This is a genomic window from Clostridium sp., from assembly GCF_026168755.1.
GTDB lineage: Bacteria > Bacillota > Clostridia > Clostridiales > Clostridiaceae > Clostridium.
The window spans coordinates 1-56,582 of the sequence record NZ_JAPFDR010000003.1 but is presented as its reverse complement, the minus strand read 5'-3'; the positions used below and the strand labels follow the sequence as shown (position 1 = coordinate 56,582).

The following is a 56,582-nucleotide window of genomic DNA, read 5'->3' as shown; positions in this document are numbered from 1 at the left end:
CCATACTTGAATTATTGATATAGAAAAACTCACTATGTTCTAAAGCAATTAAAATATTTATTTTATTATTTAACACCTCTGTATCTTGATCAAATTTATCATATAATTTTTCTATTGCTTCCTTAATTAGTCTACTATCTATTTCAATATTCTCACTTTTATCTTTTAATTCACCTCTAACTAATTCAGGGTATGTTAAATAACTTTTTTTTATTTTACTATGTGCTCCTAAAACTTTTATTTTTTCTATTTTAATATTTAATAATTTATTATAATGCTCTATTTCTATATCATTAAATGTTTCTCTAATATAGTCTGAATAATCTGTTGTACCATCTTCTATATGTATTACTTTTCCCATTCTATGTAAATTTTTTTCAATTATAAATTGCATTTCAACTTCGGTTTCATTGTTAATAAATATATTTCTATATATATTATACTTAATTAAAGTATATGCTTTGTCAAAATTATAATCTTTATTACATATATATACTTTATTAAATATTTTTTCTAAAATATTTATCTGATTCTTATCTATATTAAAAGTATCGTTTATAAAAATTTCATTGCAACATTTTTTATATGTATCACTCTTTACCAAAGCAAGTGCTAAAATAATATGATATGGTGTATGGACTATAAATAAATTATCTACTATTTTTTTTTTTTCAATTTGATAAAATAATACAGGACTATTAATTAGCATATCTAACTCTACATCTATAATATCTTTTTTACCTTTTATATCATTAACAATCTCATTTTTTATATTATAATTATTTGTCATATCACAAAAAACCAAACTATTATAGTAATATCTTCTTATCCAAAATAATAAGATATTTTTTGTCTCTTCATTTAAATCATTATTTAAATACAATTTATAAGTTTCTTTTGCTATTACATAATTTCCTTCTATTCTTTTTATATTTATTTTAGATGTCATAATAGAATTACTTCTTAATCTTCTATTAAAAAACTTTTTAGGTATATACTTTATTCTATTTGCCTTTATAAAGGAATTCATAGTATGAAGTTCATCTTCATGTATTATACCTTCATAAAAGTATAAGCTATTTTCTTTTATAAACTCATTTCTATAAAAATTCAACCAAACCGGCGCCTTATATCCACCTTTTTTATTAACTAAATTATAAAAATCTTTACCTTTCATAACATCAGTTGTTAATATAGCTTTTCTATCATATTTTTCTTTAAACGTATTAGTGGTAAAATCCGAATCATAAAACACAGTTGCATCAAATGATAATATATCTAATTTATATTCTTCTGCAATATTAAAACATTCTTCCATAGAATTTAATTCAATATAATCATCACTATCTAAAAAATATAAATACTTACCTTTAGCTACTTTAATACCACTATTTCTAGCTGCACTTAACCCTGAATTTTCTTGATTAATAATTTTTATATTTTTATATTTTAAATTATAATCTTCCAATATTTTTAGACTTCCATCAGTGGAGCCGTCATTAATACAAATAATTTCTATATTATCTAACGTTTGATTTACAACACTTTCTAAACATTCTACTAAATATTTTTCAACATTATATACTGGTATAATTATACTAACCTTAAATTTATCCATTTTTTCCTCTTTATTTATCATTTTCTTTATTAACAATATCAATTAATTTTCTATAGTTATTATAAAAACTTTCATAGTGAGGATCTGCATTTTTATACATTAAAAATGCTATATTTCTACTTACTAAAGGTGAAATTGTTATTTTATTATTATCATTTATTATTATCATATATTTATAATAAGCTTTTTCAAACATATTTAATTCATAGAAATATGTTGCCATTTTATAATCAACATTATTATTAAAATCTAAAGATTTATAATTCTTTATAGAAATATTAAGAATAAAACTAATTAAATCTATTTCTTCTATAGAATTCAAATATAAAACTTCTGCTTTATATATGTCATCACAAAATTCACTATTTATCATAGTAACCAGTATTTCACTATAATTATTACTTTCATTTAATAATGATAAATAAATTATATAAGCTGATTCATTTTTATACTTATCATAAATATATTTGGAAATTTCTAAGCATTTATTTAAATCTTGTTTTTCTATTAATAATAAATATAAACTTTTTTCATATTCGTCACTTATTTCATTTAATTTACTTCTTAATTTTTCCTTTAATTGTTCTTCCATTATATTATTATTTATAATACATTTTAATTCTTCTTTAGAGTATGTATCATCTATTAAATATACATTATCTCTTTTCTCTATTTTATTTTTAAAATAATAAACCTCTATATTATTAGTAAATATAAAATTCACATCATTACATACTTCATTTTCGAAAAGTATATTAATATTCTGATTAAGATAATCTTCTTTATCTATAACTAAATTTTTATTAGTATAATATATAAATTTACATTTCTCTTTAAAATCTAATAAACGCTTAATTTTATAATCATTAAATACTACTATACAATTCTCATTATTTCTTAATATATATTCAATAAGTTCATTTAAATTATTTGAATTTGTTTCATAAATAATATTACTATCCTCATAAGTTCTATTGTTATATTCAACTTCTTCATTTATTTTAATTTTAATTAAATCCTCTTTTATAACTTTAAATAATTCATCATTATCTTTTAAATCAATTGTTATAAAAGTTTGTTTTTTATTTTTATTTTCTTCTGCTTGTAACTGTTCTATTATAATTCTAATTTCTTTTTTTAATTCCTTATCATTAGTTATATTAAAACATTTATTATAATAATAAATAGCCTCTTCTTTAAGATTTAATAATATACAACAATATCCAGCATTATATAGTAAATCAACATTTTTAGAATCTAGCTCTAATCCCTTAAGAAAACTATCACAAGCTAAATTTATTTCATTGTTATTTAACAATATAATTCCTTGCATAGAGTATATACTTATGTCATCTGCATATATAACTTTATAATTATCTAATAACTCTTGAGCTTCTTCTAATCTATTTTCATTAATTAATTCTTCTATATTACTTTTAACAGTTGAGTAATCTATATCAACTTTATCTGATACTTCTTTTTTATCTTTAGATATTATTTCTTTAAGTAAACTTACTTTCTCTGATATATCATCTGAATTATTCAAATTTAGTAATTTTTCATAAAATGAAATTGCTTCAACAAAATTATTTGTTATTTCATTTAAATAAGCAATATTAAATAATGTATCTTCATTATTTCTATCTAAGCAATATGCTAGCTTAAACCATTTTTGAGCTTCTTCTAATTCATCTGTATAAATACTTAAAATACCTTTTATATTATACAAATCACTTTCACAATAAAGTTCTTCATATTGTTTTATAAGTTCATAACAAACATCATACATACCTTTATTAATATTTTCTTCAATTAAATTTTTAAATTGTTTTTTTAATTTCTTTACTTCGTCATTTTCATTAAATTCTTTTTTAAACTTATTAACTAAATTTTCTAATGCTTTTTTATAATTAGGATTTTCTATTATTAATTTCTTTAATTTTTTTATATATTCTAATGGTCGCGTTTCTTTTATTTTTTCATTAACTATAACTTCTATAATAAATTTATTTTCTATTGTATCTACTAAATTAATTAAATCTTCATCTTTTACTGAAGAGTTATATAACATTCTTAAATATTCAAAATGACATGTTATATATATATTAAATAATTTTTCATACTTATCTCCAATTAAATTTCCATATATCAATAAACCTTTAGCTAAACAACTATTAACTTTTAATGAATTAAATTCTAATATTATCGGATTGTTTATTAATAAATTATATAAATCAAATATTACTTCTTTTCTATTATTAATTAAATTATTTATATATCCTTCTAATTTTACTCTATCTAAATTACTTAATAATTCATAAATATTATTATCTTCTTTTATATAATTTAAAATTATATCACTATAAAACCACTGATTTTCTTCATTTAAAACTTTTATAGTTTCATTAAAATCTAATACTAAACCTAATCTAACTTTATTTAAAATTCCATAATTTGAATTTATATTTGATAAGGTTTTATAAAGTATTTTTTTCTCATTTTCATTTGAATTTGCTATAACAGCTTCTGAAATATTATAAAATTTATTTTTTTCAACTTGTGTTAAACAGTATTTATCATAAAGATTTAATATTTCTTGATATTTATTTAACTTTTTAAAACTCATAATTATTACAAAATATAATTGATTTATAGCTTCTTCTGATATTTTATTTATTTCACTTATAACTTTACTATAGTCTTCTAAATCATAATAATTATTTATAATATTAATTTCACTTTCTACTATATTTGAGGCTGTATTATATGTACATCTAATATCATTAGCTTGTGTAGAAATATCATAATTTTTAAAAAGATATCTATATCTTTCATAATATCTATTACTTTCATCATATTTATATAATCTTCTTTGTACTGTTGCCAAATAATAATATATATCTATATTATTTTTATCTTTTTTTATATATTCTAAACACAATTTTTTACATTTAGATAATTTATTTAAATTTAAATACAAATCTGCTAAATCATTTATAACATATATTACCTCCATATTTTTTTTCTTATAAATATCATTACTTTTTTCAAGGAACAAAAGAGCTTCTTCATAATTTTTACTTATTATATATTCTTTCCCTAATTGATAATTTAAATATGGATCATTTTTATTCTTCTTTATTTCTTTTAATAAAATCTCTTTATTTCTTTTACTTTTTTTTTGTCTTAATTCTTCATCAACAAATAAATATCCATAATGATCAAAAAATGCTATTCCATTGTAAATTGGCTCCTTCCATAAAGGTTGTTCATGTATTGAACCTACATATTTAAATTCTTCATATTTTTTAAATAGTCTTGGAATAGAGGTAATATTGAAAGCCTTTTTATCCTCTGAAAATATACTTTTTAGATCAATTGTTGCTGTATTATATTTTTCACATAAATCTGTAGTGAAAAATTTTATTAATTTTCCACACTCTATTAATTCCTCATCAGCATCTAATATTAATATCCAATCCCCATTTGCATATCCTATAGATTTATTTCTCATTTCTGCAAAGTCATTATTCCATTCTTCAAAATATACTTTATCTGTATATTTCTTAGCTATATTTATACTATTATCAGTAGATCCTGTATCTAATATAATGATTTCACTATTTACTGCAGTAATTAAAGGATTTAATGCAGATAAAGTTCTATCTAAATTCTTCTCTTCATTTTTTATCATCATTACAATACTTAATAGCATATTATATCTCCTTTCATTTAAATTAATTTTAAATTTATATTACTTTCTATATTATTCCCTTATATAACTAACATCTATAATATAAAATTAAAGGGCAAAGCTTAAAGCTTTACCCATTAATTTTATACTGAATACTATCTTAATAATTGCATTACACCTTCTGGTTGTGATTTTGCTTGTGACATCATAGCTTGTGCAGCTTGATTTAATAAGTTTAATTTAGATAAATTCATCATTTCTGAAGCAACATCAACATCTCTAATTCTTGATTCTGCTGCTGTTAAGTTTTCTGTAGAAGTTGTTAATGTAGAAGAAGTTACTTCTAATCTATTTTGCATTACTCCCATTTGAGATCTTCCAATATTAATACTATTTAATGCTGCATCTATTGAAGCAATAGCTTTTTGTGCAGATGTAGTACTTGAAATATCCAATGAAGCTATATTACTTGCTATTGAAGATAAATTTGTAGTTTCTATTTTTCTAGTTTCTGAATTAGCACCAGCTTGAATATTTAATGTTGTAGCTCCATTTAATAATGATGTTCCATTGAATTTAGTCTCTCCAGCTATTTTAGCCATTTCTTCCCCTAGAGATTTTAATTCGTTTGATATCTTAGTTCTGTCTCCTGAATCTAGAGTATCATTAGCTCCTTGAACTGCTAATTCTCTCATTCTTTGAGCTATATTTCCAGCTTCTCCTAATGCACCTTCTGCAGTTTGAACTAAAGATATACCATCTTGTACGTTTCTTTCTGCTTGTTCCATTCCTCTGATTTGAGCTCTCATCTTTTCAGAAACTGCTAATCCTGCAGCGTCATCTCCAGCTTTGTTAATTCTTAATCCTGAAGATAATTTGTTCATTGATGTTCCAGCTAAAGCTGTATTTTTAGTTGATTGATTTAATGCTGTGATAGCATTCATGTTAGTATTAATTCTCATAGTTTTTACTCTCCTTAGTTTTTATGATACGACATCCTTGTCTAATTTTTAGGATTAATTGCCTTATATGTATATATATATCGGTTAGTTTTTTTAATACTTTATACTTTTTTATAAAAAATATTTAAATTATTTTTATTCATATTTGCATAAGCTGAATTTGCAGTTTTATTTACTTTAAAACTATTAATTTCTTTTTTTGTAGCTATAATTTCCATTGAAAGTTTCGCTTTTATAGCTTTATCTATATTATAAATTTCATTTTCATTATAATCTTTTTTTAATTTTTCTAATTTATCTTCATTTAAACTATCAATTAAATCTTGTCTTTTTTCTAATTTATTGATAAGTTCAGTTGTATTTACATCACTATCTTCTAATAATTTTAATATTTCTTCTGATATATCTTTATATAAATTTATCATATAATATTACCCATTCTATATTAACTTAAACTACTAATTAAATAACTCATTTGTGAATTTAAAGTGTTCATACTAGATTCTAAATCAGCAAATTTTTGATACAATTTTTCTTGCTTTTCTTGCATTTTATTCTTTAAGTCTTTAATATACTCTTCTTGTTTTTTTATTTGTTCAGTAAATAAATTGTTTGTTTCACTAGCAGTATTAGCAATACCAGCCTTTTTAGCAAAAACACTCGACGAGCTTCCTGCATATGAGTAAGTTACATCTCTCATTTTATCAAGAGCATCAGTTACAGTTTTATAAACTGAATAATTATCCTCTTCTAATACACTTTTTAATTTCTCTTCATCTAAAGCAAGTTGTCCTGGTTTACTATATCCATCTACACCTGTTATTCCTATATCACTTAGGCCAGCCTGTCCAAGTATTGCATTTCTCATATTATCTAGGAATCTTCTTAAATCATTATCATTTCTTAATATACCGGCCTTAGCTTTTTTTTCCCAATCTTCAATTTCTTTGTCAGACATTTCATCTTTTTGATCATCTGTTAATGGTTGATAATTATAATCTTTCTTTTCAGTAACTAACCCATAAATTTTCTCAGTCATTTTATTATAATCAGTAATAAACTCTTTTATTTTATCAACTGTATTTTGTGTATCTTTAGTTGACTTCATTGAAACTAACTCTGTACTTATATCATTAACATTGTATGTAATACTATCTATAGTAAAACTATTTTTTTTCTCTTCTACTTTTCTTAATAACGTTGTACCATCAGCATCATATACTTCTATATTACTATTACTTCCTTTAACTTCAGTTATAGGTTGACCCAAATTATCCTTTGTAGGTATACCCATTTTGTCAAATAAAGCTCCACTAAATTCTAACTTACTATCTTCACCTGTTTCTTTAGTTTCAATAGTAACTTTTCCTGTCATTTCACTATAGCTTGCCTTTACTGAATCATCACTAAAAGTGTTATTTATATTCTTTATCACATCATCAACAGTTGAATTTGCAGCAATAGTTATTTCTTTCCCATTTATATTTATCTTTTCTTCTTGAGTAGAAATAACTTGACTTCTTGCTACTGTACCTTGTAATTTTGCAGGCTCTGCTAGTTTATTCACCTTAAATTTATAATTAATATTATCTGCTCCAGCCCCTGCAGTAGCCGTTATTACATTACTATTTGAACTCTTAACATTAATAACACTAAATGTTTTACTTCCTAGTATATAGTCATCTGAAGTGGCAGTAAAATATTTATCATAAAGACCTTTAACATCAGTAATAACCCCTCTATATGTATCTTGTTGCCAAACTTCAGTTTGTTTCTTTTGCTCTGCTTTATCAATTTTACTTTGATCGGTAGTAAGCATACCTTTTACCATTTCATCTATGTCAATACCAGTAGCTAATCCTGTTATTCTATTAGAGCTACTTGCACTTGTGCTTGAACTAACACTTGTCATATAAATCCCCCTTATCTATTTTTTATATCTTAATTTTTTTACTTTTTATACTTACTTCATGCCAAGTATCTCTTACTTCTTCTATTAAAGGTAACACTTCATCAATTATTTTTACATCTTTTCTTATATTTGCTTGAACTAATCTTGACTTAATAAACTCGTATACTTTATATAAATCTTCGTATACTTTTCCACCACTTCTATCTAAAGTTACCATAAGTTCGGTAAAAATATCTTGAACTCTTATAAACTCTCTATGTGCTCTTGCCATATCTCTATTTTCAATTGACATCTTTGCAATTTTAGTATATTTAACCGCTCCATCAACAAGCATCAAAAGTAATTGTTCTTTTGATGCCATTTTTACTGTGTTTTGTTTATATGCATTATATGAATTTGAATTCATAATTTGTTTCCTCCTATTTAAATTGTTTTAAAATATCTATATTTCCACTTACCGCTTCTTTATTTTCTTCTTTTACTCTTTCAAAAACTTCTTTTCTAAGAATAGTAACATCTTTTGGTGCTGAAATTGCTAATTTTACGCTACCATCTTCGACTTTAACTATCTTAATTTCTATATCATCACCAATTAGTAATGATTCATCTTTTTTTCTAGTGATAACTAACATATTAATCTCTCCTTATTAAAGGATGTTTTGTTTCATATTTACTGTTTTGCATAATATATTGTTTCCCTAAATTATTTTTTATATTAATAACTAAAGGAGCTTTTAAATTCATAGTACTAGTTTCTAAAGTTTTACCAAGAGTTATTATACTTAATATAAGAACATCTTCTGGATTTTTAATTTCTAATTCTTTTATTATTTCATCATTTAAATTAATTTCATAATTATCATAAATTTCAAATGGATCTGTCATTACAAAACTAATTTCACTTTCTTTTGATTGTAATACTTTAAACTTTTTATTATCTTCTAAATCTGTAATAATAAATTCTCTAAGAGAATCGAAACCTGGTATACCTTTCTTAAATATTATATCCATAATTATTATCTCCTACCTTATGTAATCTAATATTGTTGTTTGGAATAACTTAGAACTAACTTGAAGACTAGCTGTATATACCATTTGTGCTTGACTATACTGTATATACTTTTCAGTAACGTCTACATCTTGTATATTAGATAAAACACCTTCCATTTGTACTGCATTATCATCATTAGCTTCCTTAACTGAACTAACAGTATTGCTTCTTGATCCTACTACAGATCTATTATTTAATATATCAGTTAATGAAGAATCAAGTTTTTCAGATAATTTACTGATCTCCTCATTATCAATAGGGTTTTTATTTAAAGCAGCTGAAACATCATTAAATACAGTGAAAAGCTCACCATCATTACTAACCTTATTAATATTTAAACTATATTCCATGTTTATACCACTAGATAATGAAGCATTTAAACTTTCTTTCATTTCATTACTTACTTTTCCATCATTAGTATTAAAACTAAGAGATACATTTCCAGTTGCATTAGTTGTAAACTTAACAGGTGCAGTATCAGTTGCTGTCCCACCAAATATATACTTTCCAGCATAAGTAGTATTAAAAGCTTCTCCCATTTGTTGAATCTTTCCATTAACATCTGTTGCAATAGACTTTATTTCATCTTCTCCAACAGCTCCACTTATAGATTTTAAAAGAGTTTTTATTTCACTAGTTAAACTTCCAACTGAATCTAATGCACTATCTGTAACATCAAGCCAACCTGTAACTTCATCACAAGTACCATTATATTTTTGAATATCATCTATTTCATTATTTAAATTCATTATCTTTACAGCTTTTAAAGGATCATCTGAAATTTTATTAACCTGTTTTCCAGTATTTAACTGGTTGTTTAATTTATTCATACTTTGAAGATTACTTTGAATATCCTTTAAATAGCTACTCATCATATTTCCATTTGTTACTCTCATATTAATACCTCCTATTTAACTATTCCATTTACAACAACATCTAATAGAGAATCTATAGTTGATAATACTTTTGCACTTGCACTATAAGCATGTTGAAATTGTATAAGATTTATCATTTCTTCATCCAAAGATACTCCAGAAACACTAGCTCTTGAAGAATCAATATTTGATAAAAGTTTACTTTGATTACTTTCATCTCTTATTACAGCTGCAGACTGTTGCCCAACTTCTTGAATAATACTATTATAAAAATTATTTATAGTTAAATCTTTTCCACCAATAGTTAGCTTTTCGTTTTTTGTATTATATAATTTTAATGCTTCGTCAGCAGTTACAGTTATACTATCAGGATTATCCTTTATAGTTTGACTCACAGATATAATTTTTCCTGACTGATTAGTAAACAGATTATCTCCTGTCAACTTATCATTTACTGTTTTTATAACAGTATCTGCTAATGTAGTAAGACTATCTTTATATTTTTGTATATCTTCTTGCATAGAAATAGTTCCCTGTAGCTCTCCTGAAACCTTGTCAGCACCTAACTTTTTAAAGTCATCTAATGTAAGTTCTCTACCATCAGCATTTGCTGTTTCTAAAAGCTTCTTTACATCGCTATTAGTAATATCAATTTTATAACTTAACTCATCTAAAATACTATCTCTTTGGTCTAATAAATCATTAGGACTTTTTCCTGAACCCTGTATAACCTTAATATTTTTATCAAGCTCTTTTAGTTCTGAAATCTTAGAGTTAATATCTTTTAATATAGCATCCTGTTGATCATTTAAACTATTTCCTAAACTATCTAATTTATCATAAGCATTACTAATACTAATAGCTAAATTATTAGCACTTTCTAAAACAACATTTTTAACTCCGCTACTATTAGGGTCTTTAGCTAACTCATTCCATGAATTAAAGAAATCATTTAATGTAGATGAAATAGCTGTATCACTTGGTTCATTAAAAATACTCTCAATATTTTGATAATAATTATATTTAACACTAGTAGCACCATAGTTATGGCTTTCACTTCTAAACTGATAATCATAAAAAGTATTTCTTACTCTTGTAACATCATTAATTTGTGCTCCTGTACCTATTTGTCCTGCGGAAAAACTCATATTTGAACCTGGTGTACTATACGCACTACTTGCTGTTTGTTTTACTTGTTGTCTTGAATACCCCGGTGTATTAATATTACTTATATTATGCGAAGTTGTCTGTATTGCAACTTGGCTTACATTCATTCCTGACTTTGCTGTATTAAGAGTTCCTAATAACCCTGCCATAATTTTTCCTCCTGCTATCTTCCTATTTTTCCATAAGCATTATATGTGCTAACTCCTTTTGATGGCTTTATAGCATTAATCATTTTATTTGTAAAGAATAATCTTTGCTTTATTAAAATACTGTTAATATCTTTTTGATTTTGTAAATTAATAATAATTTTTTTTATTTCTTCATAAACTTTTATAATATGTTCATCATCCGTATTCTTAATAAAATTATTAAATTCTTCTTCAGTAGCGATATTTCTTCTTTTTATTTCAATATTAGCTAAATTCTTGCCTTCTTCTTCTATTTTGTTTGCTATACTACCTAGGGCAATAGTATCTTTGCTTAAAATTAAATTATACTGTTCATCTAATAATTCTAATAAACACTGTAATATCTTTTTTTCTTCAAAGATAACTAGCTTTAATTCCGAATTCATTTTTAATCTCCTCTATTATTATTCAAAATACTCTTAGCAATACTTCTTGAATCAATTTTATATGTTCCATTTTTTATTCTTTGTTTTATTTCATTAATTTTATCTAAATCTATACCTTCATTATTATTTATCTCATTTAAGTATTTAGCGCTTTTTGATATTTGTACTGTATCCTTTATAGATTTATTGGCCGTATCTGATTTTACATATTGTCTTTGTTTACTGTATGCATTTATCATGTTGTTTGCCATTATAGAGCTTACTTTCATAATTACCTCCATCTAGCTTTTAATCATATCCATAAATATAATTATCGGTTTATCCACAATTTAATTTAGTCTTTTCACAAAATTTATAAAAATAATAAACAATTTTGTGAATAATAAAAGGAATCCTTGTTAGGATTCCTATTCTTCATCAGAATTAAACTCTGTTATTCTTACTGATATTTTATCTTCAATTTTTATACTTTCTCCATTAGCAACATATTTATCATTAACATATATATCTAAATCTTCATCTATAGTTTTATCAAGGCAAATAACATTACCTTCTTTTAATGATAAAATATCTTTAATATTTTTCTTACATTTACCTAATGTAACACTAACATCAACTTTTGCTGATAATATATAATTTTTATTCTCAAAAGGCTCTACTTCTTTTTTATTTAGAGCTTCAAATTCTACTTCGTATAAATTTTCTTTTTCAATCTTATCCATTTATCATCACTTTTTCCTTTTATAAATTATCTAAATCAAGTTTTTGATATTTTATATCTAGTAAGTATCTACTTTTATTTATAAATATCTATTAGTAAACCTTGTATTGTATCAATTGTTGAAGATATATCTAAATTTTCTTTTTCTTCGCTTAATAATTCATTAGTCAAACTTTCTAATTTTTCATTAATAGTTTCAACTGTAGAATAGTATTGATTTTCCCAAAAACCTATATTTTTATTTAAAGTATATGTATAATCAACTACTGCCTTTAAATAATTTTTTATAGTTGCTTTATAATTTTTCACATCAATATAACTTTTTGTTAAAATTAGCTTATTTCCTTTTTTCTTAATATCTTTTATGTAATTTTCAAGTTCTTCTTTAGTTGCAGATTTATAGGATCTCATAAAGCTTTCTGAAAAATCACTTCTGTTAGAAATTATTTTTTCTTTCACTCCCATAGTTCTACTTGTTTGTATACCCCTAATTTCCATTTGCAAAACCTCTATAATAGCTCATTACTTTTGGAACATAGTTTTGTGTTTCTTTTGGCATTTTGTAAATATCAGCTATTGATTTAACCCCTCTATTCATCATTCTAGTAGGTCCACCATTATAAGCCATTAATGCCATTTCAACATCACCATTATATCTATCTATATATTCTTTTATATGCTTTACTCCACCTTCAATATTTTGTTCTATATTGAAAGGATCTTGTACACCTAAAGCTTCGCAATTCTCAGGCATTAATTGCATAAGCCCCTTTGCACCCGCAGACGATACAACATTAGGATCAAAATTTGATTCTGTTTTTATTATTGCTTTTATTAAATTAGGATCAACTCCATACTTATTAGAATATAATTGTACTGCATTTTCTATTCTTTCATCTACAGTTAGATTTGATACATCTGTTGCTATGTAATTATTAGTATTTATATTTCCATTATTTAATATCGAATTATTATATGTACTAAATATATCTTCTAATGAAACTTTTTCTGCTTCAGTTTTGGCTATTTTATTTTTTTGACTTATAGCATTAAGTAAACTAGTAAGCATTATATTAAATGCGCTTGAACTTGAGTCTGATGTTGAACCTAATCCTGTGCTTGAACTTAACCCTAAAATTGATTCTAATCCTGAACTACATGAACATCCTGAAAGACTATTTAAATCATTTATTTCTGATGTATTTGTACTACCTATTTTTGTTTTGCTAAGATTATTAAGTTGTAAAATAGTATTTATATTATTTATTCCTTGTATGCTACCTGACATTTAATCACCTCAAAACGTTAGTACTTTAATTATACGGATAATATTTATAAAAGTTAATAGACATTAATAAAAATTTAAAACCTAAAAATGTAATCCCCTCTAAAAATATCCAATATTTGGAATGACCTCAGAGGCGATTACATTTTTTGTATATTAATATTCTTTTGCTTCTTCTTCTCCATCAAGTACACTAATAGCACCTTGAGCTAATGCTAGCAATTCATCTTCTCCTGGATATACAGCCACATTACTAATCCATTCTACTCTTCCCTTAATATCACTAACAACTATAGGTGAATATGCTATTCCACCTGTTAAAATAATAGAGTCAACTTTTCCCTTTAATACAGTCGCCATCTCTCCTATAGCTTTAGATACTTGATATATAAATGCATTGTAAATTAACTCAGCGAATTTATTTCCTTCTTCTTTTTCTCTTAATACATCTCTTGCATCATTAGTATTAAGATATGCAACATATCCACCCTTACCAACAATCTTTTTATATACCTCTTCCTGAGTATACTCTCCACTAAAGCACATTTTAATTAAATCTCCAACTGGAACTGCCCCAGATCTTTCTGGTGAAAATGGACCATCACCATCTAATGCATTATTAACATCAATAACTTTACCATTTTTATGAGCTCCAACAGAAACTCCTCCACCCATATGGACTACTATAAGATTTAAATTTTCATATCCTCTCTTGCTTTCTTTTCCAAATCTCTTAGCAACAGCTTTTTGATTTAGTGCATGGAATTTACTCTTTCTTGGTAGCTCAGGAACTCCAGATATTCTAGCTACAGGTTCTAATTCATCAACAACAACTGGATCAACTATAAAAGCTCTTCCCCCAACTTCTTTTGCAATCTCATTTGCCAAAACTCCTCCCAAGTTAGAAGCATGTTCACCTTGAACTCCAACTTTTAAATCATTAAGTAATGCTTCATTTACCTCATAAGTTCCTCCAGGTATTGGCTTAAGCATTCCTCCTCTACCAACAACTGCATCTAATGTATTAACATCAAAATTATTTTCCTTTAATACATTCATAATTACACTTTTTCTAAATTCCTTTTGTTCAAAAATACTATCGTATTTTGCTATTTCATCAGATGAATGTCTTAAAGTTTCAACAAAAACCTCTTTTTCATTCTCATAAACACCTATTTTAGTAGATGTTGATCCTGGATTAATTATTAATAATTTATATGCCATATCTCTCAATACCCCCTAATATTACTTTCTACCTTCTGAAACTAATGCTGCTAATGCAATAGAATTTACTTTAGTCTCAAAACTATCTGCTCTTGATGTTAAGATAACTGGAGCTGATGTTCCAACTAATATACCACCATTCTTTGTTGGTGCTGTATAAGTTAATGATTTATACATAACATTTGCAACATCTATATTAGGAAGTAATAATATATCTGCCTTACCTGCCACTGAACCAGTAACTCCCTTATGATGTGCTGCTTCTTCTGATAATGCATTATCTAACGCTAAAGGTCCATCAACTATACAGCCTTTAATTTGACCTCTATCACTCATCTTAGATAATAATGCTGCATCTACTGTCGCAGGCATATCTGGATTTACTACCTCAACAGCACAAACTGGTGCAACTTTTGGATTTTGTATTCCACAAGCTTTTGCAACCATTACAGAGTTATTTATTATTTGAACTTTTTCCTTTAAATCTGGATAAGTATTAAAAGCTGCATCTGTTAATAATATTAATCTATCTATTCCTTCAATTTCGAATACAGATACATGGGACATTAATTTTCCTGTTCTAAGTCCAACTTCTTTATTTAATACACTTCTTAAAAATGTAGCTGTATCTACTAAACCTTTCATAACCATATCTGCTTCACCACTAGAAACTAATTGTACTGCTTTTAGTGCTGCTTTTTTAACATCTTCTTCATGAATTATTTCAAAACCTGTTAAATCCATATCAATTTTTATTGCTACTTCTTCAATTTTTGCTTTATCTCCAACTAAAATAGCATCTGCTATACCTCTATCTTTTGCTGCTTTAACAGCCTCTAAAACTGGCTCATCTTGTGCTACTGCTACAGCCAACTTCTTTTTTTCTGCTACTTTTAACTTTGAAAGTAAATCATCAAAACTTTTACTCATAATACACCTCTCCTATTATAACCCTTTTAATAACCATATTAATTAAATATTACAATATATTTTTATATAATGAAATATTTACCTATAATCTATTTTATCAAAGTTTTTAATAAAAACCTAAATTTTCAGAAAATTCACGTTAATTTTTTAACTATTTTTAGAAAAAAATAAAGAAAATCAAATAATTTTTATAACTACTGATTTTCTTTAAATAATATTTATTATATTTGTTTGTATTTTTCTATAATTCTTTCTGCAACTTTAATTCCATCAACTGCAGCTGATACAATTCCACCAGCAAAACCGGCACCTTCTCCACATGGATATAAGCCACTTAATGATATACTTTCTAATCTCTCATTTCTCGTTATTTTAACTGGAGCTGAAGTTCTTGTTTCTATTCCTGTTAAAACAGCATCTTCCCTTCCATAACCTTTAATTTTTCTATCAAAATTATTAACTCCATCTTTTATTCCTTCTACTACATATGAAGGTAAACATTCCCTCATATCAGCAAATTCAAATCCAGGCTTATAGCTTGGCGTTACTGCCCCTAGTTTAGTTGATTTTCTATCATTAACAAAATCACCTAATAACTGAACTGGAGCTTTATAGTTTCCTCCACCAACTTTATATGCTAAAGATTCATAGTGTCTTTGAAACTCCATTCCCCTTAAAACTGAAGTTCCTTCAAAATCTTCTGGCCCAACAGTTACAACTAAAGCTGAATTAGAGTTTTCTTCATTTCTTGCATGATAACTCATTCCATTAGAAACTAACCTTTTATCTTCAGATGCTGCAGCAACAACAACTCCACCTGGACACATACAGAAAGAATATACACCTCTTCCTAAAGTCCTACTTTGATATGTTAAGTTATAGCTAGCTGCTTGTAATCTTGGATGACTAGCCATTTTACCATATTGACCTACATTTATCATTTCTTGTGGATGTTCAACTCTAACTCCAACAGCAAAAGCTTTTGGCTCCATGAATATTCCAATACTATTTAGCATTTCATATGTATCCCTTGAACTATGTCCTAAAGCTAAAACAAGTGCTTCACATGGTATTTCATCACCATTTACTATTATACTCTTTACTTTTCCATCACTACTCTTTATGTATTCAAGCTTAGAAGAAAAACGAACCTCTCCTCCTAAAGCAATAATTTGCTTTCTTATATTTTTAACTACATCTTTTAATATATCAGTTCCTACATGCGGTTTTGCTTCATATCTAATCTCTTTTGGAGCTCCTGCTTTAACTAGTTCAGCTAAAACATAATCACACTTTTTATCCTTAATTCTAGTAGTTAGCTTACCATCTGAAAATGATCCCGCTCCTCCTTCTCCAAATTGAACATTAGACTCTAAATTTAATTCTCCTGTTTTCCAAAACTTATCCACAGTCTCCGTTCTTTTATCAACATCTTCTCCACGCTCTATAATTAATGGTTTATAACCTTTTTGTGCTAACATTAGCGCAGAAAATAATCCTGCTGGTCCTAAACCTACCACTACTGGTCTATGATTTAATACCTCATTACCTGGTTCAACATCTGGCTCATATTTTGAATTATCTATTCTAACATCATTATCATGAACTCTATTTACTAACTTTTCTTCATCTTTATGTTCAATTTCAATTGCATATGTAAGTTTAATATTATCTTTATTTCTCGCATCTATACTCTCTCTAACTATTTTAAAACTTTTAATTTCATCTGCAGAAATTCTAAGCTTCTTACTTGCTTTCTTTTTTAATAATTTTATATCATCATCTAACCCAAGACTTAGGTTGTTAATTCTTATAGTCATATAATCACCCTTAATAATATTATTTCTAGTTTTTAATATTGTATCACAAGATTAACATAGTTAATAGTTAAGGCTCTTAATGTTTTAACAAGAATATAAAAAAATAAAGTTAGCATGAGCCAACTTTATTTTTTAAGCTATTCTTGTGGTACTTCTTCTTGTACTTCTTCCCCACTTGTAGGTACATCTTTTGTTACTTTCAGTTTTATTTCACTTACACTATCTATATTAACATTATCTACTCCAACTAAACTCACAGTTGGTGCTTTAGAAAATTCACCCTCTTCAGTATACTCAGATAAATCTAATTCTGCAGTAAAGTTTGCCTCCGTAAGACTATTTAAAACATCCTCGAAACCAGAAACTGTTATAGTAACTTTATTATTCTCAGGAACAATAGTTACGCCTTCTTGCTTTCCTTTCATTGAATAATCAATAGTAAATTCTTTCGTCTGTACTTTCTCTACAACTATACTTACTGATATAGAATTTTCACCATTATGAATTAATATTCCATCTGGTATTCCTAATGCAACATCAATATTAGTGCTATCTGTTATTTCCGAAAGATTTATAGTTTCTGTTCCAATTTCACTAATTGAACTTAATGTAGATTCAGGCCCTGTTATTCCTATCTCTGTTATAGTTGAACTTATTGACTTTAATCTTAGACCACTTGCTAATGTTCCTGTAGTATTTACCTTAATTGGAACTGTCTTACCTTGATTTATCTCAATAGTTGCCTCTGCCCATTTTTGAGATAGCTCAACACCTGTTACTTCATTATCATCTTCATCTACAGGTTTAAGTATATAATCTTTAACAATGGTCTTTACTGCATTACCTTCTTCACCTTCTGCAACAACTTTTGTTACCTTATTTACTAAAGATTCTGGTCCAGATACTACTATAGTTTCCGGACTAAATACAGGAGTTGCTACATAATAACTTGATTTGGAAATAACATTAATTTTAGATTTTACCGCAACCTCATTTGTAGAATATGCCTCAGTATTTATTGTTATGGTCAGACCATTGCTATTTTTTATTTTAACTGTACTTGGAGCACTTTCTATATTTACTGCAATTTTATTCTCTCCATTTTTAAGTACAAATTCGCTTAAATCTACACTTATAGTAAAATCACTCTTATCTATGCTAAATAAATCCTGACTACTACCTTCTATTTTTAAACTTACATAAAATTCTTGATTTGGGGTTAATGCCAAACCTGCATCTTTTAAGCTATCAGCATTTTTAATTTCTACTGGCACTCTACTCAAATCATAAGATTTTATAGGATTCTCTATATTAGTTACATAAATCCACAATCCTATAGATAGCAAAAGACACACTAGTTGAACAATTATTTTCTGTTTATTTTTCCAGTTATCCATGTTTTCACCTTCTTGCCAGCAGTTTTAACATTCTTTTCTTCTCTATGCTCCATTATCTTAAGTAAAATTGTTCTTAATCTGTCTTTATCATAATTTCTAGTTAAACGTCCATTTATAGCTAAAGAAATAATTCCTGTTTCTTCAGATACTATAATAACAAGTGCATCAGATATTTCAGATAATCCTATTGCTGCTCTATGTCTAGTTCCTAATTTCTTATTAATTTCCTTATTATTAGTTAAAGGTAAAACACATCCTGCTGCTAATATCTTATCTCTTCCTATTATTGTTGCTCCATCATGAAGTGGTGTATTTACAACAAATATATTTTCTAATAAATTTGAAGTTATTTTTGCTTCTATTATAGTTCCTGAAGATATTATTTCTCCAAGCCCTGTTCCCTGTTCAATTGCAATTAATGCACCAGTCTTTGTTTCTGCTAAATTAGCTACTGCATTTACAATCTCACTAACATAAATATTCCTCTGTTCTCTATCTTCAAAGCCATGTTTATCTTCAAAAGCACTTCTCCCTAAATGCTCTAACGCTCTTCTTATCTCTGGTTGAAATATTATAACAACAGATATTATTCCAATAGTTAAAGTTTTGCTTAATATAAAATATAGCATACTTAAATTTAATATAGAACTAATTGGAATTAATATTATTATAAATGCTATTCCTTTTAATAGCTGTTCTGCTCTTGTTTCTTTAATAAGCATATACCCTTTATAAAATATAAATGCTACTACTAAAATATCAATAATAGCAATAAGTGACATGCTCTTTAGTGAATTCATTATCATTGAAATAAAATTTTGCATTTAATCCACCACCATACATTTTCTAATTAAATTATACACCATTCTAATGATTGTTAAAATATTATAACTCTATTTTTATTCTTTAAATTCCCTTATATTTCTTAACTTTAAATTTTTATACTTTTTTATTTTCAACAATAAAATTAACTTTATTTAAGTATATTTTATTTTTCATAATAATATAAATTATAGAAAAAGTTTTTTTCATAATATTTAATATTGTAAGTTAATTTAAAGGATGTGATATATATGGAAAACATAAAAAAATCATTTTCTGAAAATAAAACCTTTGTTATAACACTATTAATTTGTGTAATATTAACTTCATCTATGATGTTATTATTACATAAACGTACTAATTCTATTTCTTATACTAGTGATAATAATTATATTGTTATTGAAGATACTGCTTTAAAAGATTTTGAACCTTATATTTCTGAATTATCAAAAATAAATTTATCATTAAAAGAATGTATTAACGGTGTAACGATAAATAGTAAATCAACATCCAACATATTAAATGATAATTTAAAACAATTAAAGGAATTAAAAGAAAAGGTATCTGCTGTGGTAATAGCAAATAACAATACCCCTAACATAATTCCAAAACTAATTTCATGTATTGAAAATACAGAGAGCTTATACAGCTACTGTGTCGATGTTCTATCTTATACTAGCAATTTATCTATATCTGAAATTACTTCTGAAATACTAATTTTAAAAGAAAGCTGTGAAAAAAGTTATGAAGATTTATCTCCTTATGGCTTTTATTTAAGCTTCCCAGAAGAAAGTGAAGCTTTTTTAGACAATTTAATTGGATACTTAAATACATTAGAAAAATTAAATAAAGAAGAATCAATTAAAACAACTCAATACAATGCATATATTGAAAAGTTAACTAAATGTAGCAATGAATTTTCTGAAATATTAGATGATTTAGAACCAGCTATAAATTTAATAAGAAAAGAAAATAGATCTTTAGATGTAATTCTTAATGATATTAAAGAAAAAGAAAGCACACTGGAAACTATAAAGAAGGATTTTAATTACTCTTCAATACCTGAAGGTTGTATGTCTTATTATAATAGCTTAAATAATACATTTACTTTATATTCAACATACTTAAATTCTTTAAAAATTGCTGTTATATATGAGAAATCTTCACCTAGTTATGAGGAAAATAAAGAAACTATAAACAAAAATTATGATAATGCCTACTCTAAATATGATGATGTAAAAACTTCCTTTGAATCATTATTAAACTCTTTCTGATAATCTTTTGTATTATTTTAAATTTTCTGGGTAAAATATATCTCGATTGGGTTATTCCAAAAGGAGGTTTTTTTATGAAACTTGGAAAATTCTTATTTTGTATTATTCTAACCCTATCTCTTTCAGCACTTGATTTAAGCTTATCAAATTTATCCACTACTAAGGTAAGCGCAAGTACAAAAATAGAAAATAATTTATTAAATTTAGAAAATAATGGAAGTAACTATATAAATTTATCTGATGAAGAATATGTTGAAGTTTTTAAAGATAACAATCAAATGCTTTATTTAACACAATCAGATATTTATTTAATGTCTCAAGTTGTATATGCTGAAAGTAAGGGTGAGCCCTATGAAGGAAAAGTTGCTGTTGCATCAGTTATATTAAATAGGGCTCTTAATAACGGTTTTCCTGATACTATACAAGGTGTTATATTTCAACCAAAAGCTTTTTCTTGTATAGTTGACGGTAGTATTGATGTTCAACCAACTCAAGAATGCTTTGATGCTGTATATGATGCATTAAGCGGTAATGATCCTACAGGAGATGCTGTATTTTTCTACAATCCAGATATAGCTACTTGTACTTGGATGCAAGGTGTTGAAAAGCATAATATAGTCTCTATAGGACAACATTTATTTTTTACATTATAATAAAAATTTAAGGGCTACCTAAAAGGGGTAACCCTTAAATTTTTATTCATATTTCTATTGAAATGTTGGTTTTATAGATGCCTTTCCATCCTCAACAACAATTTTCCCTTTAGCAATTACCATATTGATATCTAAACTCTCTTTATTTACAATAACAAAATCTGCATCTCTTCCTACTTCTATTTTCCCCTTATTATGTAACTTAAGAAATTTTGCAACATTTGAAGTAATTACTTTTATTGCATCTTCTATAGGTACATTATGTTCTTGTATACTATCCTTCACTTCTCTATAAAGAGTTTTAACAGAGCATATTCCAAGTCCAACTAGTTTCCTATTACTATCAAATACAGGCATACTTCCATTTCCATCAGATGAAAATGTTATATGTTCAATATCCACACCATTTCTTAATAAAAGTGATAATCCTTCTCCAGCTCTTAACTCTCCTGGTTCTAAAAATTTAGGATCTGAACTTGTTGTTAAATCTATAAATCCTCCTTTTTTAGCATATTCAATTCCAACTTCAAATAATTTGTCACTCCTATTAATATGTGTAGGCAATAACTGTGTTGGAGGAATTTCAGTTTCTTCTATAAGTTTAAATAAATATTCTAACCTTCTAGCACCATCTCCTAAATGTACATTAACAATTCCAGCTTTTCCTGACAATAATCCTCCTACCCTAGCTTGTGCTACAGTGTTAACAAACTCTTGGTATGATGCCTGTGAACTTCTATGATCTGATAATGCTATCTCTCCAACACCAATAACCTTATCTACCATCATAAAATCACCTTTTATACTTTCTGTAATTGTCTTTACCGGTATCTCATATGAGCCCGTATAGCAATATGATGTTATTCCCTCTTCTTCTAATCCATTTGCTTTTGCAATAAGTGACCTCATATTTCTACATACTCCATCAGTTCCTATACATCCTACAACTGTAGTAATGCCAGCTTCCACTAATGAAATCACTGATATTTCTGGTGTTCTAGTTCTAAATCCACCTTCTCCTCCTCCTCCAATTATATGAACATGACAATCTAAAAATCCTGGAAATAATATTTTACCTTCCCCATCTATTACTTTTACCTCTATAAAATCATTAGGGATATTTACATTATCATATATCCCTTCAATCTTATCACTTACAATAACAATATCTTTTTTTCCTAACTTTTCTGGTGCATATACATTTATATTTTTAATAACAGTAATCATTTTTAACCTCCTTTAAATAGCCTAACCACATTGCTTTTAAGATTTACACATAAAAAACTAGTCCCAATATGGCTGCTATAACTATTACTAATATAGGGTGAACCTTTTTTGATAATAATATAACCCCAACTATCAAAGTTATTATTATACTTTTTAAATCTACATATGATTCTTTTGCTAAATCTATAAATGCATAAATTATAAGTGCAATAAGAACAGGTCTCATTCCTAATAAAGCTGCTTTAACAACTTTTAAGTCTTTAAATTTACTTAATAATTTATTTATTATTGTTATTAATATAAAAGATGTTGTAATTACCCCTAAAGTAGATAGTATACTTCCTCCTATTCCAGCTACCTTATATCCAACAAATGTTGCAGAATTTATAGCTACTGGTCCAGGTGTCATCTGTGATATGCCTATTATATCTGTAAATTCAGACATTGATATCCAAGTATTACTTTCTACTATTTCCTTTTGTATGAATGGTAACATTGCATACCCGCCACCAAAACTAAAAGTTCCAATTTTTAAAAATGCTATAAATAACCTAATTAATAGTTCCATTAACTCACCTTTTCCCTTAAAAACATAGCTCCATATATCCCTGATATCACCACTACTAATACTGGATGAATATTAAAAAAAATTAAAGCTATTAAAGCTATAGTTATTGTTAATATTGTTCTAATATTTTTTGATAAGCCCTTTGATAAACTAATTGCTCCTACTAATACAAGCATTGGAACTGCTGCAGTTATTCCTTTAAATGCTGCATTAACATAATAGTTATCTCTAAACTGCATAAAAAATATAGCTATTATTAATATTATAAAAAACGAGGGTAATATAATTGCCATTAATGCAGTTAGTGCTCCTAGTATTCCACTTATTTTATATCCTAAAAATATAGATGTATTTACTGCTAAAGCTCCTGGTAAACTTTGTGCAACTATTAAAATATCAACAAATTCCTCTTTACTTAACCATCTCTTATTATTAACTATCTCTTCTTCAATTAATGGAATCATTGCATATCCACCTCCAAAAGTGAAAGCTCCAATCTTAAATATAGATATAAATAATTCTATTAATTTTTTCATATAATCACCTCATTGCTTTCATCTACATTAAAATATATCGCTTTTTAACTCTATATTTTATAAATATGATATTAATTTATCACTATTAATTAATATAACAAATTATATAATTATTGGGAAATATACGTTAATTAATGTTAATGCAAAAAAGAGAGAATCGCTAATGCGATTCTCTCTTTACATATTATTCTTGTTCTAATATTATCTTCTTAGCAGATAAGATTGATGTAGCACTCATTGAGAACTCATCTAATCCGTATTCAACTAATGTAGGGATAGCAGCTTCATCTCCTGCCATTTCTCCACACATTCCAACCCACTTACCGTGTTTATGAGCTCCATCTATAGTCATCTTTATTAATCTTAATACAGCTGGGTGCATTGGATTATAAAGGTATGATACTTTTTCGCTCATTCTGTCAGCAGCTAATGTGTATTGGATTAAGTCATTAGTTCCAATTGAGAAGAAGTCAACATACTTAGCTAATTCATCAGCCATAACTGCTGCAGCTGGAATTTCAACCATGATACCCCATTGAGTAGTTTCTGAAGTCTTAACTCCTTCAGCATGTAATTCAGCTCTGCATTCTTCAACGAATTCTTTAGCAGCTTTGAATTCTTCTAAGCCAGAAATCATTGGGAACATAACGCATAGATTTCCGTATACAGAAGCTCTTAATAAAGCTCTGATTTGAACCTTGAATATATCTTTTCTATCTAAGCATAATCTTATAGCTCTATATCCTAAGAATGGATTCATTTCTTCTGGTAATGGTAAGTAAGGTAATACCTTATCTCCACCGATATCTAATGTTCTGATAACAACTTGCTTACCGTTAGCTTTTTCTAAAACAGTTTTGTAAGCTGTGAATTGTTCTTCTTCAGTTGGAGCTTGGTCTCTATCCATGTATAAGAATTCAGTTCTGAATAAACCTACACCATCTCCACCGTTAGCTAAAACTTGATCTATATCTTCTGGCTTACCGATGTTACCACAAACTTCAACTCTCTTACCTGATTTAGTTACAGTTTTAACTTCGATAAGTTTCTTTAATTCTTCTTGTTCTGCTGCAAACTTTTCTTTCTTAGCTTGATATTCAGCAATAACTTCTTCTGATGGATTAATTATTGCAAATCCTTCAATACCATCAACGATTATTGAGTCACCATTTTTAACTGATTTAGTTATATCTCCTAAACCAACAACAGCTGGAATTTCTAATGTTCTAGCCATAATAGCAGAGTGAGAAGTTCTACCTCCGATATCAGTTAAGAAACCAACAACCTTACTTCTATCTAATTGAGCTGTATCTGATGGAGTTAAGTCATAAGCAACAACAACTGTATTTGTTTCAGTTATAGCAAATGCACTTCCACCTTTTCCTGCTAAGTTAGAGATGATTCTTTTAGAAACGTCTTTTATGTCAGCAGCTCTTTCTCTCATATATGCATCATCCATTGATTCAAATATCATAACGAATGTATCTGTTACATTTTGAACAGCTTTCATAGCATTTAAGCTTTCACTTTCAACTGTCATTTCCATTTGACCTGTAAACTCTGGGTCATCTAATAAAGTTAAATGAGCTTCGAAAACAGCAGCTTCATGCTCACCAATTTCAGCTAAAGTTTTTTCTTTAATTGCTGTTAATTGTTCTTTTGATGCTTCTAAAGCAAGTGATAATTTTTCTTTTTCTGCAGCTATGTCACTAACCTTTGCGTCAGTTATAACTATCTCTTCATGTTCTTGAATGAATACTTTACCTATTGCATAACCTTTTGATGCAGCAATACCTTTTTTCATTTCAATTCTCCTCCTACACTTAAGCATAAATTTAGTACTGTTAATAATATTATTTATACATTAGATCACAATCCTACAACATTATGTAAATTTCGTGATAAAATATAAACATTTATAAATATTTATGGATAGATTTTTTATTTTTTTAATCTATCTTATAGAAATTTTATACGAACAAAAAATATTATAACATATTTTTAAGAACGTTATCATTAAAATTTTTAAAATTTATATTTTTGCGCAAACTTTCTCATAAAAATATAAATTTAAATAGTTAAAGTAAGTACCCAAATATAAAATTTGGGCTTTCACTTATAAGTCATCAACCAAGACACTTGCTTTTGCATAGGCTGTTGATTTAGCTTCAAAGAAATCTGTTTTTACAGAATTAGCATTAGCTAAAGAATCTACCCAGGCTGCTGGATTTCTATCATATCCTTCAAATAATGGCTCTAATCCAATTTCCTTTAATCTTTTATTTCCTAAGAATTTAATATATGATTCAATTAAATTCTTATTAATTCCTTGGATATTCTCTCCTATAACATAATTTCCCCAGTTAATTTCATGTTCAACTCCAGTTTTCATCATAAGTCTTAATTCATTAACTAAATCATCAGTAAATACATCTGCCTCTTCTTTTTGAAGTTCTCTAATTAAGTTTCTAAATAACCAAAGATGTGTATTTTCATCTCTATTTATATAACGTATTTCTTGAGCTGATCCTGGCATTTTTCCATTTCTCTCAAGATTATAGAAAAACATAAAACCTGAGTAAAAATAAATTCCTTCTAATATAAAATTTGCCATAATTGTTTTTATAAGATTTTCTTTATTTGGATTTTCTAAAAATTTATTATATTGTTCACCAATAAACTTATTTCTTTCTAAAAGAATTTTATCATCCTTCCATTGATATAAGATTTCATTTCTTTTTTCTGGTGAACATATAGTATCAAGCATATAACTATAGCTTTGTGAATGTACAGCTTCTTGGAAAGCTTGAATAGTTAAACATAAATTAACTTCACTTGCTGTTATATAGTTATTTATATTACTTAAATTAGCTGTTTGTATTGAATCTAAAAATATTAAAAAAGATAAAATCTTATCATATGCCGTTCTCTCATACTCATTAAGCTTATTATAATCTTTTAAGTCTTGTGATAAATTTATTTCTTCTGGAATCCAAAAGTTATTCATTGCCTGTCTATACCAATCAGCAACCCAACCATATTTCATATTATTAAAGTCATTTAGGTTAGTAGTATTACCATTTATCATTCTCTTCTTATTAACTTCTATATCACCATTTTCATTAAATAAAGGCTTTTTATTTACATTCATTACTATTCTCCCACTATTCAAATTTGACTATACCTCAGAGATTAATTAAAAGTACCTAACTTATTTTTAATTATTTTACACTAATACTCTGAGGCACTTTAATTTATGCAGAACAGCTTTCACACTCTTCTACTTCTAAAGATTTTGATCTAACATAGTAGATTGATTTAACTCCACATTTACATGCAGTTATATATAAGTTCATTATTTGTCTCATAGTAAAATCTGTTGTTATATATAGATTAAATGACTGTCCTTGATCTATATGTCTTTGTCTTATTCCATTTATCTTTAAAGAAAGATTTTGATCTGTATTATATGCAGAATTATAGAACCAGAAATTTTCCCAACTTAAATTAGGTGCTGTTTTAGGAACTATACTTCCCTTCTTTTCTTCTAACCAGAATCTTGCCATAACTGGATCTACTCCTTCTGATGTTCCTGCTATTGTTGCTGTAGAACCATTAGGTGCAACTGCAAAAAGATATCCATTTCTTAAGCCACATTCTTTAATATCCTTTTGTAACTTAATCCACTCTTCTGAATTATAATTTCTTAACTTAAAGTAATCGCCATTATCCCAATCCGAACCTCTAAAGCATGAATATTCTCCTTTTTCCTTTGCAATATTCATACTTGCCTTGATTGCATAATAATTAATTTTTTCATATACCTTATCTGTAAATTCTAAATGTTTTTCATCATTCCAATGAATTTTATTATTTGCAAGCATATGATGATATCCACTAGTTCCAAGACCAATTGCTCTATATTTTTTATTAGTTACCTCAGCAAAAGGTACTGAATAATAATTTAAATCTATAACATTATCCATAGCTCTTATTTGAGTTTCAACTACATACTCTAGCTCTTCATCACTATTTACATCTACATTTCCTAAAACAACAGATGATAAATTACAAACTACAAAATCTCCTGCCTTAGTCTTTTCTACAATAATAGTATCTCCATTTTCATCATACATAGTTGTTTCTTGAATATCCATTGGGCTCATATTTTGCATTATTTCAGTACAAAGATTTGAAGAGTAAATCATTCCCCTATGTTTATTAGGATTCATTTTATTTACCGTATCTCTATAAAAAGCAAAAGGAGTTCCTGTTTCAGCTGCACTCTTTATTATTAATCTAACTATATCCTTAACAGACATAACTCTTTTGTCTATTCTTTCGTCATTAACACAATCGTAATATCTTTTTTCCCATTCTTCACCATAAAAATCTTCTAATGAATATCCCTTAACAGACTTTATTTCATGAGGACACATCATATACCAATTTGCATCTATATCCTCTTCTGCTAATCTCCAAAACAAATCTGGATAGCAAAGACCTGGAAATATATCATGAGCCTTTTTTCTATCATCTCCATTGTTAGTTCTTAATTGTAAAAATTCTGGAACTTCTTTATGCCATGCATCTAACCATATAGCAACTGATCCATTTCTAACACCTAACTGATCAACAGCAATTGCTGTATCATTAAATAGCTTTATCCAAGGAATAACTCCTCCTGAAGCACCTTTAAATCCCCTTATTGTTGAACCAATTGCTCTTATTTTTCCTATGTAAATTCCCATTCCACCGCCAAATTTCGAAACTTCAGCAAAGTTATCTAATGATTTATATATTCCCTTTAAACTGTCCTCCACTGTATCAATAAAACATGAGCTTAGTTGATAAAATGGCTTTCTTGCATTTGACATTGTAGGAGTAGCCATAGTTGCTTTAAGAGAGCTTAAAACATCATAAAACCTCTTTGCCCACATAACTCTATCTTCTTGCTTTTCTGGAATTGCTAAATGCATTGCTATTCCCATAAACATTTGTTGTGGAAGCTCAAGAGGTTTTCTATTGTAATCTTGAATTAAATATCTTTTTGTTAGTAAGTCTATACCACTATAAGTAAATATAAAATCTCTTTCTGGCTTTATTTCTTTTTCTAATTCCTCAATTTCATCTTGAGTATAGTTTTCTAGAATATATTTGCCATATAAATTTTTATCTGTCATCTCACTAATAAATTGATAAAATTTACTATAAGGCTTAATTTCTAAATTTATTCCTCTATTTCTTCTAACTTCATCATACAATCTATATACATATAACTTAGATGCAACATATTGCCATTTAGGTTCTTGTTCAGTAGTTAACTCTAATGCAGCTTGGATTACAGAGTCTCTAATTCCTTCACTATCCATAGATTCTCTAATTATATTTTTACAGCTCTCAATTAGTTTTTCTTTTATATAAATTCCTTGTAAATCGTCTATTCCATCAATTGCTTTTTGGCATATATTATCTAAATTAATCACTTTCATTCCTCCACCATATGTTGTACATGTTTATATCTTTAACACAATATATTGTTAATTATAATATTGCTATTTATTCTTGTAAAATCTAAGTACAAATCAAAATATAGAGAAAAAAATACTATTTCATTTGATTACTATCTTTTTCTTTATTTATCTATATAATTATTATTTATAAATAACTATTCTTCTTTATAACTTGTATAATATTCTTTTATTTTATTATAAAGTAAGTTAATAAATCACTTAACATATTTTACTTTTTAATATATAATCTTTATGATAACTATAGATATATCTATACAGAGGTAATATTATGAAAGATTTATTTAAAAGTAAAAGTTTTTATATTGATGTTGTAGTAATTATAATAGGATGTTTTATTTCTTCTTTAGGAGTAAATTTATTCTTATCTAATGCAGGGTTGTTAAGTGGTGGTGTAACAGGTATAGGACTTATTCTTCAATATCTGTGGAATATTCCATCTGGTATTACTGTATTTATACTTAATATCCCATTATTTTTTGTAAGTTATAAATTCCTTAGTAAAAGATTTACTATCTATACAGCTATAGGAATGATTTCTTTTTCAACAGCATTAATGATAACTAAGCCTTTCTCTTCATTAGTTAAAGTTGATGATACATTATTATATTGCATATATGGTGGTGTTTTAAGTGGAATTGGTTATGGTTTAATATTCTTTAGAAATGGTTCTATTGGAGGAACTGACATAATAACCATGGTTGTAAGAAAAAAATATTCTAATCTTGATATAGGTAAAGTTGGATTTGGATTTAACTTAATTATAGTAACGATAGCAGCCTTTATTTTTGGTTTGCCTAAGGCTTTATATACACTTATATCTTTATTTATTACAAGCACTATTCTAGATAAAGTTTTAAGTGGTTTTACTAGCAAAAAACTTCTTCTTATTTTAACTGAAAAAGAAGGAGATATAATAAATTATGTCATTAAAGATATGAATCGTGGTATCACCTCTCTTATGGCTGAAGGTGGATATACCCATCATCAAAGAAAGCTTTTATATGTTGCAGTAACTACATCACAAATGATAAGTTTAAAAAATAAAATTCTTAGAATTGATCCCAAAGCATTTATTACAATAATTGATATCTCCGAAGTTAAAGGTAAGGGATTCCAAAGTATTTAAGTTATTTTATAAATAGATTATAAATTAAAAGTTAAAATAGAAACTTTCTAAATAAAAAAGCGGATTTTTCCGCTTTTTTATTTACTGCTTAAATATTCATTTTTTCCTATTTCATATAAATTATTTCCTTCAGTATCAATAATAACAACTAAAGGCATCTCTTTTACTTCTAACTTTCTTATAGCTTCAGCCCCTAAATCATCATATGCAATTACTTGACATGAAGTTATACACTTACTTATTAAGGCTCCAGCCCCTCCTATTGCGCCAAAATAGATTGCCTTATTTCTTTTAATTGCATCTATTACTTCTTCATTTCTAGCTCCCTTACCTATCATTCCCTTTAACCCTAAGTCTAAAAGTCTCGGCGCATAACTATCCATTCTATAACTAGTTGTTGGCCCAGCTGATCCTATAACCTGTCCTTCTTTTTCTGGAGTAGGCCCAACATAATATATAATTTCATCTTTCAAATTTATAGGAAGATCTTTTCCCTCATTTAATAAATTAATTAATCTACCATGAGCAGCATCTCTAGCCGTATATATTGTTCCTGTTAATAAAATACTATCTCCAGCTCTCAATCCTGTTGTGATATCTTCAGTTAAAGGTGTATTTATACTTTTAATCATCTCATATCCCCCTTATATCTCTCTTTCCTTATGTCTTGTAGCATGACAATTAATATTAACTGCAAGAGGCAATCCAGCAATATGAGTTGGATATGTTTCTATATTTAATCCCAAGGCAGTTGTTTTTCCACCAAAACCTTGTGGTCCTATTCCTAATTTATTTATAGTTTCTAATAATTCCTCTTCTAAATCACTATAAAATTTCCCATTATTTCTTTTATTTAAAGGCCTAATTAAAGCTTTCTTAGCCAAATAAGCTGCTTTATCAAATGTACCTCCAATTCCAACCCCAATAACTATTGGAGGACATGGATTAGGTCCAGCTAACTTTACAGTTTCAATTATAAAATCTTTTACTCCCTGTAATCCATCAGAAGGTTTAAGCATCTTTATCCTGCTCATATTTTCAGAACCAAACCCTTTTGGTGCTACTGTAACCTTAATCTTATCACCTGGTACTATATCATAATAAATAACAGCAGGTGTATTATCCTTTGTATTAACTCTATTAATTGGATCTTTAACTACTGATTTTCTTAAAAAACCTTCATCATATCCTTTTCTAACCCCTTCATTAATAGCATCTTGTAATAGTCCACCAACTATATGCACTTCTTGTCCAACTTCAACAAACACACATGCCATACCTGTATCTTGACATATTGGCATATCTTCTTTTTTAGCAATATCAGAGTTTAATATTATTTGATCTAAAACATTTTCTGCTAATGGCCATGTTTCATTTTCTTTAGCCTTACATAAAGATTTCTTTACATCACTTGATAAATAATAATTTGATTCTATACATAAATCCCTTACTGTACTAATAATTTCTGATATATGTATTTCTCTCATTTGTAATCCCCCTTTTTACTTTTCTAAGTTTAGTTTATAATTTTATTACATTTTTTACAACAATAAGATTATATATTACTCTATAAATTAAAAGCCGACTTAAGTCGGCTTTTAATTTATTCTATCTATTTCCCTGGAAATTACTATGATTCTACATTTTTATTTACATCACCATCAAAATACTTATCAATTCCATTTGATATTCCTTCAACTATCAAATTTTGATGCTCATCACTTTTTAATTTAACTTCTTCGTCTGGATTTGATAAAAAACCACATTCTACTAATATTGAAGCACCTTCATATTTATCCCTTAAAATTAAATATGCTTCAGCCGCTGGCTTTGCTACTCTTTTATTATTATCCTTAACAGATTCTTTTATTGAATCTTGAACTACAGTAGCTAAATTATAACTATTGTCATTTGAAGCATACCAAACCTGTGCACCATAACATTTACTTTGCGGAAACATATTTTGATGAATTGAAACAAATATATCACATTCTGTTTCTTTTTTCATTTCAACTCTTCTATTTAAGTCTTCTCTCTTCTTCTCCCTAACAGTATTACCTTTTTGATAAAGACCTTCATCCTCATCTCTTGTCATATATACATTGTATCCACTTTTTTCAAGCTTATCTCTTAGCTTTAATGCAATTTGCAAATTTATATCCTTTTCTATAGTTCCTGTCTTAGATTGGGCTCCACCATCAATTCCCCCATGTCCAGGATCAATCAAAATGACTTTATCCGAGTTATCCAAGGCAAATGTATTAACTGGCACTATATAAGTAATAATAAGTAGACATGTAATAATAGCAACAATTACTTTCTTCATGACATATCCTCCATTATTTTAATATCACTTTTATTATGTTTAACTTTCAAGCTTATTATACTTATATATTTGTTACTATTTATAAAGTTCAAAAAAAGAAGCCCTTTTGGACTTCTCTTTTATGAATTATTCTCAACAACTATTTCAGCTATATTTGTAGAATGATCTCCTATTCTCTCTAAATTACTCAATAAGTCTAAGAATACTGCTCCTGCATAAGCATTACAAGTACCCTCATGTAATCTTTTAATATGTAGGTCTCTATATCTCTTATGTTGTTTATCTATCTCTGCTTCAATATTAGCTATTTCATTAGCTTTAACGATATCTCTATCAGCATAACTATCAATTGATACATCTAATGCCTTTAGTGTAGTTTGATACATATTAGTTATTTCACTAATAGCCTCTTCACTATATTGCAATTTTTTATTTATTTTTTGAATAGTTAAATCAGCAAGGTTTTCAGCATGATCCCCTATTCTTTCTATGTCAGTTACTATATGGAATGTAGATGCTACTATATTCTTTTCCTTATCTGATAATTCACATTTAGAAAGCTTAACTAAATATGTAGTTATACATTCCTCAAGATTATTAATTACTTCTTCATTTTGGTAAACTTTTTCAGCTAAGCCTTCATCATTTTTCATGAATGCATCCATTGCTAACTCTAAACTTAACTTAGCTTTATTAGCCATTCTTATAGTTTCTTTTACCACTTGTCCAGCTGCAATTACTGGAGTTTCTAATAATCTATCATCAATATATTTAGGTCCTATCTTCTCATCATCTTCACCAGGTATTATTTTTTCTACAATTTTACATAATACAGGAATTAAAGGTACCATTATTAATGTATTAACTACATTAAATATTGTATGTGCATTAGCTATTTGTCTCTTTACATCCCCTGTAAAATATGAAACAAACTCACCTAAAAAGCCTGGTATTATTATTGGTAAAAATATTAATGTACCAACAACATTAAATATTAAATGTAACATTGCTGCTCTATGTGCAGTTTTATTTGTACCTACTGTTGCAAGCATCGCTGTTATACAAGTACCAATATTACATCCCATAATTATTGGTAATGCTTGATTAATATTTAATGCTCCTGCAGTAGCTAATGCTACTAATATACCAGTAGTAGCTGATGAGCTTTGTAATAATGCTGTAATTAAAGCCCCTGCTATTACTCCTAAATACCAATGTTGTCCTACTGTTGTAAGTATTTCTTGGAACATAGGTAGTGTTGTTAATGGTTTCATTGCAGCACTCATTGTTCCCATACCAACAAATAATATACCAAACCCTAATATTATATTACCTATCTCTCTTCTCTTCTTACCTTTTACGAACATTACCATCATAGCACCAACAAAAACGAAAACTGGCGCTATTTCATCTAATTTAAATGCAACTAATTGTGCTGTAATAGTTGTTCCTATATTAGCACCCATTATAATTCCAGCTGCTTGAGCTAAATTCATCAATCCTGCATTAACAAATCCAACTACCATTACAGTTGTAGCACTACTACTTTGAATAACCATAGTAACTACTGCACCCACAATTACTGCAATTACAGGATTTTTAGTTACTTTTTCTAGAATATTCTTTAATCCTTCTCCTGCGGCATTTTCTAGACCATCACCCATTAGCTTCATTCCGTAGATAAATAGTCCTAATCCACCTAATAACTTGATTATTGTCATCAACGTATCCAAGATTTATTCTCCTTCACTCTTGTATATTTTATAAAACTTTTCCCTCGTTAAGTTTACAATAAAATTTAACATTTGTTAATATATTTAAACATTTTTTTAACATATATTTAACATATTTTTTCATTTAAATATGGTATATGTAAATTTTATACACTTTTATTTTTAATTTTATTTCTATAAAAAAAGCTTTGGAATAAATATTCCAAAGCTTTTGATACGTCTTTTTGCTTGAAAATCCAAACTATCTCTTAGAGAATTGTGGAGCTCTTCTTGCTTTCTTAAGACCGTATTTCTTTCTTTCTTTCATTCTTGGGTCTCTTGTTACGAAACCAGCTTTCTTTAATTCAGATTTTAAGTTTTCATCTGATTTAATTAAAGCTCTTGTTATTCCGTGTCTGATAGCTCCAGCTTGACCTGTGAACCCACCACCGTGAACGTTAACTAATACATCAAATTTATCCTTAGTTCCTGTTAAAACTAATGGTTGGTTAACGATCATTCTTAAAGTTTCTAAACCAAAGAAATTTTCGATTTCTCTGTTATTGATAACAACTTTACCGTTTCCTGGTACAAGTCTAACTCTTGCAACTGATTTTTTTCTTCTTCCAGTACCCATGTATTGAACTTTTGCCATTTTTTATTCCTCCTCCCGAGCCTGTATTAGTACTTTAATTCAAGTACTTCTGGTTGTTGAGCTGCATGTTCGTGCTCAGCACCTTGGTATACTTTTAACTTCTTAAGCATTTTTCTTCCTAATACTCCTGTTGGAAGCATTCTTCTAACAGCTTCTTCGAAAGCGAACTCAGGTTTCTTAGCTAATACTTCTCTATATGGAGTTTCTTTTAATCCACCTGGATATAAGCTGTGCTTTCTCATCATTTTTTGATCTAACTTCTTACCAGTTAAAACAACTTTTTCAGCATTGATAACTATTACGAAATCTCCGCAGTCAACATTTGGTGTAAATGTTGGCTTATTCTTTCCTCTTAATATTGAAGCAACTTGGCTAGCAACTCTTCCTAGTGGCTTACCAGCAGCATCAACAACATACCATTTTCTTTCAACTTCTTGTGCTTTTGCAATGTATGATTTCATGTTTTTCCCTCCCTGAACTTACATTTATCGTTATACCTCATATGTATAACATTTATGTCAAGACCTCGGGGCTCGTGGCCTTTCGTACATAAATTATTCTAACAAACAAATTAAATTATAATACACGCTTACGGGCGTGTCAACAATTTTTATTAAAAATTTTTAATAATATACTTCTTTTAGTAATAATCCATTAGGTGGAACACAATCACCAGCTAATGTCCTATCTTTTTTTGCTATTATATCTGATATAGAACTAGCAGGAATCTTTCCTCTTCCAACATTTATTAAGGTCCCAACTATTATTCTAACCATATTATATAAAAAACCATCACCACTTACAGAAATCTTTATAATTTTTTCTATCTTCTCTACTTTTATATCAAAAATAGTTCTTATACTTCCTTTTACTGAACTTCCTTGTGTTTTAAATGCAGCAAAATCATGTGTTCCAATAAATTGTTTTGCACCTTTTTTCATTTCCTCAATATTTAAGTCATATTTATAATGATATACTTGGTTTCTCATCAATGCTGAAGGAGCCTGATCATTTAATATGTAATATTCATATGTCTTACCTTTAGCACAATATCTTGCATGAAAATCTGCTTCTACCTTTTCGGATTTAATTACAACTATATCATTAGGTAACTTGATATTTAATGCCTCTCTAAACCTTTCTGGAGGCACATTGCTATTAGTTTTAAAGTTAGCAACAAAACCCTTTGCATGAACTCCAGCATCCGTTCTAGAGCTTCCTGTTACTTCACATTGTTCCTTAGTAACAAGAAGGAGAGCATCTTCTATCTCTCCTTGTATTGTTTTCATTCCCTTTTGTTTTTGCCAACCATAATAATTAGTTCCATCATATTCTAAAGTTAACTTTATATTATTCAACTTATCACCTTTTTAATTCAAATTATTAAATTGCAAATCTAACTATAAGAGTACTTGCAAATAATAAAGCAAAAACTCCAAATGCAATAAAATCTTTAGAAGTGAACTTTAAAACCTTCATTCTAGTTCTGCCAGCTCCCCCTCTATAGCATCTTGCCTCCATAGCCATTGCAAGCTCATCTGCCCTTCTAAAAGAACTAATAAATAACGGTACTAGTAGCGGTATTAAGCTTTTTGCTTTTTGAATCAGTCCACCTGTTTCAAAATCAGCACCTCTCGCCTTTTGTGCCTTCATTATCTTATCAGTTTCATCTATAAGAGTAGGTATAAATCTTAGTGCTATTGTCATCATCATAGCTAATTCATGTGCAATTTCTTTTCCAATAGGCTTTAATAGTCTTTCTATTCCATCTGTTAATTCTATAGGAGATGTTGTTAATGTTAAAACTGAAGTTCCCATTATAAGAAGTATTAATCTTATTGCCATAAAAAATGCAGTTCTTATTCCTGATTCATAAATTTTTATAAATCCAAGATGAAAAATCAGTCTACCCTCTCTAAGCATAAAAATATTTAATATAGCTGTTAATGCTATTAATAAAAATACAGGTTTCAATCCTTTATAAAGATATCTTGGAGATATTTTTGCAATATAAACTACCAAGGCTAAAAATGCTACAACAAATATATAACCGATAAATTTATCAATAATAAATAAACTTATTATAAATAAAAATGAAATTAATATTTTTGTTCTTGGATCTAGTTTATGTATAAAAGATTCACCTGGTATATATTGACCTATAGTTATATCTTTAATCATTTAAAACTTCTCTCTTTCATATATTTTTTATATAAACAAATTTATACAATTAACAAAATAATATTATTAAAAATATTTATTATATTATTTTTTTAATAACACTCTTAATAGCTCCTTACTACCCTCTTCAACTGTAAATACTTCATCAGAAACATTAAACCCTTTTTCTTTTAAGGCTCTCATTAAATAAGTTACTTGTGGCACTCCTAGACCTATCTCTTCTAATATTTCAACTTCTTTGAAAATCTCTGCTGGTTTACCCATTAAGGCAACTTTACCTTTATTCATAACAATTATTTTTTCAGCTAGCTTTCCAACATCCTCCATACTATGACTAACCAATACAATTGTCATTTTATATTTTTCATGAAGTATTTTTATTTGTTCTAAAATATCATCTCTACCCTTAGGATCTAATCCTGCTGTAGGTTCATCTAATATTAAAACCTTTGGTTCCATTGCAATAACACCTGCTATAGCAACTCTTCTCTTTTGTCCTCCACTTAAATCAAATGGTGAAACATCTTTATATGTTTCATAATCTAATCCTACCATCTCCATAGACTTTTTAACTCTTTCAGAAACCATTTCTTTACTTAGCCCTAAATTATTAGGTCCAAATGCTATGTCTTTTTCAATTGTTTCTTCAAATAATTGATATTCTGGATACTGAAATACTAAACCTATTTTTTTTCTTATATCAGTAAGTTTAGTTTCTTTATTAGTAAGATCAATATCATCAACTAGAATTCTACCTGAAGTAGGTTCTAATAATCCATTTAAGTGTTGTATTAAAGTTGATTTTCCTGATCCTGTATGCCCTATTAAAGCCAAAAACTCTCCATCTTCAATAACTAAGTTTACATGGTCTAATGCTTTTTTTTCAAAAGGTGTTTTAGGCATATATACATGCGTTAAATTTTCTATTTTAATTGACATAATGCACTCACCATCTCATTCACATTTAAAATTTTAGTATCTATATCTATCCCCGCTTTTCTAAGCTCATAACATATTTCTGTTACCTGAGGAACATCTAAGCCTATTTTTTTCATAGTTTCAACCTGTGAAAAAACATCACGTGGAACTCCTTCAATAATAGCTTTTCCCTTATCCATTACTATAACTCTATCAGCCTCTGCCGCTTCATCCATATAGTGAGTTATTAATATCACAGTTATTCCATGATTTTTATTTAAATCCTTAATACTATTAATTACTTCTTTTCTTCCTGATGGATCAAGCATAGCTGTAGGTTCATCAAAAATTATGCATTTAGGCTTCATTGCTAATATTCCTGCAATAGCTATTCTTTGTTTTTGACCACCAGATAACAAATGAGGCGCATGTCTTTTATATTCACTCATTCCAACCTTTTCTAATGCATCATTAACTCGTTGTCTTATTTCTTGTGGTGGAATACCTAAATTTTCTGGTCCAAATGCTACATCTTCTTCCACTATAGTAGCTACTAATTGATTATCTGGATTTTGAAATACCATTCCAGCCGTAGATCTTATATCCCATATATTATTTTCATTTGCTGTATCTAATCCATTAACTATAACAGTTCCCTCAGTAGGAGTTAATAACGCATTCATATGCTTTGCTACTGTTGATTTTCCTGATCCGTTATGTCCTAATATTACTAAAAATTCACCTTTGCTAACCTCTAGATTTAATCCATCTATAGCTAATTTTTCTATTCCTTCTTCACCTGTAGAATATTTGAATACTACATTTTTACACTCTATCATTTTCTCCATATATATCCCTCCTTTAGTAGCATTATTAAATTATATAATTAAGTTATATAAATTTTATATAAATTTCCATAACTTAATTATATATAAGCATCAATTAATTACAAGTATTTCAATTAAGACACTATCTTCTTATATTTTGAAATAAAAAAGTATTTAATAAATATTTTTATGTTTTTGTATACAAAAATGGGGATTAAGTTAAACTTAATCCCCAGAGTGAAATTATACTAATTCAAGTATAACAACTTCAGCTCCGTCTCCTCTTCTAGGACCCTTTTTGATCATTCTAGTGTATCCGCCGTTTCTTTCAGCGTACTTTGGAGCGATTTCATCAAATAATGTCTTAACTACATCTTCTTCTAAAACGTAAGCTAAAACTTGTCTTCTAGCGTGAAGATCTCCTCTTTTTGCAAGAGTAATCATCTTTTCAGCTATAGATCTAGCTTCTTTAGCTCTAGTTTCAGTAGTTTCAATTCTACCATGCTTTAAGAAGCTAGTAACAAGACTTCTTAACATAGCTCTTCTTTGGTCTGTAGAAAGACCTAACTTACGATAACCTGCCATGGATTTACCTCCCTACTCGTCGCTTAGTTTTAAGGCTAAACCTAATTCCTTAAGCTTTCTTTCAACTTCTTCTAAGGATTTCTTTCCTAGATTTCTTACCTTCATCATGTCATCCATTGATTTACCAGCAAGTTCTTGAACTGTATTAATTCCAGCTCTCTTTAAGCAGTTATAAGATCTAACTGAAAGGTCTAGTTCTTCAACAGTCATTTCTAGGACTTTTTCCTTTTTATCTTCTTCTTTTTCAATCATAATTTCAACATCATTAGTCGCAACGCCTAATGACATGAACAATTTGAAGTGCTCTATTAAAATCTTAGCTGATAAACTTATAGCTTCATCTATTTTAATAGTTCCATTAGTCCAAATCTCAAGTGTTAATTTATCATAATCAGTGATTTGACCAACTCTAGTATTGTCAACAGTAAAGTTAACTCTCTTAACCGGAGTGTAGATAGAATCAATAGCTATTGCTGAAAGTGGTAATGAATCACTCTTATTTTTATTTTGAGTAACATATCCTCTTCCTCTATTAACTGTTAATTCCATATACAGTCTTCCATTTTCATCAAGAGTTGCTATGTGTAAATCTTTGTTTATAACTTCAACACTTCCATCAGTCTTAATGTCTGCACCTGTAACAACTCCAGGTCCCTTTGCATCTATATAAATAGTTTGTGGACCTTCGCCTTCCATTGTAAGTGCTAAAGATTTAATGTTAAGAATTAATTCAGTAACATCTTCTTTAACTCCTTGTACAGTTGAGAATTCATGAAGCACTCCATCAATTTTAATTGATGTAGTAGCTACACCTGGAAGTGATGATAAAAGAATTCTTCTCATCGCATTTCCAAGTGTAATACCATATCCTCTTTCTAATGGTTCAACTACATATTTACCATATGTACCATCTTCATTTGATTCTATACACTCAATTATTGGCTTTTCTATTTCTAACATGTACAAACCCTCCTTGTATATAAAATGGCAACCTTATTACGAGGGCAACTGATTCCATTTAATAATCTAGTATAATATCTTAATATTAAAAATATTAATTTATTATTTGCTGTATAATTCGACAATTAGAGTTTCGTTAACTGGTACGTCAATGTCTTCTCTAGCTGGCGCAGCAACTACTTTACCTTCATAGTTTTCAACATTAGCTTCTAACCATTTTGGTAATGTCTTTGGATTTTCTACGAAAGTCTTGAACTTTTCACTTCCTCTGCTCTTTTCACAAACAGATATTACATCGTTAACTGATACCTTGTATGATGGAATATCAACTTTCTTACCATTTACTAAGAAATGACCATGAGTAACTAATTGTCTAGCTTCGTTTCTTGAAGCACCGTATCCTAATCTGTACGCAACGTTATCTAATCTCATTTCTAGTAACATTAATAAGTTTTCACCAGTGATTCCCTTCATGTGGTCAGCCTTTTCATAGTAAGTTCTGAATTGACCTTCTAAAACACCGTATATTCTTCTAGCTTTTTGCTTTTCTCTTAATTGTACTCCGTAGTTAGATAACTTCTTCTTAGCTGCTCCATGTTGTCCTGGTGCATAGCTTCTTCTTACGAAAGCACATTTATCTGTATAACATCTATCTCCCTTAAGGAATAGCTTTTGACCTTCTCTTCTACATAATCTACATGTAGCTCCAGTATATCTTGCCATTCGTTACACCTCCTGTTGAATTTAAATATAATTAGACTCTTCTTCTCTTCGGTGGTCTACATCCGTTGTGTGGAATTGGAGTAACGTCTTTAATTAGAGTTACTTCTAAACCTGCAGCTTGTAATGATCTTATAGCCGCTTCTCTACCAGCACCTGGTCCTTTAACGTATACTTCTATACTCTTTAAACCGTGTTCCATAGCTGCTTTAGCTGCAGTTTCTGCTGCCATTTGAGATGCAAATGGTGTGCTCTTTCTTGAACCTCTGAAACCTAAAGCTCCAGCACTTGACCATGATAAAGCATTTCCAGCCGCATCAGTTAAAGTAACTATTGAGTTATTGAAAGTTGATTGGATGTGTGCAGCACCATGCTCAACATTCTTTCTTTCTTTTCTTCTTCTAGTAGTCTTTTTGACTTTTTGAGCCATCGAAATCCCTCCTCACTACTTCTTCTTATTTGCGATAGTCTTCTTAGGACCTTTTCTAGTTCTAGCGTTAGTTTTAGTTTTTTGCCCTCTAACTGGAAGACCTTTTCTATGTCTGATTCCTCTGTAACAACCTATTTCAACTAATCTCTTAATGTTTAAAGCAACATCTCTTCTTAAGTCACCTTCAACCATTAAGTTCTTGTTTACATAGTTTCTGATTTCATTTACTTCATCCTCAGTAAGATCCTTAATTCTAGTATCTGGATTAATTCCAGTAGTAGCTAATATCTTTTGAGAAGTAGATAAACCAACTCCGTATATATATGTTAGACCTATTTCAACTCTTTTTTCCTTTGGTAGGTCAACTCCTGCTATTCTTGCCATTGAACTTACACCTCCTGTTTATTGAAATGCAATTTTTTATTTTTGCTTTTGGTAAATTTATATTAAAATCTTAGGTCAATAAGTTAAAAACCTATCGTCAGCCGTACCTAAAATTAATAAGCTGATTTAAACGCCTATATAATAATATTGAACTTTCAAAAAAAAGTCAACATATTAATATTTGTAAATTATTCTGCCTAATATTAAATTATATTAGCCTTGTTTTTGCTTGTGCTTAGGATTTTCACAGATTACCATTACTCTTCCTTTTCTTCTTATAATCTTGCACTTTTCGCAAATAGGCTTAACTGATGGTCTTACTTTCATCGCTAACCCTCCTTGTGTAATTTATGGTAAACTTTTTTACCTTATTTTGCTCTCCAAGTAATTCTTCCTCTTGTTAGGTCATATGGAGAAAGCTCTATAGTAACCTTATCTCCAGGTAGAATTCTTATGAAGTTCATTCTTAATTTTCCTGATATGTGAGCTAAAATTTTATGACCACTTTCTAACTCAACTTGAAACATTGCATTTGGTAAAGCCTCTAAGACTACACCTTGCATTTCTATTACATCATCTTTTGACATAAGGTAATCAACCCTCCTTAACAATGCCTTTTAGTTTTAGAAATCTTTTAATTTTTAAATCAGTACCTTTATCCTTTAATATAATTGATGCTTTAATCTCATCATCTACATTTTCTAAAACAATAAAATGTTTTATCTTTTTCTTCTTAGGCATCTGAATTGTCTTATTACTTCCATTACTTAGAAGGTAATAATCATCATCAACTTTATCAACAATAACGTAATAATGATCTTTATCTCTTCCGCATTTTGAAAGAATAATTTTCCCAATTAAGTCATTGTTTTGCAAATTTCTTTCACCTCGATGATTACCTTAGCCATAAATCTACAAGCCACCTTTTGGTATCATGCGAATTTATAACTAAGCAACACTTATTTAATCAGTGTTAATATCTCCGGTCCATCTGGTAAAATTACAACAGTGTTTTCGTAGTGAGCCGAAAGGCTCTTATCTGCTGAGACTACTGTCCAATCATCACCTAAAGTAGCTACTCTATATGTTCCCATATTAACCATAGGTTCTATAGCTAAAGTCATACCAGTAACTAATTTTGGACCTCGGCCTGGTCTTCCGAAGTTAGGAATTTCTGGATCCTCATGGACACTTCTTCCTATCCCGTGACCTACGAAATCTCTTACAACTGAGAAACCTGAAGCCTCAACATAGCGTTGTATTTCATGCGAAATATCAGTTAGTCTATTTCCTACTTTAGCAAATTCCAAACCTTTAAAGAAAGATTCTTCAGTAACTTTTATAAGTTTATTCGCTTGTTCTGAAATATTACCTACAGCAAATGTTCTTGCTGCATCACCATGAAACCCATTAATATGTGCTCCACAATCTACACTAACTATATCTCCCTCTTTTAATACATACCCTCCTGGTATTCCATGAACTACTTGCTCATTAACAGATATACATAGTGAAGCAGGAAATCCATAGAGCCCTTTAAATGAAGGTATCGCCCCATGCTTAGTTATAAATTCTTCTGCTATCCTATCTAATTCAGCAGTAGTTATTCCTGGTTTAACTTTTTTTTCAACAAGTAGTAGAGTTTCTGCTACAATTCTTCCTGCAATCCTCATTAGGTCGATTTCTTTATCATTTTTGATAGTAATCATTAGTTTGCACTCCCTAATATATCACAGATACCTTCGAATACTTCATTAATAGCTTTTGTTCCATCTACTGTGGAAAGTAAGTTTTTCTCTTTATAAAAATCAATCAGTGGTTGTGTTTGTCTTTCATAGACATCTAATCTCTCTTTTACTGTTTCTTCAACATCATCTTTTCTTTGGATAATGTTATTACCACAAACATCGCAAACTCCATCAACAGCTGGTGGATTAAACTTGATATGATAACTAGCTCCGCATGATAAACAAACTCTTCTTCCTGTCATTCTTTCAAGTATGAAACTGCTAGGTACTTCGATACATAAAGCTGTATCTAAGTTTTCATTTCTTGAATCTAAAAACTCTTGTAGAGCTTCTGCTTGAGCAACAGTTCTTGGGAAACCATCTAATAGATAACCATTTTCACAGTCTTCCCATGTTAGTCTATCTTTAACCATATTAATAGTTACTTCATCTGGTACTAATTGACCATTATCAATATATTGCTTAGCTTCTATTCCTAAAGGGGTTTCTTCTGAAATATTCTTTCTAAAGATATCCCCAGTAGAAATATGTGGTATAGAGTATCTATTACTAATTGATTTTGCCTGTGTTCCTTTTCCAGCCCCAGGAGGACCTAATAATACTATCTTCACGGGCATCATCTCCATTATAAAATCTATTTTAAGAATCCTTGATAGTGTCTCATAACTAATTGTGAATCTAATTGTCTAGAAAAATCTAAACCAACTCCAATTAATATTAATAATGACGTTCCACCAAATTGAATTCCACTTAAAGCTGTATAATTACTAATTAATATTGGAGTAACAGCTAGTAATGCTGCAAATAATCCCCCGATTAGAGATACTTTTGTAAGTACTCTTTCAAAATACTTCTCTGTAGCTTCACCTGGTCTTACACCTGGTACAAAGCCTGCAGACTTATGAAGATTTTCAGCCATTTCATCTGGTTTAAATGTTATTTGAGTATAGAACCAAGTAAAGAATACTGTTAATACAGCATAACAAACTGGATACATCCATGTATTTTTATTAAAAATACTATATGGACTTTCTAATATCCATTTAGACCAACCCTTATCAGGGAAGAAATTAGCTATTGTTTCAGGGAACATCATTACAGACATTGCAAATATTATTGCGATAACTGCTGATCCTATTATACTTAATGGTATATGAGTGGATTGACCCTTCATAACCTTAGCACCTACTGCCTTACCAGCATATTGGATAGGCACTCTTCTCTCTGCTAATGAGAAGTAAATTGTAACTGCTAATAGTGCTAATGCACCAATTAAGAATAATCCTATTTCTATTATAGAAATTTCACCTGCTTCTTTTAATGTAAATAATGACATTAAAGTTGTAGGTAATTGAGATACTATATTAACGAATATTAATATTGAAACTCCATTTCCAAATCCTTTTTGAGTTATTTGGTCACCAAGCCACATACAGAAAGTAGATCCTACAACTAATGAAATTAGTACTACAACTTTTTGAGCTGTTCCTAATCCGCTTGCTGCACCTTGTGCTGCAATCATTGAGTAAATTCCAATTGCTAATACAAATCCGATTGCTATAGAAGCATATCTTGTAATAGATTGAATTTTCTTTCTACCTTCTTCACCTTCTTTAGAAAGTTGTTCTAAAGATGGAATTGCAATTGTTAATAATTGCATTATGATTGATGCATTAATATAAGGTGAAACACTTAATGCAAATATACTAAATTTACTTAAAGCTCCTCCTGATATTAAATTGTAAAACCCAAGCAACCCACCAGAGTTAGTCATTGAGCTTAAATAACTAGTATCAATTCCAGGAACTGGAATATGTATTCCTATCCTGAAAATTGCTACTAAAAATATCGTCCATAAAAATCTTTTTCTTAGTTCCGGAACCTTCCAGGCATTACGTAGGGTTGATAGCATATTACATCACCTCAACTTTTCCTCCAGCTGCTTCTATCTTTTCAGCCGCTGCCTTAGACATCTTGCATCCTTGTACAGTTAGGCTCTTTTCTAATGTTCCGTTTCCTAATATCTTAACTCCGTCTAAAACTTTAGATATTACTCTTGTTTCAAGTAATAATTCTGGAGTTACTACTGTGCCGTTTTCGAATATGTTTAATCTATCAACGTTGATAGAAACAATTTTCTTAGCGAAGATATTAGTGAATCCTCTCTTAGGAAGTCTTCTATATAATGGCATTTGACCACCTTCAAATCCTGGTCTAACTCCACCGCCTGATCTAGCTTTTTGTCCTTTTTCACCTTTACCAGCGTTTCTTCCTAAACCTGAACCAGTACCTCTACCAACTCTCTTAGGAGCTTTTTTGCTACCAGCTGCTGGCTTTAATTCATGAAGTTTCATATCTTAGTGCACCTCCTCTTTATTATACTTCTTCTACTTTTAATAAGTAGTCAACTTTGTTGATCATACCTCTGATTTGAGGAGTATCCTCATGCTCTACAGTTTTGTTAATCTTTCTTAGACCAAGAGCATTTGCAGTAGCGATATGGTCTTTCTTTCTGCCTATTAAGCTTTTAACTAAAGTAACCTTTATCTTTGCCATTGCGTATACCTCCTAACCTAATATTTCTTCTACAGTTTTGCCTCTTAACTTAGCTATATCTTCAGCTGTTCTTAAGCTTGCTAAACCGTTGATTGTAGCATTTACCATGTTTCTTGGATTGTTTGAACCTAAAGACTTAGCTCTAACGTCCTTTAATCCTGCTAATTCAAGTACAGCTCTTGCTGGTCCACCAGCGATAACTCCTGTACCTTCTTTAGCTGGCATTATTAAAACTTTACCAGTTCCAAACTTACCATATATTTCATGAGGAACTGTTGTTCCAACTATAGCAACGCTAACCATGTTTTTCTTAGCGTCTTCGATACCTTTTTTAATTGCTTCTGGGATTTCGATTGACTTACCCATTCCTACGCCTACGTGTCCGTTCTCATCACCAACAACAACTAAAGCGCTGAATCTGAAGTTTCTACCACCCTTAACAACCTTAGTAACTCTGTTTATAAAAACAACCTTTTCCTTAAGGTCTAGTGTGCTAGGATCGATTCTCATTGATTTCCCTCCTTGTTTTATTAGAATTTTAAGCCTGCTTCTCTAGCGCTTTCTGCTAATGTTTGAACTCTTCCGTGATATACGTATCCACCTCTGTCAAATACAACTTCAGTAATACCTTTATCTAAAGCTCTCTTAGCAACTAGTTCACCAACTAATTTAGCAGCTTCTTTGTTTCCGCCTACTTTAACGTCAACATCTTTATCTAATGTTGAAGCAGATACTAAAGTAACAGCATTTATATCATCTATGATTTGAGCATATATATTTTTTTCACTTCTGTAAACTGAAAGTCTTGGTCTTTCAGGAGTACCAGAAATTTTCTTACGTACTCTAAGGTGACGCTTTGCTCTACTTGCTTTTTTGTCTGCCTTCTTGAACATAAGGTTCACTCCTTCCTAATTATTTCTTACCAGTTTTACCTTCTTTACGTCTGATAACTTCGCCTTCGAACTTAATTCCTTTACCCTTATATGGTTCAGGTTTTCTCCACTTTCTGATATCAGCAGCAGCAGCACCAACTAATTGCTTATCGATTCCTGATACAACTACCTTTGTAGCTGCTGGAGTTTCGAAAGTAATTCCTTCAGCTGGTTCTATTTCAACTGGGTGTGAATATCCTAAGTTCATTACAAGTTTCTTTCCTTGTAATTGAGCTCTGTAACCAACACCGATTAATTCTAGAGTCTTTTGGTATCCCTTTTCAACTCCTATGATCATGTTGTTGATTAATGCTCTAGTTAAACCGTGAAGAGCTCTGTGCTCTTTAACGTCACTAGGTCTTGTAACAACAACTTGGTTGTCTTCAACTGCTATATTCATGTCTTTGTCCATAGCTTTAACTAATTGCCCTTTAGGTCCTTTTACAGTAACAACGTTGTCTTCAGAAACTGTTACTGTAACACCAGCAGGGATAGCTATTGGTAATCTACCTACTCTTGACATAACCGCACCTCCTGTATTACTTGTTAGATTTATATGTTAATCTAGTTAATTTTCAAAATTAGTTACTACCAAACGTAGCAAACAACTTCTCCACCTAAGCCTAATTTTCTAGCTTCTCTGTCTACAACTATACCTTTTGAAGTTGAAATTACAGCGATTCCTAATCCATTAAGAACTCTTGGAACTTCATCTTTCTTACAGTATACTCTTAAACCTGGCTTTGATATTCTCTTAATTCCAGTTATAACTCTTTCTTTGTTAGAACCGTATTTAAGAGATAATCTCATCATTGGAACAACACCGTCATTGTATTCTTCAATATTTTTGATGTATCCCTCTTGTAATAATATATTTGCAACAGCCTTCTTTACGTTTGAAGAAGGAACTTCTACTACTTCGTGTCTTACAGCATTCGCATTTCTAATACGAGTTAGTAAATCTGCGATAGGATCTGTCATAACCATTTAATTTGCCTCCTTTCAGTCGTTAGGTTTACCAGCTTGCCTTCTTACAACCAGGAATTTCACCTTTGTAAGCAAGTTCTCTAAAGCATATACGGCAAATACCAAACTTTCTTAATACTGCATGTGGTCTTCCACATATTCTGCATCTTGTATAAGCTCTTGTTTTATATTTAGGAGCTTTGCTCCACTTTTCAATAATAGCTTTACGTGCCACAGTTTTCCCTCCTTATTATTGAGCGAATGGCATTCCAAGGAATCTTAATAATTCTCTTGCTTCTTCGTCAGTTTTTGCAGTTGTAACGAAGATGATATCCATTCCTCTAACCTTATCGATTTTATCGTATTCTATTTCTGGGAATATTAATTGTTCTTTAATTCCTAAAGAATAATTTCCTCTTCCATCAAATGCTCTATCAGAAACCCCTCTGAAGTCTCTAACTCTTGGAAGAGCTATAGACATTAGCTTATCAGCAAATTCAAACATCTTTGCTCCTCTTAATGTAACTTTACATCCTAATGCCATATTCTCTCTTATCTTAAAGTTAGCAACTGATTTCTTTGCTCTAGTTAAGATTGGCTTTTGTCCTGAGATAAGTTGTAAATCAGCAACCGCAGATTCTAAAATCTTTTGGTTATCCTTAGCTTCTCCAACTCCCATATTTATAACGATTTTTTCAAGCTTTGGAACTTCCATTATGTTTTTGTATCCGAACTTTTCTGTCATAGCTTGAATTACTTCATTTGTGTACTTCTCTTGAAGTCTTGGTGTCATAATTAGTACCTCCTTTCAGATTTTAGAATGTTTCTCCACACTTCTTACAAACTCTAACCTTAGTACCATCTTCTAAGATTTTACTGCTAATTCTTGTAGCATTTTTGCATTTTGTGCAGTATAACATAACTTTTGAGCTGTATATAGCTCCTTCTTTTTCTATTATTCCACCTTGAGCGTTTGCTCTAGTTGGCTTTTGGTGTTTCTTTACTATGTTAACTCCTTGAACAAGAACTTTTCCTGTTTTTGGGTATACCTTTAAAACTTCACCAGTCTTTCCAGCATCTTTACCAGAAATAACTACTACTGTGTCGTTCTTTTTAACGTGTAACTTCAAATTAGCCACCTCCTCTATTATAGAACTTCTGGTGCTAATGATAATATTTTATTAAATTCCTTATCTCTTAGCTCCCTAGCAACTGGTCCGAAGATACGAGTTCCTCTTGGTTGCTTATCTTCCTTTATTATAACAGCAGCGTTCTCATCAAATTTGATGTATGAACCGTCAGCTCTTCTTAATCCTCTTACTGATCTAACAATAACAGCCTTTACAACGTCACCTTTTTTAACAACTCCGCCTGGTGTTGCACTTTTAACGCTAGCTACTATTGTATCTCCAATGTTACCGAACTTTCTCTTTGATCCGCCTAAAACTCTGATACACATGATTTCTTTAGCACCTGAGTTATCTGCTACCTTTAATAAGGTTTGTTGTTGTATCATTGAAATTTACCCTCCTTTCAGTCTTTAAAAGCTTATTTAGCTCTTTCAACTATTTCAACAAGTCTCCATCTCTTATCTTTAGATAATGGTCTAGTTTCCATTATTAATACTCTATCATTCATGTTAGCTTCATTGTTTTCGTCATGAGCCTTGAATTTAGTAGTTCTATTCATAGTTTTTCCATATAGTGGATGTCTTACCTTAGTTTCAACAGCAACTACGATAGTTTTATCCATTTTATCAGAAACAACTCTACCGATTTTCTTCTTTCTTAATCCTCTTTCCATTAGGGGCTACCTCCTTCCAGATTTACTGTTCAAATGCCCTGATCTCTTCTTCTCTAATGATGGTTTTGATTTGGGCTATAGATTTCTTTACTTCTCTTATTCTCATAGGATTTTCTAATTGTCCTGTAGCTAATTGGAATCTTAAGTTGAATAATTCAGCTTTTAATTCTCCTAACTTAGCAACTAAATCTTGAGGATTATTTGCTCTTAAATCTTTTAATTCTCTAGCCTTCATTATTCTTCACCACCCATTTCCTCAAAATCTCTTCTTGTAACGAATTTACACTTTACAGGAAGTTTGTGTGATGCAAGTCTCATTGCTTCTCTTGCAACTTCTTCGTTAACTCCTGATAATTCGAATAATACTCTACCAGGTTTAACTACAGCTACCCAGTATTCTGGTGAACCTTTACCAGAACCCATTCTTGTTTCAGCTGGTTTTTCAGTAACTGGCTTATCTGGGAATACTTTTATCCAAAGTTTTCCTCCTCTTCTAATGTATCTGTTAATTGCTATTCTGGCAGATTCTATTTGGTTACTTGTTATCCATCCACAAGTTTGCGCTTGGATACCAAAATCTCCGTATGCAAGGAAATTACCTCTAGTAGCTTTTCCTTTCATTCTACCACGTTGTACCTTACGATGCTTAACTCTTTTAGGCATTAACATGATTATATTCCTCCTTTCTTACGCGTTAACTTCTTCCTTCTTTTCAACTTTTTTAGTTGGAAGAACTTCTCCATTATAAACCCAAACTTTAACTCCGATTTTACCGTATGTTGTATCTGCTTCAGCAAATCCATAGTCGATATCAGCTCTTAATGTTTGTAGTGGAATTGTTCCTTCATGATATTGTTCAGTTCTAGCGATTTCAGCTCCGCCTAATCTTCCTGAACAAGCTGTTTTAACACCCTTAGCTCCTAATTTCATAGCTCTTTGGATGCTTTGTTTCATAGCTCTTCTGAAAGAAACTCTTTTTTCTAATTGAGCAGCAATGTTTTCAGCAACTAATTGAGCGTTTGCTTCAGCATTCTTAACTTCAACTATGTTTATTAAAATGTTCTTTCCGTTTACTAATTTAGCAACCTTAGCTTTTAAAGCTTCGATTCCTGCACCACCTTTACCGATAACAACACCTGGTTTAGCAGTATATATATTTAACTTAACTCTTTTAGCTGATCTTTCAATTTCAATCTTAGCGATACCAGCTGAGAAAAGTTCTTTCTTTACGAATTCTCTTATTTTGTTATCTTCGATTAAGTTATCTGCAAATGTTCTCTTATCAGCATACCATTTTGCATCCCAACCTTTGATAACTCCAACTCTAAGTCCGTGAGGATGTACTTTTTGACCCACTTGTTTTTCCCTCCTTCTTACTAAGCTCTTTCTTTAACTACTACTGTTATATGACTTGTTCTCTTATTGATTCTGAACGCCTTTCCGTGGTCCATTGGTCTGAATCTCTTTAAAGTTGGACCAGCACCTACGAATGTTTCAGCAACATATAAGTTTTCAACATTTAAGTCATGATTGTTCTCTGCATTTGCAACAGCTGATTTTAAAACTTTGTTTATAACAACTGCAGCATCCTTTGGAGTATATTGTAATATAGCGAAAGCCTCGTTAACGTTTTTTCCTCTTATTAAATCAAGAACAACTCCTACTTTCATTGGAGACATTCTAACATATTTAGCTATAGCTCTAGCTTCCATTGGTGTTCCTCCTTTCCCAGATTACTTTCTTTTTCTTGATGCTTTTTCGTCGTAATCGTGTCCTCTGTATGTTCTAGTAAGAGCAAATTCTCCTAATTTGTGTCCTACCATATCTTCGCTCACATATACTGGAACGTGTTTTCTACCATCATGAACAGCGATTGTATGACCAATCATTTGTGGGAAAATTGTTGATGATCTTGACCAAGTCTTAACAACCTTATTTTCACCATTAGCATTCATTTCTTCTATCTTCTTTAAAAGTCCTTCATGTACGAAAGGTCCCTTTTTTATTGATCTACTCACTATAATTTGCCTCCCTTCATAATCTCTAGGCCCAGTAAGCCTGAAGAGAATTAATTCTCTTCAATTACTTACTATTTCTTCTCTTTATTATGAATCTATCAGAATACTTCTTATTCTTTCTAGTCTTGTATCCAAGTGCTGGTTTACCCCATGGAGTAACTGGACTTGGTCTACCGATTGGTGATCTACCTTCACCACCACCATGAGGGTGATCGCAAGGGTTCATTACAGAACCTCTAACTGTAGGTCTCCATCCCATGTGTCTCTTTCTACCAGCTTTACCAATGTTGATGATATCGTTAGTAGTGTTAGAAACTGTACCGATTGTAGCTCTACATTCGATTCTTACATATCTCATTTCACCTGAAGGTAATCTTAATGTTGCATAGTTACCTTCTTTAGCCATTAATTGAGCAGAAGTACCTGCTGATCTAACCATTTGGCCACCTTTACCAGCTTGTAATTCTATGTTGTGAACAACTGTACCAACTGGCATATCTTTTAATGCTTTTGCATTACCAACTTTGATATCAGCTTCTGGTCCAGATACAATTGTATCTCCAACCTTTAATCCTACTGGTGCAAGAATGTATCTCTTTTCACCATCAGCATATACTACTAAAGCAATGTATGCTGTTCTGTTTGGATCGTATTCTATTGTAGCAACTTTTGCTGGAATACCATCCTTATTTCTCTTGAAATCTATTATTCTGTATTTTCTCTTAGCTCCACCACCGTGGTGTCTTACAGTTATTTTACCTTGAGCATTTCTACCACCAGTTTTCTTTAAAGAAACAAGAAGTGATTTCTCTGGGCTGTTTGTAGTTATTTCTTCAAAACTTGCCATTGTCATTTGTCTTCTTGATGGTGTAGTAGGTCTAAACTTTTTAACTGCCATGCTAATTCCCTCCTTCTTTAAGCTTATCTGGTATTTTTACCAATACTTCGCTTTAATATTATTGCATTCCTTCGAAGAATTCAATACCTTTGCTATCTTGAGCTAATGTGATTATAGCTTTCTTTTGGTCAGCTATCTTACCAACATGTACGCCCATTCTCTTAGTTTTTCCCATAGTTCTTATTGTTTGAACTTTTTCAACTTTAACGCCGAAAACTTCTTCAACCGCTTTCTTTATTTGAACTTTGTTAGCGCTCATATGAACTATGAAAGTGTACTTCTTTTCTGCCATTGCAGCCATTGACTTTTCAGTTATAACTGGTTTTCTGATTATATCGTGGCTTGTTAACTTCATTATGCGTACACCTCCTCAATCTTTGATACAGCATCCTTAGTCATGATTACTTTTGAGTGTTTTAATAAATCATAAACGTTGATGTTGTTAACTGGAAGTACTGCTACTCCTTCTATGTTTCTAGCTGATTTGTAAACTGTTTCGTTTGCTTCAGCAGTAACGATTAATGTCTTCTTAGCATTGAAAGCATTTAACATTTTAACAATTTCCTTAGTCTTAGGAGCTTCTAATGTTAAGCTATCTAATACTACCATTTCATCATTTTGAACTTTGCTAGTTAATGCTGATAACATAGCAACTCTTCTCATTGATTTTGGTATTGACATTCTGTAATCTCTTGGCTTTGGTGCGAATACAACTCCACCTTTGATCCATTGTGGTGCTCTGATTGATCCTTGTCTAGCTCTACCAGTTCCCTTTTGTCTCCAAGGCTTGATTCCGCCCCCTCTAACCTCAGCTCTAGTCTTAGCTGATTGAGTTCCTTGTCTCTTATTAGCTAATAATGCAACAACTACTTGGTGCATAGCATCTGCATTCACTTCAACAGCGAATACTTTATCATTTAATTGAATATCTTCAATTTTATTTCCTTCTTTGTTAAATAATCCTACTGTAGGCATTCTGTCTCCTCCTTTCTAAAGAAATTAAGCTTTAACAGCGTTTCTTATTACAACTGTGCTCTTGTTAGCACCTGGGATACCACCCTTAACTAATATTAAGTTCTTCTCAGCTATTACTTTAACAACTTCTAAGTTTAATACTGTAGTGTTAACAGCTCCCATGTGTCCTGGCATGTTTTTGTTCTTGAATGTTCTTGATGGATCAGAAGAAGCTCCCATTGAACCTACTGCTCTGTGGAACTTAGAACCGTGTGACATTGGTCCTCTGTTTGCATTCCATCTCTTAATAACACCTTGGAATCCCTTACCTTTAGAAACTCCTGAAACGTCAATTTTATCTCCAGCTGCAAATATATCAGCTTTGATTTCTTGACCCACTTCGTAAGCGCTGCAATCTTCTAATCTAAACTCTTTTAATGTTCTTCTTAAAGATACTCCAGCCTTAGCAAAGTGTCCTTTTCTTGGCTTATTAACTAATTTTTCTCTTATTTCACCGAAACCAACTTGTATTGCTTCATAACCATCCTTTTCGATAGTCTTCTTTTGAACAACAACACATGGTCCAGCTTCTACTACAGTTACAGGAACTACCTTTCCATTTTCATCGAAAATTTGAGTCATCCCTATTTTCTTACCGATTATAGCTTTTTTCATGTATTTACACCTCCTAAACGTATTAGCGGATTGCTTTTGCAATCATAACCGTTCAAACTGTTTATTTAATAGTTAAGCTATTATAGCTTTATTTCGATATCTACACCAGCAGGTAAGTTTAATCTCATTAATGCATCAACAGTTTTTGGTGATGGATTAACGATGTCGATTAATCTCTTGTGTGTTCTGATTTCGAATTGTTCTCTTGAATCTTTGTACTTATGAACAGCTCTTAATATTGTAACAACATCTTTTTCAGTAGGTAGTGGTACTGGACCTGCAACCTTAGCTCCTGTTGATTTAGCTGTTTCAACGATTTTTTCAGCAGATTGATCTAATATAGTGTGATCAAAAGCCTTTAATCTGATTCTTATTTTTTGTTTTGACATTCTGGTTTCCCTCCTTTTCATGTACGCTTTACTTCTAACGCACAACAGCAATAGTTATGTAAACTGTTCCTGGTGTTTCATAGCTAAGAACATAAATTACTATTCCTGCCGTCGGATTCTAGATCCTGACTTGCTCCTCAAGAATAACCCGGAAGTCCGGCAACCTCTTGATTCATCGCGTTATGCTACACAACTTCTTTATTATACTATCTTTATAAATCTTTATCAAGACTTTTTTTTTATCTTTTTTAACCATTTTTTTATAAAAATTTTTTAAGTTTTTAGAAGTAATCCTGTCGTTCAACTGTTATAATTTTATATCGAATTTAAATTTTTTTCAATAGTATATTTGATGAAATTTTAGTTTCTCTTACCTTATATCCTATATATTTAACCAATTCATTCCATTATAAACACTTTTTGTGTCTATTTTAAGTTTTTATTTATATTTTTTATTAAATCAAATTAAATATTCCTATAATCTATACAATAGAAATTATTAATTAATACCAGCTACAAATACATATTCTTTTTGATAATTCAACTCTAATTCACTAAAAATTTAATTATAGAACTTAAATTTATATAATCAGAAAATATTAATATCCTAAAAGTAAATTGGCTAATTTTTCTATAATAAATGATTTTTTCATAATATTATATTAATATATAGATAACATCAACTTTTTCTATTATAAATATTTTCTATTATAATTATCCATTACAAAAATACAAAAAAAGAAAGAGTAAAGGCGTTCCCTTACTCTTTCTATTTTTGTGATCACAATTGTTAAGCGCTTTAATTTTAAAATTTACATTTAAAAAGAATTTAAAACTATTCGATTATAGAAGTAACAACTCCTGAACCTACAGTTCTTCCACCTTCTCTGATAGCGAATCTTAATCCTTCATCCATTGCTACTTGAGTGATTAACTCAACGTTCATATCGATGTGGTCTCCAGGCATAACCATTT

71 protein-coding genes and 1 pseudogene (1 of these 72 running past the window's edge) are annotated in these 56,582 nt (G+C 29.5%); 3 read left to right on the top strand and 69 right to left on the bottom strand.

What is annotated here, in order from left to right:
• From Q0Y03_RS02260 to cdaA, 20 genes are all read right to left on the bottom strand, one after another.
• Positions 1 to 1,618 carry the 5' portion of a glycosyltransferase gene (locus Q0Y03_RS02260; protein WP_297712214.1) on the bottom strand. 374 nt of this gene lie to the left of the window's left edge, so the window shows 1,618 of its 1,992 coding nt (coding positions 1–1,618); it begins with the start codon at positions 1,616 to 1,618; its stop codon lies beyond the left edge, outside the window.
• Between the two features lie 10 nt (positions 1,619 to 1,628).
• Positions 1,629 to 5,333 carry a glycosyltransferase gene (locus tag Q0Y03_RS02255; protein ID WP_297712213.1) on the bottom strand — a complete coding sequence of 1,235 codons (3,705 nt, stop codon included), beginning with the start codon at positions 5,331 to 5,333 and terminating at the stop codon, positions 1,629 to 1,631.
• Positions 5,334 to 5,467: 134 nt separating this feature from the next.
• On the bottom strand, positions 5,468 to 6,274 hold the full coding sequence (locus tag Q0Y03_RS02250) for a flagellin (RefSeq protein WP_297712212.1): 807 nt from the start codon (positions 6,272 to 6,274) through the stop codon (positions 5,468 to 5,470).
• A 101-nt stretch (positions 6,275 to 6,375) separates the two neighbouring features.
• Positions 6,376 to 6,699 (bottom strand): hypothetical protein, encoded by a 324-nt coding sequence (locus Q0Y03_RS02245; protein ID WP_297712211.1) that lies wholly within the window; start codon positions 6,697 to 6,699, stop codon positions 6,376 to 6,378.
• Between the two features lie 20 nt (positions 6,700 to 6,719).
• Entirely contained in the window at positions 6,720 to 8,186 is a 1,467-nt protein-coding gene (gene fliD / locus Q0Y03_RS02240) for a flagellar filament capping protein FliD (protein WP_297712210.1), read from the bottom strand.
• A 22-nt stretch (positions 8,187 to 8,208) separates the two neighbouring features.
• Positions 8,209 to 8,592 carry a flagellar export chaperone FliS gene (fliS, locus tag Q0Y03_RS02235; RefSeq protein WP_363318702.1) on the bottom strand — a complete coding sequence of 128 codons (384 nt, stop codon included), beginning with the start codon at positions 8,590 to 8,592 and terminating at the stop codon, positions 8,209 to 8,211.
• A gap of 13 nt (positions 8,593 to 8,605) precedes the next feature.
• Positions 8,606 to 8,818, bottom strand: a complete 213-nt coding sequence (gene csrA / locus Q0Y03_RS02230; protein WP_297712209.1) for a carbon storage regulator CsrA — start codon at positions 8,816 to 8,818, stop codon at positions 8,606 to 8,608.
• A gap of 1 nt (position 8,819) precedes the next feature.
• Positions 8,820 to 9,197, bottom strand: a complete 378-nt coding sequence (gene fliW / locus Q0Y03_RS02225) for a flagellar assembly protein FliW (RefSeq protein WP_297712208.1) — start codon at positions 9,195 to 9,197, stop codon at positions 8,820 to 8,822.
• Positions 9,198 to 9,209: 12 nt separating this feature from the next.
• The gene (locus Q0Y03_RS02220; RefSeq protein WP_297712207.1) at positions 9,210 to 10,133 is read right to left on the bottom strand and encodes a hypothetical protein; all 924 of its coding nucleotides are present in this window, start codon (positions 10,131 to 10,133) and stop codon (positions 9,210 to 9,212) included.
• 11 nt (positions 10,134 to 10,144) lie between these two features.
• Entirely contained in the window at positions 10,145 to 11,428 is a 1,284-nt protein-coding gene (gene flgK, locus Q0Y03_RS02215; protein WP_297712206.1) for a flagellar hook-associated protein FlgK, read from the bottom strand.
• Positions 11,429 to 11,442: 14 nt separating this feature from the next.
• A complete protein-coding gene (locus tag Q0Y03_RS02210; RefSeq protein ID WP_297712205.1) occupies positions 11,443 to 11,853 on the bottom strand; it encodes a flagellar protein FlgN in 411 nt (136 codons plus the stop codon).
• A 2-nt stretch (positions 11,854 to 11,855) separates the two neighbouring features.
• Positions 11,856 to 12,122: a flagellar biosynthesis anti-sigma factor FlgM gene (gene flgM, locus Q0Y03_RS02205; protein ID WP_297712204.1), complete on the bottom strand. Its 267-nt coding sequence runs from the start codon at positions 12,120 to 12,122 to the stop codon at positions 11,856 to 11,858.
• A gap of 138 nt (positions 12,123 to 12,260) precedes the next feature.
• A complete protein-coding gene (locus Q0Y03_RS02200) occupies positions 12,261 to 12,575 on the bottom strand; it encodes a FliM/FliN family flagellar motor switch protein (RefSeq protein WP_297712203.1) in 315 nt (104 codons plus the stop codon).
• A 74-nt stretch (positions 12,576 to 12,649) separates the two neighbouring features.
• Positions 12,650 to 13,072: a YaaR family protein gene (locus Q0Y03_RS02195; RefSeq protein ID WP_297712202.1), complete on the bottom strand. Its 423-nt coding sequence runs from the start codon at positions 13,070 to 13,072 to the stop codon at positions 12,650 to 12,652.
• Positions 13,062 to 13,862: a lytic transglycosylase domain-containing protein gene (locus Q0Y03_RS02190; RefSeq protein ID WP_297712201.1), complete on the bottom strand. Its 801-nt coding sequence runs from the start codon at positions 13,860 to 13,862 to the stop codon at positions 13,062 to 13,064. The genes Q0Y03_RS02195 and Q0Y03_RS02190 overlap by 11 nt, the downstream gene beginning before the upstream one ends.
• A 153-nt stretch (positions 13,863 to 14,015) precedes the next feature.
• Complete coding sequence (gene buk, locus Q0Y03_RS02185; RefSeq protein WP_297712200.1) at positions 14,016 to 15,083, bottom strand: butyrate kinase; 1,068 nt, start codon at positions 15,081 to 15,083, stop codon at positions 14,016 to 14,018.
• A gap of 21 nt (positions 15,084 to 15,104) precedes the next feature.
• Entirely contained in the window at positions 15,105 to 16,013 is a 909-nt protein-coding gene (gene ptb, locus Q0Y03_RS02180; protein ID WP_297712199.1) for a phosphate butyryltransferase, read from the bottom strand.
• Between the two features lie 221 nt (positions 16,014 to 16,234).
• Positions 16,235 to 17,833: an FAD-dependent protein gene (locus Q0Y03_RS02175; protein ID WP_297712198.1), complete on the bottom strand. Its 1,599-nt coding sequence runs from the start codon at positions 17,831 to 17,833 to the stop codon at positions 16,235 to 16,237.
• A gap of 137 nt (positions 17,834 to 17,970) precedes the next feature.
• Complete coding sequence (locus tag Q0Y03_RS02170) at positions 17,971 to 19,230, bottom strand: CdaR family protein (protein WP_297712197.1); 1,260 nt, start codon at positions 19,228 to 19,230, stop codon at positions 17,971 to 17,973.
• Positions 19,200 to 20,054 (bottom strand): diadenylate cyclase CdaA, encoded by an 855-nt coding sequence (gene cdaA, locus Q0Y03_RS02165; protein ID WP_297712196.1) that lies wholly within the window; start codon positions 20,052 to 20,054, stop codon positions 19,200 to 19,202. Before cdaA ends, Q0Y03_RS02170 begins: the two co-directional genes overlap by 31 nt.
• Before the next feature lie 249 nt (positions 20,055 to 20,303).
• Here cdaA and Q0Y03_RS02160 point away from each other — a divergent pair, with 249 nt between their 5' ends.
• Entirely contained in the window at positions 20,304 to 21,326 is a 1,023-nt protein-coding gene (locus Q0Y03_RS02160; RefSeq protein WP_297712195.1) for a hypothetical protein, read from the top strand.
• A 74-nt stretch (positions 21,327 to 21,400) separates the two neighbouring features.
• The gene (locus Q0Y03_RS02155; RefSeq protein ID WP_297712194.1) at positions 21,401 to 21,979 is read left to right on the top strand and encodes a cell wall hydrolase; all 579 of its coding nucleotides are present in this window, start codon (positions 21,401 to 21,403) and stop codon (positions 21,977 to 21,979) included.
• A gap of 54 nt (positions 21,980 to 22,033) precedes the next feature.
• On the opposite strand, the gene iadA is transcribed toward Q0Y03_RS02155, so the two are convergent.
• From iadA to Q0Y03_RS02125, 6 genes are all read right to left on the bottom strand, one after another.
• On the bottom strand, positions 22,034 to 23,206 hold the full coding sequence (iadA, locus tag Q0Y03_RS02150; RefSeq protein ID WP_297712193.1) for a beta-aspartyl-peptidase: 1,173 nt from the start codon (positions 23,204 to 23,206) through the stop codon (positions 22,034 to 22,036).
• Positions 23,207 to 23,249: 43 nt separating this feature from the next.
• Positions 23,250 to 23,774: a chromate transporter gene (locus Q0Y03_RS02145; RefSeq protein ID WP_297712192.1), complete on the bottom strand. Its 525-nt coding sequence runs from the start codon at positions 23,772 to 23,774 to the stop codon at positions 23,250 to 23,252.
• The gene (locus Q0Y03_RS02140) at positions 23,774 to 24,310 is read right to left on the bottom strand and encodes a chromate transporter (protein ID WP_297712191.1); all 537 of its coding nucleotides are present in this window, start codon (positions 24,308 to 24,310) and stop codon (positions 23,774 to 23,776) included. Before Q0Y03_RS02140 ends, Q0Y03_RS02145 begins: the two co-directional genes overlap by 1 nt.
• Before the next feature lie 184 nt (positions 24,311 to 24,494).
• Positions 24,495 to 26,114, bottom strand: coding sequence for a phosphoenolpyruvate--protein phosphotransferase (gene ptsP / locus Q0Y03_RS02135; protein ID WP_291675734.1), 1,620 nt, complete (start codon positions 26,112 to 26,114; stop codon positions 24,495 to 24,497).
• Between the two features lie 312 nt (positions 26,115 to 26,426).
• On the bottom strand, positions 26,427 to 27,461 hold the full coding sequence (locus Q0Y03_RS02130) for a ribonucleotide-diphosphate reductase subunit beta (RefSeq protein WP_297712190.1): 1,035 nt from the start codon (positions 27,459 to 27,461) through the stop codon (positions 26,427 to 26,429).
• A gap of 103 nt (positions 27,462 to 27,564) precedes the next feature.
• Positions 27,565 to 29,802, bottom strand: coding sequence for a ribonucleoside-diphosphate reductase subunit alpha (locus tag Q0Y03_RS02125; RefSeq protein ID WP_297712189.1), 2,238 nt, complete (start codon positions 29,800 to 29,802; stop codon positions 27,565 to 27,567).
• 310 nt (positions 29,803 to 30,112) lie between these two features.
• Between Q0Y03_RS02125 and Q0Y03_RS02120 the strand changes: the two genes are divergently transcribed.
• Positions 30,113 to 30,970 (top strand): YitT family protein, encoded by an 858-nt coding sequence (locus Q0Y03_RS02120; protein WP_297712188.1) that lies wholly within the window; start codon positions 30,113 to 30,115, stop codon positions 30,968 to 30,970.
• 77 nt (positions 30,971 to 31,047) lie between these two features.
• On the opposite strand, the gene Q0Y03_RS02115 is transcribed toward Q0Y03_RS02120, so the two are convergent.
• From Q0Y03_RS02115 to tuf, 43 genes and pseudogenes are all read right to left on the bottom strand, one after another.
• Positions 31,048 to 31,602 carry a Fe-S-containing hydro-lyase gene (locus tag Q0Y03_RS02115; protein ID WP_297712187.1) on the bottom strand — a complete coding sequence of 185 codons (555 nt, stop codon included), beginning with the start codon at positions 31,600 to 31,602 and terminating at the stop codon, positions 31,048 to 31,050.
• Positions 31,603 to 31,614: 12 nt separating this feature from the next.
• Positions 31,615 to 32,457, bottom strand: coding sequence for a fumarate hydratase (locus Q0Y03_RS02110; protein WP_297712186.1), 843 nt, complete (start codon positions 32,455 to 32,457; stop codon positions 31,615 to 31,617).
• A 143-nt stretch (positions 32,458 to 32,600) separates the two neighbouring features.
• A complete protein-coding gene (cwlD, locus tag Q0Y03_RS02105; protein WP_297712185.1) occupies positions 32,601 to 33,296 on the bottom strand; it encodes an N-acetylmuramoyl-L-alanine amidase CwlD in 696 nt (231 codons plus the stop codon).
• Between the two features lie 119 nt (positions 33,297 to 33,415).
• On the bottom strand, positions 33,416 to 35,029 hold the full coding sequence (locus Q0Y03_RS02100) for a Na/Pi cotransporter family protein (protein ID WP_297712184.1): 1,614 nt from the start codon (positions 35,027 to 35,029) through the stop codon (positions 33,416 to 33,418).
• A gap of 241 nt (positions 35,030 to 35,270) precedes the next feature.
• Positions 35,271 to 35,663: a 30S ribosomal protein S9 gene (gene rpsI, locus Q0Y03_RS02095; RefSeq protein ID WP_133016271.1), complete on the bottom strand. Its 393-nt coding sequence runs from the start codon at positions 35,661 to 35,663 to the stop codon at positions 35,271 to 35,273.
• A 26-nt stretch (positions 35,664 to 35,689) separates the two neighbouring features.
• Positions 35,690 to 36,124: a 50S ribosomal protein L13 gene (gene rplM / locus Q0Y03_RS02090; RefSeq protein WP_042401459.1), complete on the bottom strand. Its 435-nt coding sequence runs from the start codon at positions 36,122 to 36,124 to the stop codon at positions 35,690 to 35,692.
• A gap of 162 nt (positions 36,125 to 36,286) precedes the next feature.
• A complete protein-coding gene (truA, locus tag Q0Y03_RS02085) occupies positions 36,287 to 37,021 on the bottom strand; it encodes a tRNA pseudouridine(38-40) synthase TruA (RefSeq protein ID WP_297712183.1) in 735 nt (244 codons plus the stop codon).
• 25 nt (positions 37,022 to 37,046) lie between these two features.
• Positions 37,047 to 37,844 (bottom strand): energy-coupling factor transporter transmembrane component T, encoded by a 798-nt coding sequence (locus Q0Y03_RS02080; RefSeq protein ID WP_297712182.1) that lies wholly within the window; start codon positions 37,842 to 37,844, stop codon positions 37,047 to 37,049.
• Between the two features lie 84 nt (positions 37,845 to 37,928).
• Positions 37,929 to 38,783, bottom strand: coding sequence for an energy-coupling factor transporter ATPase (locus tag Q0Y03_RS02075; RefSeq protein WP_297712181.1), 855 nt, complete (start codon positions 38,781 to 38,783; stop codon positions 37,929 to 37,931).
• Positions 38,768 to 39,610 (bottom strand): energy-coupling factor transporter ATPase, encoded by an 843-nt coding sequence (locus Q0Y03_RS02070; protein ID WP_297712180.1) that lies wholly within the window; start codon positions 39,608 to 39,610, stop codon positions 38,768 to 38,770. The genes Q0Y03_RS02075 and Q0Y03_RS02070 overlap by 16 nt, the downstream gene beginning before the upstream one ends.
• A 222-nt stretch (positions 39,611 to 39,832) precedes the next feature.
• Positions 39,833 to 40,174: a 50S ribosomal protein L17 gene (gene rplQ, locus Q0Y03_RS02065; protein WP_042401475.1), complete on the bottom strand. Its 342-nt coding sequence runs from the start codon at positions 40,172 to 40,174 to the stop codon at positions 39,833 to 39,835.
• A gap of 12 nt (positions 40,175 to 40,186) precedes the next feature.
• Positions 40,187 to 41,134, bottom strand: coding sequence for a DNA-directed RNA polymerase subunit alpha (locus Q0Y03_RS02060; protein WP_297712179.1), 948 nt, complete (start codon positions 41,132 to 41,134; stop codon positions 40,187 to 40,189).
• Between the two features lie 102 nt (positions 41,135 to 41,236).
• Positions 41,237 to 41,857, bottom strand: a complete 621-nt coding sequence (gene rpsD, locus Q0Y03_RS02055) for a 30S ribosomal protein S4 (RefSeq protein WP_297712178.1) — start codon at positions 41,855 to 41,857, stop codon at positions 41,237 to 41,239.
• Between the two features lie 31 nt (positions 41,858 to 41,888).
• On the bottom strand, positions 41,889 to 42,284 hold the full coding sequence (rpsK, locus tag Q0Y03_RS02050; protein WP_005212098.1) for a 30S ribosomal protein S11: 396 nt from the start codon (positions 42,282 to 42,284) through the stop codon (positions 41,889 to 41,891).
• 15 nt (positions 42,285 to 42,299) lie between these two features.
• On the bottom strand, positions 42,300 to 42,668 hold the full coding sequence (gene rpsM, locus Q0Y03_RS02045; RefSeq protein WP_042401482.1) for a 30S ribosomal protein S13: 369 nt from the start codon (positions 42,666 to 42,668) through the stop codon (positions 42,300 to 42,302).
• 213 nt (positions 42,669 to 42,881) lie between these two features.
• Positions 42,882 to 42,995, bottom strand: a complete 114-nt coding sequence (rpmJ, locus tag Q0Y03_RS02040; RefSeq protein ID WP_003448032.1) for a 50S ribosomal protein L36 — start codon at positions 42,993 to 42,995, stop codon at positions 42,882 to 42,884.
• A gap of 41 nt (positions 42,996 to 43,036) precedes the next feature.
• A complete protein-coding gene (gene infA / locus Q0Y03_RS02035; RefSeq protein WP_005212092.1) occupies positions 43,037 to 43,255 on the bottom strand; it encodes a translation initiation factor IF-1 in 219 nt (72 codons plus the stop codon).
• 7 nt (positions 43,256 to 43,262) lie between these two features.
• Positions 43,263 to 43,544: a KOW domain-containing RNA-binding protein gene (locus tag Q0Y03_RS02030; RefSeq protein ID WP_297712177.1), complete on the bottom strand. Its 282-nt coding sequence runs from the start codon at positions 43,542 to 43,544 to the stop codon at positions 43,263 to 43,265.
• Between the two features lie 83 nt (positions 43,545 to 43,627).
• Positions 43,628 to 44,377 carry a type I methionyl aminopeptidase gene (gene map, locus Q0Y03_RS02025; protein WP_297712176.1) on the bottom strand — a complete coding sequence of 250 codons (750 nt, stop codon included), beginning with the start codon at positions 44,375 to 44,377 and terminating at the stop codon, positions 43,628 to 43,630.
• Positions 44,377 to 45,027: an adenylate kinase gene (locus tag Q0Y03_RS02020; RefSeq protein WP_297712175.1), complete on the bottom strand. Its 651-nt coding sequence runs from the start codon at positions 45,025 to 45,027 to the stop codon at positions 44,377 to 44,379. The genes map and Q0Y03_RS02020 overlap by 1 nt, the downstream gene beginning before the upstream one ends.
• A gap of 23 nt (positions 45,028 to 45,050) precedes the next feature.
• Positions 45,051 to 46,328, bottom strand: coding sequence for a preprotein translocase subunit SecY (gene secY / locus Q0Y03_RS02015; RefSeq protein WP_297712174.1), 1,278 nt, complete (start codon positions 46,326 to 46,328; stop codon positions 45,051 to 45,053).
• Position 46,329: 1 nt separating this feature from the next.
• Positions 46,330 to 46,770: a 50S ribosomal protein L15 gene (gene rplO / locus Q0Y03_RS02010; protein ID WP_148322887.1), complete on the bottom strand. Its 441-nt coding sequence runs from the start codon at positions 46,768 to 46,770 to the stop codon at positions 46,330 to 46,332.
• A 22-nt stretch (positions 46,771 to 46,792) separates the two neighbouring features.
• Complete coding sequence (gene rpmD / locus Q0Y03_RS02005; protein ID WP_005212077.1) at positions 46,793 to 46,972, bottom strand: 50S ribosomal protein L30; 180 nt, start codon at positions 46,970 to 46,972, stop codon at positions 46,793 to 46,795.
• A gap of 12 nt (positions 46,973 to 46,984) precedes the next feature.
• Positions 46,985 to 47,482, bottom strand: coding sequence for a 30S ribosomal protein S5 (gene rpsE / locus Q0Y03_RS02000; protein WP_032117040.1), 498 nt, complete (start codon positions 47,480 to 47,482; stop codon positions 46,985 to 46,987).
• A gap of 20 nt (positions 47,483 to 47,502) precedes the next feature.
• On the bottom strand, positions 47,503 to 47,865 hold the full coding sequence (gene rplR, locus Q0Y03_RS01995) for a 50S ribosomal protein L18 (protein ID WP_291675676.1): 363 nt from the start codon (positions 47,863 to 47,865) through the stop codon (positions 47,503 to 47,505).
• 19 nt (positions 47,866 to 47,884) lie between these two features.
• The gene (gene rplF, locus Q0Y03_RS01990) at positions 47,885 to 48,427 is read right to left on the bottom strand and encodes a 50S ribosomal protein L6 (protein WP_133016284.1); all 543 of its coding nucleotides are present in this window, start codon (positions 48,425 to 48,427) and stop codon (positions 47,885 to 47,887) included.
• 65 nt (positions 48,428 to 48,492) lie between these two features.
• Positions 48,493 to 48,891: a 30S ribosomal protein S8 gene (gene rpsH, locus Q0Y03_RS01985; protein WP_005212071.1), complete on the bottom strand. Its 399-nt coding sequence runs from the start codon at positions 48,889 to 48,891 to the stop codon at positions 48,493 to 48,495.
• A gap of 28 nt (positions 48,892 to 48,919) precedes the next feature.
• Entirely contained in the window at positions 48,920 to 49,105 is a 186-nt protein-coding gene (locus tag Q0Y03_RS01980; RefSeq protein WP_005212070.1) for a type Z 30S ribosomal protein S14, read from the bottom strand.
• 15 nt (positions 49,106 to 49,120) lie between these two features.
• Entirely contained in the window at positions 49,121 to 49,663 is a 543-nt protein-coding gene (rplE, locus tag Q0Y03_RS01975; protein WP_297712173.1) for a 50S ribosomal protein L5, read from the bottom strand.
• A 22-nt stretch (positions 49,664 to 49,685) separates the two neighbouring features.
• Entirely contained in the window at positions 49,686 to 50,000 is a 315-nt protein-coding gene (gene rplX / locus Q0Y03_RS01970; protein ID WP_195468546.1) for a 50S ribosomal protein L24, read from the bottom strand.
• Between the two features lie 17 nt (positions 50,001 to 50,017).
• Positions 50,018 to 50,386, bottom strand: coding sequence for a 50S ribosomal protein L14 (gene rplN, locus Q0Y03_RS01965; RefSeq protein ID WP_195468545.1), 369 nt, complete (start codon positions 50,384 to 50,386; stop codon positions 50,018 to 50,020).
• A gap of 32 nt (positions 50,387 to 50,418) precedes the next feature.
• Complete coding sequence (gene rpsQ / locus Q0Y03_RS01960; protein WP_005212062.1) at positions 50,419 to 50,673, bottom strand: 30S ribosomal protein S17; 255 nt, start codon at positions 50,671 to 50,673, stop codon at positions 50,419 to 50,421.
• Between the two features lie 22 nt (positions 50,674 to 50,695).
• Positions 50,696 to 50,908 carry a 50S ribosomal protein L29 gene (gene rpmC, locus Q0Y03_RS01955; protein ID WP_005212060.1) on the bottom strand — a complete coding sequence of 71 codons (213 nt, stop codon included), beginning with the start codon at positions 50,906 to 50,908 and terminating at the stop codon, positions 50,696 to 50,698.
• A complete protein-coding gene (rplP, locus tag Q0Y03_RS01950) occupies positions 50,908 to 51,342 on the bottom strand; it encodes a 50S ribosomal protein L16 (RefSeq protein ID WP_040419026.1) in 435 nt (144 codons plus the stop codon). Before rplP ends, rpmC begins: the two co-directional genes overlap by 1 nt.
• Before the next feature lie 18 nt (positions 51,343 to 51,360).
• Positions 51,361 to 52,029 (bottom strand): 30S ribosomal protein S3, encoded by a 669-nt coding sequence (gene rpsC, locus Q0Y03_RS01945; RefSeq protein ID WP_042401527.1) that lies wholly within the window; start codon positions 52,027 to 52,029, stop codon positions 51,361 to 51,363.
• Between the two features lie 20 nt (positions 52,030 to 52,049).
• Complete coding sequence (rplV, locus tag Q0Y03_RS01940) at positions 52,050 to 52,385, bottom strand: 50S ribosomal protein L22 (RefSeq protein WP_005212053.1); 336 nt, start codon at positions 52,383 to 52,385, stop codon at positions 52,050 to 52,052.
• A 21-nt stretch (positions 52,386 to 52,406) separates the two neighbouring features.
• A complete protein-coding gene (rpsS, locus tag Q0Y03_RS01935; protein WP_005212052.1) occupies positions 52,407 to 52,691 on the bottom strand; it encodes a 30S ribosomal protein S19 in 285 nt (94 codons plus the stop codon).
• A gap of 64 nt (positions 52,692 to 52,755) precedes the next feature.
• Positions 52,756 to 53,589 carry a 50S ribosomal protein L2 gene (gene rplB / locus Q0Y03_RS01930; RefSeq protein WP_133016288.1) on the bottom strand — a complete coding sequence of 278 codons (834 nt, stop codon included), beginning with the start codon at positions 53,587 to 53,589 and terminating at the stop codon, positions 52,756 to 52,758.
• Between the two features lie 58 nt (positions 53,590 to 53,647).
• A complete protein-coding gene (gene rplW / locus Q0Y03_RS01925) occupies positions 53,648 to 53,944 on the bottom strand; it encodes a 50S ribosomal protein L23 (RefSeq protein ID WP_297712172.1) in 297 nt (98 codons plus the stop codon).
• Positions 53,944 to 54,564, bottom strand: coding sequence for a 50S ribosomal protein L4 (gene rplD / locus Q0Y03_RS01920; protein WP_297712171.1), 621 nt, complete (start codon positions 54,562 to 54,564; stop codon positions 53,944 to 53,946). The genes rplW and rplD overlap by 1 nt, the downstream gene beginning before the upstream one ends.
• Before the next feature lie 24 nt (positions 54,565 to 54,588).
• Positions 54,589 to 55,218 carry a 50S ribosomal protein L3 gene (gene rplC / locus Q0Y03_RS01915; RefSeq protein WP_133016291.1) on the bottom strand — a complete coding sequence of 210 codons (630 nt, stop codon included), beginning with the start codon at positions 55,216 to 55,218 and terminating at the stop codon, positions 54,589 to 54,591.
• A gap of 80 nt (positions 55,219 to 55,298) precedes the next feature.
• Positions 55,299 to 55,607 carry a 30S ribosomal protein S10 gene (gene rpsJ / locus Q0Y03_RS01910; RefSeq protein WP_021876938.1) on the bottom strand — a complete coding sequence of 103 codons (309 nt, stop codon included), beginning with the start codon at positions 55,605 to 55,607 and terminating at the stop codon, positions 55,299 to 55,301.
• Between the two features lie 835 nt (positions 55,608 to 56,442).
• Positions 56,443 to 56,582: pseudogene (gene tuf / locus Q0Y03_RS01905) on the bottom strand (elongation factor Tu); the annotation flags it as partial.

What these genes read in the sequence shown, in the direction of transcription:
- Q0Y03_RS02255 (WP_297712213.1), bottom strand. Translation starts at nt 5,333, where the DNA reads ATGCTATTAAGTATTGTAATGATGATAAAAAATGAAGAGAAGAATTTA.
- Q0Y03_RS02250 (WP_297712212.1), bottom strand. Translation starts at nt 6,274, where the DNA reads ATGAGAATTAATACTAACATGAATGCTATCACAGCATTAAATCAATCA.
- Q0Y03_RS02245 (WP_297712211.1), bottom strand. Translation starts at nt 6,699, where the DNA reads ATGATAAATTTATATAAAGATATATCAGAAGAAATATTAAAATTATTA.
- fliD (WP_297712210.1), bottom strand. Translation starts at nt 8,186, where the DNA reads ATGACAAGTGTTAGTTCAAGCACAAGTGCAAGTAGCTCTAATAGAATA.
- fliS (WP_363318702.1), bottom strand. Translation starts at nt 8,592, where the DNA reads ATGAATTCAAATTCATATAATGCATATAAACAAAACACAGTAAAAATG.
- csrA (WP_297712209.1), bottom strand. Translation starts at nt 8,818, where the DNA reads ATGTTAGTTATCACTAGAAAAAAAGATGAATCATTACTAATTGGTGAT.
- fliW (WP_297712208.1), bottom strand. Translation starts at nt 9,197, where the DNA reads ATGGATATAATATTTAAGAAAGGTATACCAGGTTTCGATTCTCTTAGA.
- Q0Y03_RS02220 (WP_297712207.1), bottom strand. Translation starts at nt 10,133, where the DNA reads ATGAGAGTAACAAATGGAAATATGATGAGTAGCTATTTAAAGGATATT.
- flgK (WP_297712206.1), bottom strand. Translation starts at nt 11,428, where the DNA reads ATGGCAGGGTTATTAGGAACTCTTAATACAGCAAAGTCAGGAATGAAT.
- Q0Y03_RS02210 (WP_297712205.1), bottom strand. Translation starts at nt 11,853, where the DNA reads ATGAATTCGGAATTAAAGCTAGTTATCTTTGAAGAAAAAAAGATATTA.
- flgM (WP_297712204.1), bottom strand. Translation starts at nt 12,122, where the DNA reads ATGAAAGTAAGCTCTATAATGGCAAACAACATGATAAATGCATACAGT.
- Q0Y03_RS02200 (WP_297712203.1), bottom strand. Translation starts at nt 12,575, where the DNA reads ATGGATAAGATTGAAAAAGAAAATTTATACGAAGTAGAATTTGAAGCT.
- Q0Y03_RS02195 (WP_297712202.1), bottom strand. Translation starts at nt 13,072, where the DNA reads ATGGAAATTAGGGGTATACAAACAAGTAGAACTATGGGAGTGAAAGAA.
- Q0Y03_RS02190 (WP_297712201.1), bottom strand. Translation starts at nt 13,862, where the DNA reads ATGTCAGGTAGCATACAAGGAATAAATAATATAAATACTATTTTACAA.
- buk (WP_297712200.1), bottom strand. Translation starts at nt 15,083, where the DNA reads ATGGCATATAAATTATTAATAATTAATCCAGGATCAACATCTACTAAA.
- ptb (WP_297712199.1), bottom strand. Translation starts at nt 16,013, where the DNA reads ATGAGTAAAAGTTTTGATGATTTACTTTCAAAGTTAAAAGTAGCAGAA.
- Q0Y03_RS02175 (WP_297712198.1), bottom strand. Translation starts at nt 17,833, where the DNA reads ATGACTATAAGAATTAACAACCTAAGTCTTGGGTTAGATGATGATATA.
- Q0Y03_RS02170 (WP_297712197.1), bottom strand. Translation starts at nt 19,230, where the DNA reads ATGGATAACTGGAAAAATAAACAGAAAATAATTGTTCAACTAGTGTGT.
- cdaA (WP_297712196.1), bottom strand. Translation starts at nt 20,054, where the DNA reads ATGCAAAATTTTATTTCAATGATAATGAATTCACTAAAGAGCATGTCA.
- Q0Y03_RS02160 (WP_297712195.1), top strand. Translation starts at nt 20,304, where the DNA reads ATGGAAAACATAAAAAAATCATTTTCTGAAAATAAAACCTTTGTTATA.
- Q0Y03_RS02155 (WP_297712194.1), top strand. Translation starts at nt 21,401, where the DNA reads ATGAAACTTGGAAAATTCTTATTTTGTATTATTCTAACCCTATCTCTT.
- iadA (WP_297712193.1), bottom strand. Translation starts at nt 23,206, where the DNA reads ATGATTACTGTTATTAAAAATATAAATGTATATGCACCAGAAAAGTTA.
- Q0Y03_RS02145 (WP_297712192.1), bottom strand. Translation starts at nt 23,774, where the DNA reads ATGGAACTATTAATTAGGTTATTTATAGCATTTTTAAAAATTGGAACT.
- Q0Y03_RS02140 (WP_297712191.1), bottom strand. Translation starts at nt 24,310, where the DNA reads ATGAAAAAATTAATAGAATTATTTATATCTATATTTAAGATTGGAGCT.
- ptsP (WP_291675734.1), bottom strand. Translation starts at nt 26,114, where the DNA reads ATGAAAAAAGGTATTGCTGCATCAAAAGGTTATGCAATAGGTAAAGTA.
- Q0Y03_RS02130 (WP_297712190.1), bottom strand. Translation starts at nt 27,461, where the DNA reads ATGAATGTAAATAAAAAGCCTTTATTTAATGAAAATGGTGATATAGAA.
- Q0Y03_RS02125 (WP_297712189.1), bottom strand. Translation starts at nt 29,802, where the DNA reads ATGAAAGTGATTAATTTAGATAATATATGCCAAAAAGCAATTGATGGA.
- Q0Y03_RS02120 (WP_297712188.1), top strand. Translation starts at nt 30,113, where the DNA reads ATGAAAGATTTATTTAAAAGTAAAAGTTTTTATATTGATGTTGTAGTA.
- Q0Y03_RS02115 (WP_297712187.1), bottom strand. Translation starts at nt 31,602, where the DNA reads ATGATTAAAAGTATAAATACACCTTTAACTGAAGATATCACAACAGGA.
- Q0Y03_RS02110 (WP_297712186.1), bottom strand. Translation starts at nt 32,457, where the DNA reads ATGAGAGAAATACATATATCAGAAATTATTAGTACAGTAAGGGATTTA.
- cwlD (WP_297712185.1), bottom strand. Translation starts at nt 33,296, where the DNA reads ATGAAGAAAGTAATTGTTGCTATTATTACATGTCTACTTATTATTACT.
- rpsI (WP_133016271.1), bottom strand. Translation starts at nt 35,663, where the DNA reads ATGGCAAAAGTTCAATACATGGGTACTGGAAGAAGAAAAAAATCAGTT.
- rplM (WP_042401459.1), bottom strand. Translation starts at nt 36,124, where the DNA reads ATGAAATCATACATTGCAAAAGCACAAGAAGTTGAAAGAAAATGGTAT.
- Q0Y03_RS02080 (WP_297712182.1), bottom strand. Translation starts at nt 37,844, where the DNA reads ATGATTAAAGATATAACTATAGGTCAATATATACCAGGTGAATCTTTT.
- Q0Y03_RS02075 (WP_297712181.1), bottom strand. Translation starts at nt 38,783, where the DNA reads ATGTCAATTAAAATAGAAAATTTAACGCATGTATATATGCCTAAAACA.
- Q0Y03_RS02070 (WP_297712180.1), bottom strand. Translation starts at nt 39,610, where the DNA reads ATGGAGAAAATGATAGAGTGTAAAAATGTAGTATTCAAATATTCTACA.
- rplQ (WP_042401475.1), bottom strand. Translation starts at nt 40,174, where the DNA reads ATGGCAGGTTATCGTAAGTTAGGTCTTTCTACAGACCAAAGAAGAGCT.
- Q0Y03_RS02060 (WP_297712179.1), bottom strand. Translation starts at nt 41,134, where the DNA reads ATGTTAGAAATAGAAAAGCCAATAATTGAGTGTATAGAATCAAATGAA.
- rpsD (WP_297712178.1), bottom strand. Translation starts at nt 41,857, where the DNA reads ATGGCAAGATATACTGGAGCTACATGTAGATTATGTAGAAGAGAAGGT.
- rpsK (WP_005212098.1), bottom strand. Translation starts at nt 42,284, where the DNA reads ATGGCTCAAAAAGTCAAAAAGACTACTAGAAGAAGAAAAGAAAGAAAG.
- rpsM (WP_042401482.1), bottom strand. Translation starts at nt 42,668, where the DNA reads ATGGCAAGAATAGCAGGAGTTGACCTACCAAAGGAAAAAAGAGTTGAA.
- rpmJ (WP_003448032.1), bottom strand. Translation starts at nt 42,995, where the DNA reads ATGAAAGTAAGACCATCAGTTAAGCCTATTTGCGAAAAGTGCAAGATT.
- infA (WP_005212092.1), bottom strand. Translation starts at nt 43,255, where the DNA reads ATGTCAAAAGATGATGTAATAGAAATGCAAGGTGTAGTCTTAGAGGCT.
- map (WP_297712176.1), bottom strand. Translation starts at nt 44,377, where the DNA reads ATGATTACTATCAAAAATGATAAAGAAATCGACCTAATGAGGATTGCA.
- secY (WP_297712174.1), bottom strand. Translation starts at nt 46,328, where the DNA reads ATGCTATCAACCCTACGTAATGCCTGGAAGGTTCCGGAACTAAGAAAA.
- rplO (WP_148322887.1), bottom strand. Translation starts at nt 46,770, where the DNA reads ATGAAACTTCATGAATTAAAGCCAGCAGCTGGTAGCAAAAAAGCTCCT.
- rpmD (WP_005212077.1), bottom strand. Translation starts at nt 46,972, where the DNA reads ATGGCAAAGATAAAGGTTACTTTAGTTAAAAGCTTAATAGGCAGAAAG.
- rpsE (WP_032117040.1), bottom strand. Translation starts at nt 47,482, where the DNA reads ATGAGAATCGATCCTAGCACACTAGACCTTAAGGAAAAGGTTGTTTTT.
- rplR (WP_291675676.1), bottom strand. Translation starts at nt 47,865, where the DNA reads ATGTTCAAGAAGGCAGACAAAAAAGCAAGTAGAGCAAAGCGTCACCTT.
- rplF (WP_133016284.1), bottom strand. Translation starts at nt 48,427, where the DNA reads ATGTCAAGAGTAGGTAGATTACCAATAGCTATCCCTGCTGGTGTTACA.
- rpsH (WP_005212071.1), bottom strand. Translation starts at nt 48,891, where the DNA reads ATGGTTATGACAGATCCTATCGCAGATTTACTAACTCGTATTAGAAAT.
- rplE (WP_297712173.1), bottom strand. Translation starts at nt 49,663, where the DNA reads ATGACACCAAGACTTCAAGAGAAGTACACAAATGAAGTAATTCAAGCT.
- rplN (WP_195468545.1), bottom strand. Translation starts at nt 50,386, where the DNA reads ATGATACAACAACAAACCTTATTAAAGGTAGCAGATAACTCAGGTGCT.
- rpsQ (WP_005212062.1), bottom strand. Translation starts at nt 50,673, where the DNA reads ATGGAAAGAGGATTAAGAAAGAAGAAAATCGGTAGAGTTGTTTCTGAT.
- rpmC (WP_005212060.1), bottom strand. Translation starts at nt 50,908, where the DNA reads ATGAAGGCTAGAGAATTAAAAGATTTAAGAGCAAATAATCCTCAAGAT.
- rplP (WP_040419026.1), bottom strand. Translation starts at nt 51,342, where the DNA reads ATGTTAATGCCTAAAAGAGTTAAGCATCGTAAGGTACAACGTGGTAGA.
- rplV (WP_005212053.1), bottom strand. Translation starts at nt 52,385, where the DNA reads ATGGAAGCTAGAGCTATAGCTAAATATGTTAGAATGTCTCCAATGAAA.
- rplB (WP_133016288.1), bottom strand. Translation starts at nt 53,589, where the DNA reads ATGGCAGTTAAAAAGTTTAGACCTACTACACCATCAAGAAGACAAATG.
- rplW (WP_297712172.1), bottom strand. Translation starts at nt 53,944, where the DNA reads ATGAAGTTAACAAGCCACGATATAATCAGAAAACCAGTTATAACTGAA.
- rplD (WP_297712171.1), bottom strand. Translation starts at nt 54,564, where the DNA reads ATGCCTACAGTAGGATTATTTAACAAAGAAGGAAATAAAATTGAAGAT.
- rplC (WP_133016291.1), bottom strand. Translation starts at nt 55,218, where the DNA reads ATGAAAAAAGCTATAATCGGTAAGAAAATAGGGATGACTCAAATTTTC.
- rpsJ (WP_021876938.1), bottom strand. Translation starts at nt 55,607, where the DNA reads ATGTCAAAACAAAAAATAAGAATCAGATTAAAGGCTTTTGATCACACT.